The 53,949-nt window shown below is 68.8% G+C and carries 57 protein-coding genes (2 of these 57 running past the window's edge); 19 read left to right on the top strand and 38 right to left on the bottom strand.

The features are described from left to right. The 3 genes in view from ABD693_RS03020 to ABD693_RS03010 are tightly spaced (at most 14 nt apart) and all read left to right on the top strand, a layout consistent with a single transcriptional unit that may run on beyond the window. On the top strand, window positions 1–814 hold the end of the coding sequence (locus ABD693_RS03020; protein WP_344695517.1) for a type I secretion system permease/ATPase. Its footprint begins 1,352 nt before the window's first position; only the last 814 of its 2,166 coding nucleotides appear in the window; its start codon lies beyond the left edge, outside the window; the stop codon is at window positions 812–814. Between the two features lie 3 nt (window positions 815–817). Beyond that, complete coding sequence (locus ABD693_RS03015; RefSeq protein ID WP_344695515.1) at window positions 818–1,918, top strand: cell wall hydrolase; 1,101 nt, start codon at window positions 818–820, stop codon at window positions 1,916–1,918. Window positions 1,919–1,932: 14 nt separating this feature from the next. After that, window positions 1,933–3,216, top strand: a complete 1,284-nt coding sequence (locus ABD693_RS03010; protein ID WP_344695514.1) for an HlyD family type I secretion periplasmic adaptor subunit — start codon at window positions 1,933–1,935, stop codon at window positions 3,214–3,216. 4 nt (window positions 3,217–3,220) lie between these two features. Here the strand turns inward: ABD693_RS03010 and ABD693_RS03005 are convergent, their stop codons facing one another. Then, a complete protein-coding gene (locus tag ABD693_RS03005; RefSeq protein WP_344695513.1) occupies window positions 3,221–4,183 on the bottom strand; it encodes a transglutaminase-like cysteine peptidase in 963 nt (320 codons plus the stop codon). Between the two features lie 74 nt (window positions 4,184–4,257). Next, window positions 4,258–5,034, bottom strand: coding sequence for an alpha/beta fold hydrolase (locus ABD693_RS03000; RefSeq protein WP_344695512.1), 777 nt, complete (start codon window positions 5,032–5,034; stop codon window positions 4,258–4,260). A gap of 50 nt (window positions 5,035–5,084) precedes the next feature. Here ABD693_RS03000 and ABD693_RS02995 point away from each other — a divergent pair, with 50 nt between their 5' ends. From ABD693_RS02995 to ABD693_RS02985, 3 genes are all read left to right on the top strand, one after another. Continuing rightward, the gene (locus ABD693_RS02995; RefSeq protein ID WP_344695511.1) at window positions 5,085–5,579 is read left to right on the top strand and encodes a (2Fe-2S)-binding protein; all 495 of its coding nucleotides are present in this window, start codon (window positions 5,085–5,087) and stop codon (window positions 5,577–5,579) included. A gap of 60 nt (window positions 5,580–5,639) precedes the next feature. Further along, on the top strand, window positions 5,640–6,569 hold the full coding sequence (locus ABD693_RS02990; protein ID WP_344695510.1) for an RcnB family protein: 930 nt from the start codon (window positions 5,640–5,642) through the stop codon (window positions 6,567–6,569). A gap of 92 nt (window positions 6,570–6,661) precedes the next feature. Then, window positions 6,662–8,515, top strand: coding sequence for a DUF885 domain-containing protein (locus ABD693_RS02985; RefSeq protein ID WP_344695509.1), 1,854 nt, complete (start codon window positions 6,662–6,664; stop codon window positions 8,513–8,515). Window positions 8,516–8,682: 167 nt separating this feature from the next. Here the strand turns inward: ABD693_RS02985 and ABD693_RS02980 are convergent, their stop codons facing one another. The 3 genes from ABD693_RS02980 to ABD693_RS02970 all read right to left on the bottom strand — a co-directional run bounded on the left by ABD693_RS02980 (window position 8,683) and on the right by ABD693_RS02970 (window position 12,353). Then, window positions 8,683–10,068, bottom strand: a complete 1,386-nt coding sequence (locus tag ABD693_RS02980; RefSeq protein ID WP_344695508.1) for a protoglobin domain-containing protein — start codon at window positions 10,066–10,068, stop codon at window positions 8,683–8,685. A 151-nt stretch (window positions 10,069–10,219) separates the two neighbouring features. Further along, entirely contained in the window at window positions 10,220–10,678 is a 459-nt protein-coding gene (locus ABD693_RS02975) for a hypothetical protein (RefSeq protein ID WP_344695507.1), read from the bottom strand. A 97-nt stretch (window positions 10,679–10,775) separates the two neighbouring features. Next, complete coding sequence (locus ABD693_RS02970; RefSeq protein WP_344695506.1) at window positions 10,776–12,353, bottom strand: lysine--tRNA ligase; 1,578 nt, start codon at window positions 12,351–12,353, stop codon at window positions 10,776–10,778. Window positions 12,354–13,266: 913 nt separating this feature from the next. On the opposite strand from ABD693_RS02970, the gene ABD693_RS02965 reads away from it, so the two are divergent. Together ABD693_RS02965 and ABD693_RS02960 are read left to right on the top strand one after the other, a co-directional pair. Continuing rightward, on the top strand, window positions 13,267–13,506 hold the full coding sequence (locus tag ABD693_RS02965; protein WP_344695505.1) for a DUF7336 domain-containing protein: 240 nt from the start codon (window positions 13,267–13,269) through the stop codon (window positions 13,504–13,506). 94 nt (window positions 13,507–13,600) lie between these two features. Beyond that, a complete protein-coding gene (locus ABD693_RS02960) occupies window positions 13,601–16,318 on the top strand; it encodes an ATP-dependent DNA helicase (RefSeq protein WP_344695504.1) in 2,718 nt (905 codons plus the stop codon). 48 nt (window positions 16,319–16,366) lie between these two features. Here ABD693_RS02960 and ABD693_RS02955 read toward each other — a convergent pair whose 3' ends face one another. The 7 genes from ABD693_RS02955 to ABD693_RS02925 form a co-directional block, all read right to left on the bottom strand. Next, entirely contained in the window at window positions 16,367–16,708 is a 342-nt protein-coding gene (locus ABD693_RS02955) for a MerR family transcriptional regulator (protein WP_344695503.1), read from the bottom strand. Between the two features lie 2 nt (window positions 16,709–16,710). Beyond that, window positions 16,711–17,046, bottom strand: coding sequence for an integration host factor subunit alpha (locus ABD693_RS02950; RefSeq protein ID WP_344695502.1), 336 nt, complete (start codon window positions 17,044–17,046; stop codon window positions 16,711–16,713). A 115-nt stretch (window positions 17,047–17,161) separates the two neighbouring features. Next, a complete protein-coding gene (locus tag ABD693_RS02945; protein WP_344695501.1) occupies window positions 17,162–18,124 on the bottom strand; it encodes a beta-ketoacyl-ACP synthase III in 963 nt (320 codons plus the stop codon). 3 nt (window positions 18,125–18,127) lie between these two features. Beyond that, on the bottom strand, window positions 18,128–19,174 hold the full coding sequence (gene plsX, locus ABD693_RS02940; protein ID WP_344697558.1) for a phosphate acyltransferase PlsX: 1,047 nt from the start codon (window positions 19,172–19,174) through the stop codon (window positions 18,128–18,130). Window positions 19,175–19,213: 39 nt separating this feature from the next. Further along, the gene (gene rpmF, locus ABD693_RS02935; RefSeq protein WP_029941941.1) at window positions 19,214–19,393 is read right to left on the bottom strand and encodes a 50S ribosomal protein L32; all 180 of its coding nucleotides are present in this window, start codon (window positions 19,391–19,393) and stop codon (window positions 19,214–19,216) included. Between the two features lie 144 nt (window positions 19,394–19,537). Next, window positions 19,538–20,194: an MBL fold metallo-hydrolase gene (locus tag ABD693_RS02930; RefSeq protein WP_344695500.1), complete on the bottom strand. Its 657-nt coding sequence runs from the start codon at window positions 20,192–20,194 to the stop codon at window positions 19,538–19,540. Between the two features lie 10 nt (window positions 20,195–20,204). Further along, window positions 20,205–21,464, bottom strand: coding sequence for a dipeptidase (locus tag ABD693_RS02925; RefSeq protein ID WP_344695498.1), 1,260 nt, complete (start codon window positions 21,462–21,464; stop codon window positions 20,205–20,207). A gap of 48 nt (window positions 21,465–21,512) precedes the next feature. Between ABD693_RS02925 and pabB the strand changes: the two genes are divergently transcribed. Then, window positions 21,513–23,228, top strand: a complete 1,716-nt coding sequence (gene pabB / locus ABD693_RS02920; RefSeq protein WP_344695497.1) for an aminodeoxychorismate synthase component I — start codon at window positions 21,513–21,515, stop codon at window positions 23,226–23,228. Here the strand turns inward: pabB and pdeM are convergent. Both pdeM and ABD693_RS02910 read right to left on the bottom strand, forming a co-directional pair. After that, window positions 23,225–23,887 (bottom strand): ligase-associated DNA damage response endonuclease PdeM, encoded by a 663-nt coding sequence (gene pdeM / locus ABD693_RS02915; protein WP_344695496.1) that lies wholly within the window; start codon window positions 23,885–23,887, stop codon window positions 23,225–23,227. The genes pabB and pdeM overlap by 4 nt on opposite strands. Before the next feature lie 41 nt (window positions 23,888–23,928). Then, window positions 23,929–24,384, bottom strand: a complete 456-nt coding sequence (locus ABD693_RS02910; protein WP_344695495.1) for a 3'-5' exonuclease family protein — start codon at window positions 24,382–24,384, stop codon at window positions 23,929–23,931. Window positions 24,385–24,456: 72 nt separating this feature from the next. Between ABD693_RS02910 and ABD693_RS02905 the strand changes: the two genes are divergently transcribed. Further along, window positions 24,457–25,950 (top strand): M20/M25/M40 family metallo-hydrolase, encoded by a 1,494-nt coding sequence (locus ABD693_RS02905; protein ID WP_344695494.1) that lies wholly within the window; start codon window positions 24,457–24,459, stop codon window positions 25,948–25,950. Here ABD693_RS02905 and ABD693_RS02900 read toward each other — a convergent pair. Genes ABD693_RS02900 through ABD693_RS02890 form a run of 3 tightly spaced genes read right to left on the bottom strand, consistent with a single transcriptional unit; the run spans window position 25,947 to window position 28,856 of the window. Continuing rightward, on the bottom strand, window positions 25,947–26,207 hold the full coding sequence (locus ABD693_RS02900; RefSeq protein WP_344695493.1) for a hypothetical protein: 261 nt from the start codon (window positions 26,205–26,207) through the stop codon (window positions 25,947–25,949). The two genes, ABD693_RS02905 and ABD693_RS02900, sit on opposite strands and share 4 nt — an antisense overlap. Window positions 26,208–26,238: 31 nt before the next feature. Next, window positions 26,239–28,665 (bottom strand): ligase-associated DNA damage response DEXH box helicase, encoded by a 2,427-nt coding sequence (locus ABD693_RS02895; RefSeq protein ID WP_344697557.1) that lies wholly within the window; start codon window positions 28,663–28,665, stop codon window positions 26,239–26,241. Continuing rightward, window positions 28,662–28,856: an LPXTG cell wall anchor domain-containing protein gene (locus tag ABD693_RS02890; RefSeq protein ID WP_344695492.1), complete on the bottom strand. Its 195-nt coding sequence runs from the start codon at window positions 28,854–28,856 to the stop codon at window positions 28,662–28,664. Before ABD693_RS02890 ends, ABD693_RS02895 begins: the two co-directional genes overlap by 4 nt. A gap of 66 nt (window positions 28,857–28,922) precedes the next feature. Between ABD693_RS02890 and ABD693_RS02885 the strand changes: the two genes are divergently transcribed. After that, on the top strand, window positions 28,923–29,927 hold the full coding sequence (locus ABD693_RS02885; RefSeq protein ID WP_344695491.1) for a ligase-associated DNA damage response exonuclease: 1,005 nt from the start codon (window positions 28,923–28,925) through the stop codon (window positions 29,925–29,927). Window positions 29,928–30,035: 108 nt separating this feature from the next. Further along, the gene (locus ABD693_RS02880; protein ID WP_344695490.1) at window positions 30,036–30,410 is read left to right on the top strand and encodes a hypothetical protein; all 375 of its coding nucleotides are present in this window, start codon (window positions 30,036–30,038) and stop codon (window positions 30,408–30,410) included. A gap of 12 nt (window positions 30,411–30,422) precedes the next feature. Here the strand turns inward: ABD693_RS02880 and pgmG are convergent, their stop codons facing one another. Both pgmG and ABD693_RS02870 read right to left on the bottom strand, forming a co-directional pair. Beyond that, window positions 30,423–31,802: a phosphoglucomutase/phosphomannomutase PgmG gene (gene pgmG, locus ABD693_RS02875; protein WP_344695489.1), complete on the bottom strand. Its 1,380-nt coding sequence runs from the start codon at window positions 31,800–31,802 to the stop codon at window positions 30,423–30,425. Window positions 31,803–31,856: 54 nt separating this feature from the next. Further along, window positions 31,857–32,639: a division plane positioning ATPase MipZ gene (locus ABD693_RS02870; protein WP_344695487.1), complete on the bottom strand. Its 783-nt coding sequence runs from the start codon at window positions 32,637–32,639 to the stop codon at window positions 31,857–31,859. 71 nt (window positions 32,640–32,710) lie between these two features. On the opposite strand from ABD693_RS02870, the gene panC reads away from it, so the two are divergent. Continuing rightward, window positions 32,711–33,571, top strand: coding sequence for a pantoate--beta-alanine ligase (gene panC, locus ABD693_RS02865; protein ID WP_344695486.1), 861 nt, complete (start codon window positions 32,711–32,713; stop codon window positions 33,569–33,571). A gap of 70 nt (window positions 33,572–33,641) precedes the next feature. Then, complete coding sequence (locus ABD693_RS02860; RefSeq protein WP_344695485.1) at window positions 33,642–33,950, top strand: SEL1-like repeat protein; 309 nt, start codon at window positions 33,642–33,644, stop codon at window positions 33,948–33,950. A gap of 45 nt (window positions 33,951–33,995) precedes the next feature. Here ABD693_RS02860 and pal read toward each other — a convergent pair whose 3' ends face one another. The 6 genes from pal to ABD693_RS02830 are packed head-to-tail and all read right to left on the bottom strand — an operon-like array spanning window position 33,996 to window position 38,297. Further along, window positions 33,996–34,520, bottom strand: coding sequence for a peptidoglycan-associated lipoprotein Pal (pal, locus tag ABD693_RS02855; protein WP_344695484.1), 525 nt, complete (start codon window positions 34,518–34,520; stop codon window positions 33,996–33,998). A 13-nt stretch (window positions 34,521–34,533) separates the two neighbouring features. Next, window positions 34,534–35,841, bottom strand: coding sequence for a Tol-Pal system beta propeller repeat protein TolB (tolB, locus tag ABD693_RS02850; RefSeq protein WP_425567243.1), 1,308 nt, complete (start codon window positions 35,839–35,841; stop codon window positions 34,534–34,536). A 5-nt stretch (window positions 35,842–35,846) separates the two neighbouring features. Then, on the bottom strand, window positions 35,847–36,716 hold the full coding sequence (locus ABD693_RS02845; protein WP_344695482.1) for a cell envelope biogenesis protein TolA: 870 nt from the start codon (window positions 36,714–36,716) through the stop codon (window positions 35,847–35,849). Further along, window positions 36,713–37,147, bottom strand: a complete 435-nt coding sequence (locus ABD693_RS02840) for an ExbD/TolR family protein (RefSeq protein ID WP_344695481.1) — start codon at window positions 37,145–37,147, stop codon at window positions 36,713–36,715. Before ABD693_RS02840 ends, ABD693_RS02845 begins: the two co-directional genes overlap by 4 nt. Beyond that, window positions 37,147–37,836 (bottom strand): protein TolQ, encoded by a 690-nt coding sequence (gene tolQ, locus ABD693_RS02835; RefSeq protein ID WP_344695480.1) that lies wholly within the window; start codon window positions 37,834–37,836, stop codon window positions 37,147–37,149. Before tolQ ends, ABD693_RS02840 begins: the two co-directional genes overlap by 1 nt. Then, the gene (locus ABD693_RS02830) at window positions 37,833–38,297 is read right to left on the bottom strand and encodes a YbgC/FadM family acyl-CoA thioesterase (protein ID WP_344695479.1); all 465 of its coding nucleotides are present in this window, start codon (window positions 38,295–38,297) and stop codon (window positions 37,833–37,835) included. The genes tolQ and ABD693_RS02830 overlap by 4 nt, the downstream gene beginning before the upstream one ends. Window positions 38,298–38,320: 23 nt before the next feature. On the opposite strand from ABD693_RS02830, the gene ABD693_RS02825 reads away from it, so the two are divergent. Further along, window positions 38,321–38,944, top strand: a complete 624-nt coding sequence (locus ABD693_RS02825) for a hypothetical protein (protein ID WP_344695478.1) — start codon at window positions 38,321–38,323, stop codon at window positions 38,942–38,944. Further along, window positions 38,941–39,147: a helix-turn-helix transcriptional regulator gene (locus tag ABD693_RS02820; RefSeq protein WP_344695477.1), complete on the top strand. Its 207-nt coding sequence runs from the start codon at window positions 38,941–38,943 to the stop codon at window positions 39,145–39,147. Before ABD693_RS02825 ends, ABD693_RS02820 begins: the two co-directional genes overlap by 4 nt. Here ABD693_RS02820 and ABD693_RS02815 read toward each other — a convergent pair. From ABD693_RS02815 to ruvA, 4 genes are read right to left on the bottom strand one after another with little or no spacing between them, the layout of a single operon-like run. Further along, window positions 39,144–40,262 (bottom strand): DUF3089 domain-containing protein, encoded by a 1,119-nt coding sequence (locus ABD693_RS02815; RefSeq protein WP_344695476.1) that lies wholly within the window; start codon window positions 40,260–40,262, stop codon window positions 39,144–39,146. The two genes, ABD693_RS02820 and ABD693_RS02815, sit on opposite strands and share 4 nt — an antisense overlap. 10 nt (window positions 40,263–40,272) lie before the next feature. Then, window positions 40,273–41,298, bottom strand: coding sequence for a Holliday junction branch migration DNA helicase RuvB (gene ruvB / locus ABD693_RS02810; protein WP_344695475.1), 1,026 nt, complete (start codon window positions 41,296–41,298; stop codon window positions 40,273–40,275). Further along, complete coding sequence (locus ABD693_RS02805; protein WP_344695474.1) at window positions 41,298–41,711, bottom strand: GFA family protein; 414 nt, start codon at window positions 41,709–41,711, stop codon at window positions 41,298–41,300. Before ABD693_RS02805 ends, ruvB begins: the two co-directional genes overlap by 1 nt. Next, on the bottom strand, window positions 41,708–42,301 hold the full coding sequence (ruvA, locus tag ABD693_RS02800) for a Holliday junction branch migration protein RuvA (protein WP_344695472.1): 594 nt from the start codon (window positions 42,299–42,301) through the stop codon (window positions 41,708–41,710). Before ruvA ends, ABD693_RS02805 begins: the two co-directional genes overlap by 4 nt. Before the next feature lie 133 nt (window positions 42,302–42,434). On the opposite strand from ruvA, the gene ABD693_RS02795 reads away from it, so the two are divergent. Continuing rightward, entirely contained in the window at window positions 42,435–43,310 is an 876-nt protein-coding gene (locus tag ABD693_RS02795) for an alpha/beta fold hydrolase (protein ID WP_344695470.1), read from the top strand. A 3-nt stretch (window positions 43,311–43,313) separates the two neighbouring features. Here the strand turns inward: ABD693_RS02795 and ruvC are convergent, their stop codons facing one another. Genes ruvC through ABD693_RS02770 form a run of 5 tightly spaced genes read right to left on the bottom strand, consistent with a single transcriptional unit; the run spans window position 43,314 to window position 45,756 of the window. Continuing rightward, the gene (gene ruvC / locus ABD693_RS02790; RefSeq protein WP_344695469.1) at window positions 43,314–43,799 is read right to left on the bottom strand and encodes a crossover junction endodeoxyribonuclease RuvC; all 486 of its coding nucleotides are present in this window, start codon (window positions 43,797–43,799) and stop codon (window positions 43,314–43,316) included. A gap of 11 nt (window positions 43,800–43,810) precedes the next feature. Further along, complete coding sequence (locus tag ABD693_RS02785) at window positions 43,811–44,554, bottom strand: YebC/PmpR family DNA-binding transcriptional regulator (RefSeq protein WP_344695468.1); 744 nt, start codon at window positions 44,552–44,554, stop codon at window positions 43,811–43,813. A 33-nt stretch (window positions 44,555–44,587) separates the two neighbouring features. After that, the gene (locus tag ABD693_RS02780; protein WP_344695467.1) at window positions 44,588–45,166 is read right to left on the bottom strand and encodes a DUF1003 domain-containing protein; all 579 of its coding nucleotides are present in this window, start codon (window positions 45,164–45,166) and stop codon (window positions 44,588–44,590) included. A 2-nt stretch (window positions 45,167–45,168) separates the two neighbouring features. Then, complete coding sequence (locus tag ABD693_RS02775; RefSeq protein ID WP_344695466.1) at window positions 45,169–45,489, bottom strand: YbjQ family protein; 321 nt, start codon at window positions 45,487–45,489, stop codon at window positions 45,169–45,171. A 24-nt stretch (window positions 45,490–45,513) separates the two neighbouring features. Beyond that, on the bottom strand, window positions 45,514–45,756 hold the full coding sequence (locus ABD693_RS02770; RefSeq protein WP_344695465.1) for a DUF2312 domain-containing protein: 243 nt from the start codon (window positions 45,754–45,756) through the stop codon (window positions 45,514–45,516). A 124-nt stretch (window positions 45,757–45,880) separates the two neighbouring features. Here ABD693_RS02770 and pyk point away from each other — a divergent pair, with 124 nt between their 5' ends. Beyond that, window positions 45,881–47,341 carry a pyruvate kinase gene (gene pyk / locus ABD693_RS02765; protein ID WP_344695464.1) on the top strand — a complete coding sequence of 487 codons (1,461 nt, stop codon included), beginning with the start codon at window positions 45,881–45,883 and terminating at the stop codon, window positions 47,339–47,341. Here the strand turns inward: pyk and ABD693_RS02760 are convergent. From ABD693_RS02760 to glf, 4 genes are all read right to left on the bottom strand, one after another. Further along, window positions 47,326–48,213 carry an NAD(P)H-hydrate dehydratase gene (locus ABD693_RS02760; RefSeq protein ID WP_344695463.1) on the bottom strand — a complete coding sequence of 296 codons (888 nt, stop codon included), beginning with the start codon at window positions 48,211–48,213 and terminating at the stop codon, window positions 47,326–47,328. The genes pyk and ABD693_RS02760 overlap by 16 nt on opposite strands. Next, the gene (locus ABD693_RS02755; RefSeq protein WP_344695462.1) at window positions 48,210–48,989 is read right to left on the bottom strand and encodes a histidine phosphatase family protein; all 780 of its coding nucleotides are present in this window, start codon (window positions 48,987–48,989) and stop codon (window positions 48,210–48,212) included. Before ABD693_RS02755 ends, ABD693_RS02760 begins: the two co-directional genes overlap by 4 nt. A gap of 54 nt (window positions 48,990–49,043) precedes the next feature. Then, on the bottom strand, window positions 49,044–51,131 hold the full coding sequence (locus ABD693_RS02750; RefSeq protein ID WP_344695461.1) for a family 1 glycosylhydrolase: 2,088 nt from the start codon (window positions 51,129–51,131) through the stop codon (window positions 49,044–49,046). Window positions 51,132–51,209: 78 nt separating this feature from the next. Further along, window positions 51,210–53,456 carry a UDP-galactopyranose mutase gene (gene glf, locus ABD693_RS02745; RefSeq protein WP_344695460.1) on the bottom strand — a complete coding sequence of 749 codons (2,247 nt, stop codon included), beginning with the start codon at window positions 53,454–53,456 and terminating at the stop codon, window positions 51,210–51,212. Between the two features lie 383 nt (window positions 53,457–53,839). Between glf and ABD693_RS02740 the strand changes: the two genes are divergently transcribed. Next, window positions 53,840–53,949, top strand: the beginning of a protein-coding gene (locus tag ABD693_RS02740) for an acyl-CoA carboxylase subunit beta (RefSeq protein ID WP_344695459.1). Its footprint extends 1,423 nt past the window's final position; only the first 110 of its 1,533 coding nucleotides appear in the window; it begins with the start codon at window positions 53,840–53,842; its stop codon lies off the right edge, out of view.

Genomic DNA, 53,949 nt, shown 5'->3' with positions numbered 1-53,949 from the left:
GCTCGCCAGCCTCCAGCGGATGATGGAATCGGGTGACGAGCGGGTCAGCGCCGCGCGCTCGATCGTGCCCGAGATCCGCAACGGCCACCTCGCGCTCGAGCATGTCGGCTTCCGCTATCCGACCGCCGCGCGCGACAGCCTCAGCGACATCAACCTCGTGATCCGCCCGGGCGAGAAGATCGGCATCATCGGCCGCGTGGCCTCGGGCAAGTCGACGCTCGGCCGGCTGCTCTGCGGCCTGTATGCGCCGACCGATGGCGTGCTGACCGTCGATGGCCTCGACAGCCGCCAATATCACCCGCACCAGCTGCGCGACGCCTTCCGCTTCGTCGGCCAGGACGCCGAGCTTTTCTCGGGCTCGGTCCGCGACAACCTGCTGCTTGGCGGCGCGCGCGCGACCGACGAGGAAATGATCGACGCGGTTCAGCGCTCGGGTGCCGACATCTTCCTGTCGCGCGATGCGGCTGGCTTCGACCTGCCGGTGGGTGAGCGCGGGGCGCTGCTCTCGGGCGGCCAGCGCGCGCTGCTGGTCCTCGCCCGCGCGCTCGTCAGCGACAGCCGGATGCTGTTCCTCGACGAGCCGACCGGCGCGATGGATACGCAGACCGAGGCCTATTTCATCGACAAGCTCAAGACTGCGCTCAAGCCCGACCAGACGCTCGTCGTCGCCACCCACCGCCACCAGATGCTGTCGATCGTCGACCGCCTGCTGGTGATCGACGGCGGGCGGATCATCGCCGACGGTCCGGTCGACCAAGTGCTCGGTCGGCTGCGCGACGCTGCCGCGGCGCAGGCCCGGCCACAGGAGGCCTGAGCCATGACCTCGCTCGCCCTCCTCCAGCGTCGCGCCGCCATCCGCTTCGCCAGCCTGCGCTGGGACGTGCTGCTCGGCGGCGCGCTCGGCCTTGCGATCCTCGTCGGGCTGGCCGTCACCTATGCGGCGACCATGCGTAATCCGGCCGAAGCGGCGCCGGTCGCATCGCTGCCGATGACGCAGGCCAAGGCCGCGGTGCTGCTCGCCGCGACCACCGGCGACCAGGCGCAGCAGGTCCGCGCCACCGGTGCCGAGGCCGAGCAGATCAATGCCGCGCTCCCCTTCAGCGGCGCGCCCGTCCAGGCCGCCGCGCCCTTCATGGCGCCGACCGGCGGCACCGCCTACGACCGCGCGCTTACCTGCCTGACGCAGGCAGTCTATTACGAAGCGGGATTCGAGCCGCTCGAGGGCCGCCGCGCGGTCGCGCAGGTGATCCTCAACCGCATGCGCCATCCCGCTTTCCCCAAGTCGGTCTGCGGGGTCGTCTACCAGCGCAATTCGACGCCCATCTGCCAGTTCACCTTCGTCTGCGACGGTTCGCTCAACCGTGCGCCCGCTGCTGGCGCCTGGGCCGAGGCGCGCCGCGTCGCCGCAGCGGCGCTCGCCGGCTATGTCGACGGCGCGGTCGGACAGGCGACGCATTATCATGCCGACTATGTCGCGCCCTACTGGGCGCCGATGCTCGCCAAGATCACCAAGATCGGCGCGCACATCTTCTATCGCTGGCCGGGCGCCTGGGGCCAGCGCGGCGCCTTCACCGGCCGCTACATCGGCGAGCCGAACGATCCCGCGTCGCTTCGCCCGGCGATCCGCCCGGCGATCCTCGCGGGCGGCGAGACCATCGCCGCCGCCGACGTGCCTCCCGCGCAGCTGACCTTCGAGCAGGACAAGACGATCCGCCGCGCCTCGAACGACGTCGGCGGGCTGCTCGACACCAGCAAGGGCTGGCGCCTGTCGATCCCCGATCCGCAGGCAACCGCCAATCGTGCGCGCGCGACGCTCGCCGCGCAGGAGCAATCCACTCCCCTTCCGCGTGACGCGGCCACGGTTGCCGCCGTCACCAGCGCGAGCAGCGGTTCGGCCGCGCTCGCCAGCAATCAGTAACAGGCGTGAACCAAATGGCCTCCATCCCCTTCGCTCCCGCCGCCGGCCAGTCCCGCCGCCACGGCCGCGCCCCGCTGACGGGCTCGCGCAAGATCATCCTTTACAGCGCGATCGGCTTCTTCCTCTTCCTCGTCTGGTCGATGATCGCCCATGTCGACGAAGCCACGCACGGGCAGGGCAAGGTCATCCCGACCAGCAAGGTCCAGCTGATCCAGTCGTCCGAGCCGGCGACAGTGCGCGAGATCCTCGTTCGCTCGGGCGAACGGGTGAAGGCGGGCCAGCTCCTCGTTCGCCTCGACGATACGCAGTCGAGTTCGGAACTCGGCCAGATCGAGGCCGAGACGCAGGCGCTGCAGCAGCGCGCGAGCCGCCTCGGCAGCGAAGGCGGAGTCGCCTCGACCTCGGTCAGCGGTGACGAAGGCGCCCTGCTCCAAGCCCGCCGCGGCGCGCTGTCGGGCCGGCTGAGCGCGCTCAACGCCACCGCCGAACAGCGTCGACGCGAGGCCGCCGAGGCCGCCGCGACGATCAACAGCCTCGGCCAGAGCCTCAAGCTCGCGCAGGACAATGTGAACCGACTGGCCCCGCTCGCGGCCAAGAACATCGTGCCTCAGACCGAGCTCGCCACCGCGCAGCGCGAAGTGGTCGACCTCCAGGGCCGCATTGCGGCTGCGCGCGAACAGCAGGGTCGGGCCATGGCGGCGGTGGGCGAAGCGCGTGCGCAGGCCGCCGAGGCCAGCGCCCAATTCCGCCAGGACGCCTTGAACGAGCGCAGCCAGGTCACGCAGAAGATCGCCATCAACGAGCAGACGTTGCGCGGGGCGCAGGGGCGGCTCAGCCGGACCGAGATCCGCTCGCCGGTCGATGGCGTCGTCAACGACGTCCAGATCACCACGCGCGGCGGATTTGTCCAGGCCGGGCAGAAGATCATGGAAGTCGTGCCGACGGGCGACAAGCTGCTGGTCGAGACTCGCGTGAAGCCTAGCGACATCGCCTTCATCAAGGTCGGCGATCGCGCGCTGGTGAAGGTCACCGCCTATGATTTCTCGATCTACGGCGGGCTCGAGGGCAAGGTCGTCCAGGTCAGCGCCGACTCGATCTACGACGAGGCGACGCGCGAGGCCTATTTCAACGTCATCGTCGAGACCGAGCGGAGCTATCTGACGACGGCGGGGCGACGGCTACCGATCACGCCGGGCATGATGACCGACACGCAGATCATCACCGGCCGCAAGACGATCCTCACCTATCTTCTGAAGCCGGTGCTCAAGGCCAAGAGCGACGCCCTGACCGAACGCTAGCGCTTCAGCCGAGCAGCGCGGGGCCGAGGTCGGCTTCGGTCACGGTGAAGGTCGTCGATGCGATCTCGACAGCGAGGGTCGGCGCGGCGGCCGGGACCGGCAGGCTCGCGCGGTCGGTGGCCGAGGCATAGACCACCGGCGGACGCTCGACCGGCATGCGATAGCCGTGGGTCCAGCGCCTTCCGCCCGCGTAGCTGAAGATCGGGCGATAGTCGGTGATGTCGGCGGCATCGACGATCCGGTCGGTGCCATTGTCGAGCACCACCAGCCGGCCACCGCTCGCCACCGTCAGCACCGCATGGTCGCTGCGCCGGACGAGATCCTTAACGATGACGAGGTAGAGTTCGCGCTCGGCGAAGCCCGCGGCCCGAAGCAGCTGCAATTTCGCGATCGCATAATCCTCGCAGTCGCCGCGGCCACGTCGGAGCGACTCGGCAGCGCTCTGCCAGACGTCGCTGCGGCCGAACTGGCGGCTGTCGTCCTCGAAGGCGATGCGGGCGTTGACGAAACGATTGACTAGATCGATCCGCTCGGCGGCCGGGCGGTCGCGCAGCGCGGCGGCGAAGCGCGCGCTGGCGGCGTCGAGCGGGCGATGCTCGACGTTGCGGAAACGCTGGTCGAGCGGCGTTCCCGATACGGGAAGCGCGACCGAGCCGAACACGTCGGGGCGATCGGTCGCGACCGCGGCGCGCTGGAGCCGGATCGGGGTTGCCGACCACGGCGAGCGAAGCACCGCGGGCGTCGCGGCCGGGAGGACGGCGGCGGTCTCGACCACCGGCGCGGCGAGGCCCTGCTGCTGCGCCATCAACTGCGCGAGGCGGCTGCCGGTGCCGAGCAGGGCTTCGCTCTTGGCGGCAAAGCTCGCGCTCACGGCGTAAGGCGAGGAGGCGCTCTGGGCGAGCGCAGGGCTCGGCGCCAGAAGCGCGACGGCAGCAAGGCCGAGGACGGCGGTAAGGCTCTTGTCCATGGCGCCGGTTGTCGCAGGACAAGGCGAACAACCGCTTTCCGCCGATGGTTAAAGCCCCGGTAAGGCTGCGAATGTCAGTCCAGATCGGAGAGGAACGCCTCGACAACGCGATCGAAGATCCGCGGCTGCTCGAGATTGGGGAGATGGCCGGCGCCGGTGATCTCCACCAGTCCGGCATGCGGGATGAGCGTCTTGAGCTCCTCCGACAGCGCGGGCGGGGTGATCCGGTCCTCGCTGCCGTAAAGGATCAGCGTCGGCACCGCGATCGCGCGTGCTTCTGCCCGCTGGTCGGCGAGCCAGACCGCTTCGGCGGCGATTCCATAGGCTGCGGGATCGATCCGGCTCATGGTTTCGATCACCCCCGCGCGGATCGCGGGGTCGGCGGGTTCGGCGAGCAGCGCACCGGCCCGCGTCTCGGCAAGCCCAGACATGCCCAGACTGGCCGCACCGGCGAGCGAGCGGTCGTAGATCGCGCGGCCCTCGGGATGAACGGCGAAGGTATCGGCAAGGACGAGGCTCGCGATCCGCCCGGGGGCGAGCGCATGCATCGCGATCGCGATCACCCCGCCGAGGCTGAGCCCGCAGACATGCGCCCGCTCGATCCCGAGCGCGTCGAGCGTCGCCAGCGCCGCCTCGGCGAAGGTCACGCGGGTCGCGCCTTCGATGAAGCCGCTGTCGCCATAACCCGGAAAGTCGATCGCGAACGTGTGGCGGGATTGGCCGAAATGGGCGACCTGGCCGTCCCACGCATGCCGGTCCGACCCGACGCCGTGGAGGAAGAGCAGCGGCACGCCGCCCGCTCCCTGCTGCACGATTCCGATGGGGCCGAGGGTGGTCTGGAGCAGGGTCATGATCGTGCCTGCTTGGCATGGGCTCGGCCGCGCGGCTAGACGGAACGGGCATGGCCAAGCTCAGGATCAACGGACAGGCGCTCGAGATCGCGATGGATCCCGCGACGCCCTTGCTGTGGGCGATCCGCGACGCCGCCAATCTGACCGGCACCAAGCAGGGCTGTGGCGGGGCCGGCCGGTGCGGCGCATGCACGGTGATCGTCGACGGCGCGGCGATGCTGAGCTGCGCGGTCCCGATCGGCAGTCTCGAGGGCGCGGATGTCACGACCATCGAAGGGCTCGCCAATCATCCGGTGACGGCGGCGCTGGTGGCCGAGGAAGCGATCCAGTGCGGTTTCTGCATCCCCGGCTTCGCCTGCGCCGCCGCTGCGCTCTTGCAGCAGAACCCGCGGCCCTCGCCCGAGCAGGTCGACGCCCTCCCGAACCTCTGCAGCTGCGGTTGCCAACCACGCCTGCGACGGGCGATCGCGCGCGCCGCCGGCACCATGCTCGCGCCGGCGGCGCCCGGCCCGACACCCCCGCCCGAGATCGTTCCGGCTCGTTAATCATCGGCTCATCCACTCGGGACGAAGCTCCGGTGAACCATCCGCTGGAGCTTTTCGGTCATGCGTCTGTCCCTTGCTGCTCTTCTCCTTCTCGGAACCGCGGTCCCCGCGGTAGCCCAGGATCCCGATCCCCAACCCGTGCAGGAAGCGCAGGCGGCGCCCGCGCCCGAACCCGAGCCGCGTCGCGACACGCCGCCGGTCCGGCACCGGGCGGAGGAGTCGCCCCGGGTGATGCGCGGCGATGGCGGGGGCGAGCGCGCCATGCCCCGCTTCGACCCGCCGCCGCCGCCCCCGGTCATGGTATCGGCGCCCACCGCCGAGTCCACCCGGGCCGCCCCCGATCGCTCGCGCGGCAATGCGTGGCGCGAACAGGCGCGGACCGAGGTCGAGGAGCGGCGCAGCGAACGCCAGCGCGACTGGGTCCGGCCGACCGATGTCGAGGCGCCGCGGCCCGCGGCGACCGACAGCGTCAGCGGCTGGCAATATGAGCGCCGCGACGCCGCGCGCCGCGCCCGCCAGGATCGCGAGGGGGCCATCCAGGTCCCGCCGCCGCGCGAGGAGCCGCGCCGGATCCCCGTGGTCGGGCAGGCGCCGCAGTCGCCCGAGCCGATCCGCGTTCGCCCGGTCCCGGGGGCGATCACCCCGCCCGGCTACGAGCAGCGAGGCGAACGGGTCGACCGTCCGGGCTGGCGCGACGATTGGCGCCGCGACCGGCGGTACGATTGGCGTCGCCAACGCGACCGCGACCGCGGCCGCTTTCATGTCAGCGTCTACATCGATCCGTTCGGCTGGAATTACCGTCCCTACCAGATCGGGTGGCGGCTCCCGTCGCGTTTCTATTCGGCGCGCTACTGGATCCAGGATCCTTGGTATTACCGCCTGCCGCCGGTGAGCGGGCCCTATCGCTGGATCCGCTATTATAACGACGTGCTGCTGGTGGACCTCAGGACCGGCCGCGTGCTCGACACGATCCCGCGCTTCTTCTGGTAGACAGGGCGGGGCGGTTCATCGAAGACGGCGTTGCGGGGCGCGCTCGGGCGCGTCTCGTGACGCCCTGACCTTCATCCGGAGCCGACCCAGCCATGACGATCCGCCGCATCCTTCTCGGCGCCAGCTTGCTCGCGCTCGCCGCCTGCGCGACGACCCGGCCCGAACCGTCCCCGGCTCCGCTGCCCGAGGTCGTTCAGGCCGCGCCCGCACCGAGCGCCGATGAACTGGCCAAGGCCGAGCATGACAAGCTCTTTGCCCTGTTCCAGCGGAGCGACGAGGACGGGCTGAAGCGCAACCCGCTGAACGCGATTTTCCGCGGCGACATGCGCTACGCCGACCGCTTCGGCGACTACATCACCGACGCTTATTATGCCGGCGAGCGGGCGGCGGGCGAGGCCGATCTGGCGGGGCTTGCGGCGATCGACCGGGCCAAGCTCAATCCGACCGACCAGATCGCCTACGACGTGTTCAAGTTCACCACCGAGGATACGCTGCGCGCGCTCCAGCCCGACCTCGTCGCGCTGACGGCGGTGCGGCCGATCAACCATTTCAGCGGCTTCCAGACCTTCTACCCGACCTTTGCCAGCGGTTCGGGCGCGGCGCCGTTCAAGACGCTCGAGGATTACGAGAACAACCTCAAGCGGCACGCGGGCTATGTCGCCTACCTCGACCGCGCGATCGGCCGCTTTCGCGAGGGTGAAGCGAGCGGGGTGGTGGACACCAAGCTGACCGTCCGCAACATGATCGAGCAGTTCGACAACCTCATCAAGCAGAGTCCCAAGCAGTCGAGCTTCATGGGTCCGGTCGCCAAGTTCCCGGACTCGATCTCCGCCGCCGACCGGGCGCGGCTGACCAGGGAATATGAGGCGGCCTACACCGGGCAGATCCGGCCGGTGATGATCCGGATGCGCGACTTCCTGAAGACCGAATATCTGCCCAGGGCGCGCGCGGGTGTCGGTCTGTCGTATATGAAGGGCGGGCCCGAGCTTTACCGCTACCTCGTCAAGTCGACGACCACGCTCGACATGACCCCGGAGGAGATCCACCAGCTTGGCCTCAGCGAAGTCGCGCGGATCAAGGGCGAGATGGAGAAGGTCCGCACCGAGGTCGGCTTCAAGGGCGACCTGCAGGCCTTCTTCGAAGACATGCGGACCAACCCCAAGTTCAAGCCCAAGAGCCGCGAGGCGCTGACGCAGGGCTTCTACGCGATCGGCAAGGAGGTCGACGCCGAGCTTCCCAAATATTTCGCGGTGATGCCCAAGGCGAAGCTCGAGATCCGACCGTACGAGCCGTTCCGCGAGAAGTTCCAGGCCGGCGGCTCCTACGAGAACGGCACGCCCGACGGCTCACGGCCTGGGGTGTTCTATTTCAACGCCTATGACCTGCCGAGCCGGACGACGCCGGGGATGACGACGCTCTATCTGCACGAGGGCTCGCCCGGGCACCACTTCCAGATCAGCCTCGCGCAGGAGAATGAGGCGCTGCCGGCGTTCATGCGGTTCGGCGGGAACACCGCGTTCGTCGAGGGCTGGGCGCTTTATGCCGAGACGCTCGGCTACGACATGGGCTTCTACAAGGATCCCTATCAGCGGATGGGGACGCTCGACGACGAGATGCTGCGCGCGATGCGGCTGGTGGTCGATACCGGCATCCATTCGAAGGGTTGGACCCGCGAGCAGTCGATCAGCTACATGCTGTCGAACAGCGGAATGGGGAAGACCGACGCGACCGCCGAGGTCGAGCGCTACATCGCCATTCCGAGCCAGGCGCTGGCCTACAAGTTGGGCGCGCTGACCATCCAGCGGCTGCGGCGCAAGGCGGAGGCCGAGCTCGGTCCCAAGTTCGACATCCGCGCCTTCCACGACCAGGTGCTCAACACCGGGGCGCTGCCGCTCGCGGTGCTCGAGCAGAAGATCGACCGCTGGATCGCCGCCACCAAGGGGTGAACGGGCGCCGGATCTTCACGATCATCGCGCATAGGCGCCATGGTGGTGAGGGGCGAAGCGGAGGCTTCAGGGTAAGATCGGATCGTTGAAAGAGCTGGGCCGGTGCGAACCGGTCCGGTTATTTCAGCAGGCCAAATCCTACTTTGCAAGTGGCAGGTCGCGCCCGGTCAGGCGGCGCGTGACAGAGCCGCGGCGGCTTCGTGCTGGAGTGCGCGGACGGGGTTGCGCGCGGCGCCCTCGCCAGTCTCGTTGAGGCTCGCGGCCTGCTGCGTCAGGCTGGTCGCCTCGTTGAGGAGGTTGCGCGCCGCGGCGCTAGTCTCCTCGACCATGGCGGCATTCTGCTGGGTCGAGCGGTCCATGCTGGCGATGCTCTCGGTGATCTCGGCGATCGCACGGGCCTGCGCCTGGTTGTCGTCGGCGATCCGGCCGAGCAGCTCGTTCACCTGGGCGACGTCGCCCGAAATGTTGGCCAGCGCGCCATCGACCTTCTCGACGGCCGACACGGCGGAGACCACTTCGGTCTGGGTGACCGTCAGCTGGTCGCGCGCTCGCTTGGCTTCCTCCTCGGCGCGCATGGCGAGCGCGCTGACGAGATCGGCGACCACCGCGAAGCCGCGGCCCGCCTCGCCGGCCCGGCCCGCCTCGACCGCGGCGTTCATCGCCAGCACCCGCGTCTGGAAGGCGATCTTGTCGAGCCCCTCGATCACGCTGTCGATCCCCTTGGCGCTGTCGCTGACGCGGCCCATCGCCTGGACGGCCTCGTCGGCGACGCTGCGGCCCGAGGTGACGACCGCCATGGTCTGATCGGCGCGCGCGACCGTCTCGCCCGCGGCTTGCGCGGTCTGGCGGATGCGCTCGTCCATCTGCGTGATCGACGCCGCGGTCTCCTCGAGCGCGGCGGCGTTGCTTTCGGTCCGGCGGGCGAGATCCTCGCTCGCCTGCGAGATTTCGCGGGCGCCGGAGAAGACGCTCTCGGCGGTGGCCGAGACGGTTTCGAGCAAGGCGCTGAGCGCATGTTCGCGCGCGCCAAGCTTGGCCATGGCGGCGTCGCGTTCGACCTGGCTCTTCTCGAAATACATGGAGATGCAAAGCTCCATGTCGATCAGCGCGGCCTTGACCACGGCAGCGATGAGCGGGAGATCGGCGGACGACCCGCGGCCGAGGCCGAACCGGCCCTTGCCTTCCTCCGACTTGCCGAGGTTGAGGATCAGCTCTTCGACCACCAGGGCGTAGGCGCCGACATACCATTGCGGGGAGAGGCCGATCCGGGCGTGCGTATCGCCGATGCGGCGGGCGCTGGCGTAATAATCCTCGTCGAAGCGACCCGAGGCGAGGCGCTGCCAATGCTTTTGCTGGGCACCCTTGGCGCTGCCCATGTGGGTGCGATCGCGGAAGAAGGCGGCGGTATGCGGGGTCTTCTCGGCGGTGGCGTAGAAGCGGTCGAGGGCGGGCGAGAGGTGACGGGCGATCACGTCCTGTGCCGACGCAAGCCTGGCACGCTGCTCCGCCGTAAAGTCCGTGAAGATCAGCCGCTCGTTCAATTCCTTGACCATGTCACCGCCTGCCGATTGCGCTTTTCCGGCATTGTAGAGGCGGCGCGAGGCAGTCGTGGCGGCGCCGATACCGCCTTTGGGTCAGGTCGACGCGGCGGACGATGGCGAAACCGGCGGCCCGACATAAGCGGGCCGCCTGACTCCGCGCCGGTCAGGCCTCGGGCGAGGCGAAACCGGCCATGTGATCATAGTCGCGGGCGGTCTCGTCGGCCTTCGACTTGTGCGCGAGGATCGGCAGCTGAGATCCCTCTGCGTGCGCGAGGCGAGAGTAATCGTCGAACGCGTAGGTCTGCGTGTCGCTATGCTGGCGATGGTCGACCGGCGAGATGTAGCTGAACGTCACGTCCATGTAGCCGAGCGCCTCCATCCCGGCATAGTCCGGATTGTGGAGGCGCAAGTCCTCGGCCTCGTCGCAGGGCATGTGGCCGGTCGTCGTGGTGGTTTTGGTCACGACACCCCGGCTGACCTTCTTCAACTGGCAGAGCTCGGTCTTGACCGAGGTGATACTCGCCATGACCGGCACGTAATTCATGCTGTGGTCGACCTTCTGGACCACCATCGCGGTGCCGGCGAAAGCCATCAGCCCGCCGAACAGATACAATCGGATCATAGACTAAACCCCCCTTCGTGCCCCGAGCGCCGCGGAAGGTGCGGGCGGAGGCGTAAAAGGCGGATTAATGCGGGCGCAGCGTTGCCGGCGCCCGCCTTTAGGCTAGCGCGTCGGCGATCAGCTTGCGGCTGTTGTCGATCCCGTAGAGCGCGATGAAGCTGCCGAGGCGGGGGCCCTGGCTCGAGCCGAGGAGCGTCTCGTAGGCGGCCTGGAACCAGTCGCGCAGCTTTTCCTGCCCGTAATGCTGCTTGCCGACCGCGAAGACGCCGTTCTGGATTTCGTCGGCGGGCGCGTCTGGGGCGAGGCTGGCGAGGAACGCGTCGAGGTCGCGGAGTGCGGCGGCTTCTTCGGGGGTCGGCGCGCGGCGGGCGAGGCCGGGGGCGACGAAGTCGCGGGCGTAGGCGACGGCCAGCCCGATCAGCTCGTCGAGTTCGGGGTCGGTCTCGGGCGCGGTGCCCGGCGCATAGCGCTGGACGAAGCGCCAGGCGGTGGCCTTGTCGGCGACGCCGGGGAGCGAGGCGAGGTTCAGGAGCAGCGAGAAGCTGAGGGGGAGGGTCGTCGGCTCCGGCACCTCGCCCTCGTGGATGTGGTGGACGGGATTGCCGAGGCGCTGCTCGACCGGCTGTTCGGGCCAGCGGCCGCGGAACTGCCAGTAGTCGTCGATCGCGCGCGGGATCAGCCCGACGTGGAGGCTCTTGGCCTTCTTCGGCTCACGCCAGAGATAGAATTGGAGGCTGTTCTCGCTGCCGTAGCGGAGCCAGTCCTCGAGCCCGAGGCCATTGCCCTTGGACTTGGAGATCTTCTCGCCCTTTTCGTCGAGGAACATCTCGTAGTTGAAGCCCTCGGGCGGCTTGGCCCCGAGGATTCGGGCGATCTTGCCCGACTGGATGGTCGAATCGATCAGGTCCTTGCCGGCCATCTCATAATCGACGCCGAGCGCGACCCAGCGCATCGCCCAGTCGACCTTCCACTGGAGCTTGGCCATGCCGCCGAGCGCGGACTGGGTGACGTCGCTGCCGTCCTCGTCGGTGAAGGCGATGGTGCCGGCCTCCGCATCGACCACGCGGACGGGGACCTGCAGGACCCGGCCGGTCGAGGGCGAGACGGGGAGGACGGGCGAATAGGTCTGGCGGCGCTCCTCGCGGAGCGTCGGGAGCATCACCCCCATGATGGCGTCGAAGTGGCGCAGGACCGAGCGCAGCGCCGCGTCGAAGCGGCCCGAGGTATAGGCGTCGGTCGCGCTCATGAACTCGTAGTCGAAGCCGAAGCGGTCGAGGAACTGGCGGAGCAGCGCATTATTGTGGTGCGCGAAGCTGTCGTGGCAGCCGAAGGGGTCGGGGACCTTCGTCAGCGGCTTGCCGAGCGCGGCGGCGAGGACCTCGCCGTTGGGCACGTTGTCGGGGACCTTGCGGAGCCCGTCCATGTCGTCGCTGAAGGCGATCAGCCGGGTCGGCGCGCCGGTCAGCGCTTCATAGGCGCGGCGGACCCAGGTGGTGCGCAGGACCTCGGTGAAGGTGCCGATATGGGGGAGGCCCGAAGGGCCGTAACCGGTCTCGAAGATGACCGGTTCGCCGTTCGGCTTGCCCTGCGGATAGCGCGCGACGAGCTTGCGGGCTTCCTCGAAGGGCCAGGCCTTGGAGGTGAGGGCGGCGGAACGGAGCGCGTCGTCGGTCATGGTGAAATGCGAATGCACATGTTGCAGGTGCGAAGGCAAGGGGCGGGGCGGGTGGCAAGTTGGTAAGGGGCGGGCGAGGTTGTCGAAGGTGACACAGGGTCGGGGGGGGGGGCGCGGCGGTTGCCAGCGGCCGAACATGAACAAGGTCTCGAATGTCACAGGGTCGCCGAGTCGTTTTCGGTGACGGAGAGCTGGCGAAGTCAAAGAGCGGACGAACCTTTGGGGTTCGTTGCAGCATTTGAAATCCTACTTTGCAAGTGAGCGGGGCGAATGTCCGCTTTCGACCCATTGCGGACATTAGAGCGTCTCAGTTCACGCGTTTGATGAACGCGTCAGACGGACCTAGTCCGCACAGCCCCTTTCGGCAGGGGAGTTTACTATCGATCCGATCCCTAATCTGGCGAGCAAGCGCACAGTTTCTCGTTTCCGGACTGAACACCGCGAAGACAGGAGACTTTCTCGAACCACCGTTGTCTCTGAGTCGGGTTTCGAGATCAGTCAGGTATTCGGTGAATGTCTCCTCACTCACCGGCATCCCGTTCCAGCTGAGCTGATCGCCGTGTAGTTCAATCAGGAGCGGGGTCATGTCGCTCACGTTGCCGGCGTCAGTTGTTCGCCAGCCCGGAAGCGCGGGAACACACTCCTCATGAAGGGGCTCCTGCCTACAAGCAAGCAGAGTTGCGGAGGCCAGAACGGCGAGCGCGGCGTACCTCATCGGTCTACAATCTACTGGAGGACGAAAGTGCAGCAAGTGTCCGCCTTCCACCCAATGCGGACGCTGGCACGCGGGACCGGCTCGCCCCCAGGGTTCTCCGCGCCTTATCGGGCCTTCGGCCAGCGCTTCATTATGTAACTAATCCGATGTCCGCTTTCCACCCATTGCGGACATTCCCGAAGCAGTTCACTTTGCAGCATGAGCGAACAAATGGATCGGGTGTATGTCCTTCACCATGTCCGCAAGGATGATGAGTATGGAGACGACGCCAAACTGATTGGCGTTTACCGCTCTCAACAGGCCGTTGACCTAACAATCGCTAGACTAGCCGAACAACCGGGCTTTCGTGACTATCCGGAAGGTTTCAGCACCGACGCTTACGAGCTAGATAAAGATCATTGGTCAGAAGGCTTCGGCGATCCTTCCGACCTCCGTTGAGCACAATCTCACCAATGTCCGCAGTCCACCCATAGCGGACATTAGCGCGGCTTCCTCGTTGCCCTTTCGTTCTCGCCTCGCCACATAGGCTGGCGTGTCCCCCTCCCTCTCCCTCTCCCTTCCTGCCCTCCACGCGAGCCATGCCGGTATCTGGCTGGTCGGCCCGGACGGCGTGCGGGCGGTCGGGCGGGGGGAGGCGATCCGGGCGGTGGCGGAGACTCCGCACCTGATCCTGAATGCGCCGCTGACGGGGCAGCGGCTCGGCTATCCCGAGGTGAGCGGGCTCGACCTGCTCGAACTGTTCGCCTTCGTTCATCCGGCGCGCTTCGTGGTGCCGACGGTGGCGGGGCTGGCGGGGTGGTGCGGGCTCGAGGCGCCGGCCGACGAGGGGGCGCAGGCGGCGCTCCTGCCGACGATCGCGAACCGGCTGCTGGCGGTGCTGGGCGGCGACTGGGCCGAGCGCGAGGGTGCGTGGACCAGCAACATGACGCTGCAGCGATTGGGCTGGGGCTGGGCGGGGCTGGTCGGGCAGCGCCTCGCCAAGCCCGAGCGCGGCGAGCGAATGCTGTTCTCGCGATTGGAGCAGTGGGAGGAGGCGCCCGAACGGCCGCCGGCGCGGATGATCCGGCTGGGCGACGGTGAGGCCGAGGCGCGGCTCCGGCAGCTGACGGGCAAGGGGGCCGAGAGCCGCGACGGGCAGCGGGCGTTCGCGGCGGCCGCGGCCCATGCCTTCGCCCCGCGCGACCGGCGCGATGCGCCCAACCTCCTGCTCGCCGAGGCGGGCACGGGGATCGGCAAGACACTCGGCTATCTCGCGCCCGCCTCGCTGTGGGCGGAGAAGGCGGGGGGCACGGTGTGGGTCTCGACCTTCACCAAGGCGCTGCAGCGGCAGCTCGATGCGGAAGGCGCGCGGATCATTCCCGACGCGGCCGAGCGCAAGAAGAAGATCGTGGTCCGCAAGGGGCGCGAGAATTACCTGTGCCTGCTCAATCTCGAGGATGCGCTCCAGGGGTCGTTCAGCGGCCGCGCGGCGATGCTGGCGCAGCTCGTCGGGCGCTGGGCGGCCTACAGCAAGGACGGGGACATGGTCGGCGGCGACCTGCCGGGCTGGCTTCCGAGCCTGTTCCGGCGGGCGGGCGCGACCGCGCTCACCGACCGGCGCGGCGAATGCGTCTATGCCGGCTGCCCGCACTATCGGAAATGCTTCATCGAAAAGGCCGAGCGGGCGAGCCGCGGGGCCGAGCTGGTCATCGCCAACCACGCGCTGGTGATGGTCTCGGCGGCGCGCGGGCGCTTGGGCGGCGGGCTCGAGCGGATCGTGTTCGACGAGGGCCACCACCTGTTCGACGCGGCCGATTCGACCTTTTCGGTCGCGCTGACGGGGGCCGAGACGATCGAGCTTCGGCGCTGGATCATGGGGCCCGAGCGCGCGACCAAGGGGCGGCGGCGGGGGCTCGCGGCGCGGCTGCTCGACGTCTGCTCCTATGACGACGAGGGGGCCGAGGCGCTCGACGCGGCGGTGCAGGCGGCGGGGCTGCTGCCGGCCGACGGCTGGCTCGGCCGGGTGGTCGAGGGGATGCCGATGGGCCCGCTCGAAAGCCTGTTCGCGGCGGTCCGCGACACGGTGCTGGCGCGGGCCCGGGCCGAGGATGCGGGCTACGGGATCGAGACCGAGCTCGCCGAACCCGACGGGCGGCTGGTCGAAGCGGCGGCGAGCGCGCTGGCCGCGCTGGAAGCGATGCAGAAGCCGCTGGCGGCGCTGCGGATGCGGCTGGAGGCGGTGCTGGAAGACTCGCCCGACTGGCTCGACGGGGCGGCGCGGGCGCGGGTCGAGGGCGCGATCGCGGGGCTGACCTGGCGCGGCGGGGCGGTCACGGCGTGGATCCAGCTCCTCGCGCGGATCGGCGGCGCGGCGGACCCCGATTTCGTCGACTGGATGAGCGTCGAGCGGATCGAGGGGCGCGAGCTCGACATCGGGTTGCAGCGGCGCTGGCTCGATCCGACGCGGCCGCTCGCCAAGGCGGTGCTGGAGCCGGCGCAGGGGGTGCTGGTGACGAGCGCGACGCTGCGCGGGGGCGAGGAGGGCTGGGACGTCGCCGACGCGCGGACGGGGGCGACGCACCTGCCCGCGCCGGCCGCGCATTTCCATGCCGCCAGCCCGTTCGATTATGCCGCGAGCGCCGAGGTGCTGGTGGTGACCGACGTCAAGCAGGGGGACCTGGCGGCGCTCGCCAATGCCTACGCGCGGCTGATCGCGGCGGCCGAGGGCGGCACGCTCGGGCTTTTCACGGCGATCGCGCGGCTGAAGGCGGTGCAGGCCCGGATCGCCGACCGGCTGGCGCGCGACCGGTTGCCGCTCCTCGCCCAGCATGTCGATCCGATCGACACGGGGACGTTGGTCGACATGTTCCGCGCCGACCCGCGCGCGAGCCTGCTGGGCACCGATGCCTTACGCGACGGGGTCGACGTGCCGGGCGAATCCTTGCGGCTGGTGGTGATGGAGCGGGTGCCGTGGCCGCGGCCGACGGTGCTGCATGCGGCGCGGCGGCTGGCGGGCGGCGGCTCGGCCTATGACGACCGGGTGGTCAAGGCGCGGCTGGCGCAAGCGTTCGGGCGGCTGATCCGGCGGCAGGGCGACAAGGGCACGTTCGTGATTCTGTCGGCGGCCTGTCCGTCGCGGCTGCTGACGGCCTTTCCGGAGGGGGTGCAGGTCAGCCGCGTGCCGCTCGAGGAAGCGGTGGCGCGGGTCGCGGCTTCGCGGGCTTCGGCAGCAAGTCCCATCGCCCTGACAGAGGTGGAAGGGCGGGCTTGAGCCGTCGGTGATCGTCCTTCGACTTCGCTCAGGACGAACGAACGCTGGTCAGGAAAGGGCGTCGGCCAGCTCGGCGCGGATGCGCTTGAGGGCTCCGACCAGGTTTTCCTCGACCGGGGCCGGTTCGGGGAGGGGGTCCTTGCCGCGCAGGAGCTGCTGGACGCCCTTCACCGTATAGCCCTGCTGGTTGAGCAGGCTGTCGATCTGGCGGAGGAGGGTGACGTCCTCGGGCCGGTAGTAGCGGCGATTGCCCGCGCGCTGCAGCGGCTTCAGTTGCGGGAAGCGCGACTCCCAGTAGCGCAGGATGTGCTGGGCGATGCCCAGTTCAGTGGAGACCTCGCCGATCGTGCGGAAGGCGTGCGGATCCTTGCCGCCCGTGGCGCCGGGCATGACTAACCGCGAGCGATCCGGTCGCGCATCGTCTGACTGGCGCGGAAGGTCATGACGCGGCGCGGCGCGATCGGGACTTCGACGCCGGTCTTGGGATTGCGGCCGATCCGCTCGCCCTTGTCGCGCAGGATGAAGCTGCCGAAGCCCGAAATCTTGACGTTTTCGCCGTGCGAGAGGGCGGCGCACATGTGATGGAGCACGCGCTCGACCATGCTCGCCGACTCGGCGCGGCTGAGGCCCAGCTTCCGGTGCACCGCATCGCCGAGGTCGGCCCTAGTCAGGGTCCCCGCATGCATTTCCGCATTCTGCCCGCTACGCGGGACGCCTGCGTCGGCCATCCTCAACTCCCGCCCTGTTATGGCACGCCCCTTCGCGCCGATGTCGATTGCATAACGGATTAGGCTTCGGTCGGCAAACAGACAATCGCGTGAAAAACTGTTGTCCGCCCGTCCGTTAAACGCAAAGTACCGCCGCGCCCCAGGTGAAGCCGCCGCCCATCGCCTCGAGGACGACCGTGTCGCCGCGCTTGATCCGCCCGTCCTTGACCGCGACGTCGAGAGCCAGCGGCACCGACGCGGCGGAAGTGTTGGCGTGGCGGTCGACGGTCAGCACGACCCGCTCTGCGGGGAGCCCGAGCTTGCGCGCGGTGGCGTCGATGATCCGGGCATTGGCCTGGTGGGGCACGACCCAGTCGACGTCGTCCGGGGTGAGGTTCGCCGCCGCGATCACCTCGCCGAGCACGTCGGCGAGATTGACGACGGCATGGCGGAAGACCTCGCGGCCCTTCATCCGGAGCTTGCCCACGGTCTGCGTGGTCGAGGGCCCGCCGTCGACATAGAGCATGTCGGCGAAGCGGCCGTCGGCGTGGAGCTTGGTGGCGAGGATCCCGCGATCCTCGGTTTCTTCGGCGCGCAGGACGATCGCCCCCGCGCCGTCGCCGAACAGGACGCAGGTCGTGCGGTCCTCCCAGTCGAGGATCCGGCTGAAGGTCTCGGCACCGATCACCAGCGCGACCTTGGCGTTGCCGCCGCGCAGCATCGAGTCGGCGACCGTCACGGCGTAGAGGAAGCCGGTGCAGACGGCGTGGACGTCGAAGCTGATGCAGTCGAGGATGCCGAGGTTGTGCTGGACCTTGGTCGCGCTGCTCGGGAAGGTGTTGTCGGGCGTCGCGGTGGCGAGCACGATGAGGCCGACGTCGGCGGGCGTCAGGCCGGCGGCCTCGAGCGCCTTGCGGGCGGCCTCGGTGGCGAGGCTGGCGGTGGTTTCGCCCTCGCCCGCGATGTAGCGCGAACGAATGCCGGTGCGCTCGACGATCCACTCGTCGGTGGTGTCGACCTGCGCGGCCAGTTCGGCATTGTCGACGCGGCGGGCCGGAAGCGCGGACCCGACCCCCAGAAAGACACTACGCAAGGGCATGGATCAGGCACTCGTCACGGCAAAGGCGTGGGCACGGAATTCGTCGAGGTCGGAGATGACCTGATTGACGATGTCGCCGCGGACCATCCGGGCGGCGACGGCGATGGCATTGGCGACGCCCTTGGGGGTGGCGCTGCCGTGGCTCTTCACGACGAGGCCGTTCAGCCCGAGGAAGACGGCGCCGTTGTGGTTGTTGGGGTCGAGATGGACCTTGAGCATGTGCAGCGCGGGCTTCGACAGCGCGAAGCCGGCCTTGGAGCGCAGCGACGAGGTGAAGGCGCGGCGCAGGAGGTCGGTGACGAAGCGCGCGGTCCCCTCGGCGGTCTTGAGCGCGATGTTGCCCGAGAAGCCGTCGGTGACGACCACGTCGACATTGCCGCGCGACAGTTGGTCGCCTTCGGTGAAGCCGTCGAACTTCAGCGGAAGATAGTCGGCCTCGCGCAGGATGGCGGCGGCTTCCTTGATCTCGTCGGTGCCCTTCAGCTCCTCGGTGCCGATGTTGAGGAGCTTCACCCGCGGGCGCTTCAAGCCCAGCACGGTGCGGGCATAAGCGGCGCCCATCACGGCGAACTGGACGAGGTTCTGGGCGTCGCTCTCGGTGTTGGCGCCGAGGTCGAGCATGACGAGGTCGTGGGTGCCGAGCGTCGGCAGGAGTGCGGTCAGCGCCGGGCGATCGATCCCGGGCATGGTGCGGAGCGCGAGCTTGCTCATCGCCATCAGCGCGCCGGTGTTCCCGGCGGACAAGGCGGCGTCGGCCTGCCCTTCCTTCACCGCGTTGATCGCGAGGCCCATCGAGGTGGTCCGGGCGCGGCGCAGCGCCTGGCTCGGCTTTTCGTCACCCGCGATGCTGTCGGGCGCGTGGAGGATGGTGGCGGTGCCCGCCGGCAAGGCGAGCGCGGCCATCGCCGGCTCGACCACCGCCTGGTCGCCGACGACGAGGAAGCGCAGCGAGGGATCGGTCTTGAGGGCGCGCTCGAGGCCCCCCAGCATCGCTGAGGGCCCTCCGTCGCCTCCCATGGCATCGATGGCGATCCGCGGAGCGGCCGACAGGTCGGCGCCTGATGTTCCGCGTTTCACGATTGCGCGCTCTTAGGCCTCGGTCGAGACGATCTCGCGGCCGTTATAGTGGCCGCAGGCCTGGCAGAGATTGTGCGGGAGCTTGAGCTCGCCGCAGTTCGGGCATTCCTGGAAGCTCGCCGGGGTCAGCGCGTGATGGCTGCGGCGCATGTTGCGCTTCGAGGGCGAGGTCTTTCTCTTGGGGACGGCCATTGCGGCACCTTGTCACTTGTGTTGCGGTCAAAAAAGAAGGCGACGAACCTGTGCCGGGCTCACCGGATGCGGACACCCGGGGCGGCGACAAGATCATCGCGAACGGACGGGCCTATAGCGGAAAGTCGGCGGGAAGCAAGGGACCTAGGCCAGCACCGCATCGCCCACGAAGGGATTGCTCGCCCGCTCGCGCTCGAAGCTGCTCATCGGGCCGTGGCCCGGAATGAAGATGGTTTCGGGGCCCAAGGGCCAGAGCTTGGTGCGGACCGAATCGAGCAGGGCCTGGTGATCGGAGAGCGGAAAGTCGGTCCGGCCGATCGAACCGGCGAAGAGCACGTCGCCGACCAGCGCGAGGTTCGAGGGAGCATGGTGGAAGATGACGTGGCCCGGGGTGTGGCCCGGCGTGTGGTAGACGTCGAGGACGAGGTTGCCGACGGTCACCTGCTCGCCGTCGGTCAGCCAGCGGCTGGGCTCGAACGGCGAGGCGTCGATCCCGTAGGCGGCGCCGTCGTCGGCGAGGCGGGCGATCCAGAACAGGTCGTCGATGTGCGGGCCCTCGATCGGAACGCCAAGTTCGGCGGCGAGCTGGCCGGCCTGGCCGCAATGGTCGATGTGGCCATGGGTCAGGATGATCTTCTCGACCGTCACGCCGGCCTGCGCGATCGCGGCGCGAAGCTTCGGCAGGTCGCCGCCGGGATCGCACAGCGCGGCCTTGTTGGTCTGGGTGCACCACAGGAGCGTGCAGTTCTGCTGCAGCGGGGTCACCGGAATGACCGCGGCCTTGAGCGGGGGATTGTCCATGGACGCTGCTCTAGTTGGCGGCGGCGGGGCGATCGAGGGTCGCCATCGAGGGCGGCACGTCCTTCATCGCACGGGCGGTGGCTTCCGCCCCGCGCAGGGCGCGTAGGACATTGCCGCCGGCAAGCTTGGCGAGGTCGGCGTCGGACCAGCCGCGGCGGATGAGCTCGGCGAACAGGGTGGGATAGGCCTCGACACCCTCGAGCCCGACGGGGGTGCGCGGGATTCCGTCGAGGTCGCCGCCAATGCCGACATGATCGTGCCCGGCGACGCGGGCGACGTAGTCGATGTGGTCGGCGACGTCCTTGACCCCGACGACCGGACGCGGGTTGGCGGCGACCCAGGCTTCCATCCCCTTGGTGACGGCGGCGGCGCTGGCACGATTGTAGGTCTTGAGGCGCGCCTCCTGGGCGGCAAACTCGCCGTCCCACTTCCACATGGCGGGGCTGAGGAAGCTCGGCACCCAGGTGACCATGACCACGCCGCCATTGGCGGGGAGCATGCGCAGCACGTCGTCGGGGACGTTGCGCGGGTGCGGGTTCACCCCGGCGGCGGAGGAGTGGGAGAAGATGACTGGCGCCTTCGAGGCCGCGATGGCGTCGCGCATCGTCGCGGGGGCGACGTGGCTCAAATCGACCAGCATGCCGAGGCGGTTCATCTCCTTGATGACCTCGAGGCCGAAGGGCGACAGGCCGTCATATTTGGGCTCGTCGGTGCCGGCATCGGCCCATTCGGTGGTCTGGTTGTGGGTCAGCGTCATGTAGCGCGCGCCAAGATCGTAGAAGCGGCGCAGCGCGGCCATCGACCCGCCGATCTGGCGGCCGCCCTCGATGCCGAGCATCGAGCCTACGCGCCCGGCCTTGTGCGCGGCGACCATCTCGTCGGCGCTGCGGGCGAAGCGGAGCGTGTCGGGGTAGGCCGCGATGATCCGGTGCGCGGTGTCGATCTGCTCGATGGTGGTGCGGATGGCGGCGTCGCCGAGCGTGGTGCCGTCGATGTAGACCGACCAGAATTGCCCGCCGACGCGTCCGGCCCTGAGCCGCGCCATGTCGGTCATCAGCGGCGGCTTCCAGCTGGCGGTGCCACTGGCGAGCCCCTCGGTCTTGCTGCCGAAATCCTCGCGCAAGGCCCACGGAAGGTCGTTGTGACCATCGATCAGCGGGGTCGCCTTGAGGATCCGGTCGATCCGCTTCTGCACCGCCGGGTCGACCGGCTGGGCATGGGCGGCGGTGGCGAGGAGCGTGGCGGCGAGGGCGGTCAGGAGCGTGCGCATAAGTGACAGCTTTACGAAGCCGGAGGCTTGCGGGCAAACGGCGGCGACATGACCGGGCCTTTCCTCCTGTTCGACGATGCGCGCCCGGGGGGTGGGGCACGGCTGTATCGCGACCCCGTGGGCGACGTGCGGGCCGATCGGATGGAGGAGGTCGTCCCGGCGCTCGAGCGATTGCAGGCGGCGGTGCGTGGCGGCGCGCATGCCGCGGGATTTCTCGCTTACGAGGCGGGCTATGCGCTCGATCCGGCGCTGGCAGGCGCGGCGCGGCAGGGTGACGGCCCGTTGCTGTGGTTCGGACTGTTCGAGGGGTTCGCCGAGGTCGCGGCCGAGGATGTGCTGCCCGATCCCGCGGGCGCGATCGCTGGCGCGCCGGTGCCGCTCGTCTCCGAGGGCGATTATCGCGCGGCGGTGGGGCGGGTGCATGCGGCGCTGCACGCGGGCGATTATTACCAGGCGAACCTCACCTTCCATTGCGAAGTCGCTGTCGCGGGCGGACCCGCGGCGCTCTATGCCCGGCTCCGGCGGGCGGGCGGCGCGGGCTGGGGCGCGCTGATCCGGCATCCGGACGGATGGCTGGCGAGCCTCAGTCCCGAGCAATTCTTCACGATCCGCGACCGGGTCCTCGAAGCCCGGCCGATGAAGGGGACGGCGGGACCGGCGGCGGATGCTTCGGTGCTGACGGGCGATCCCAAGAACCGGGCCGAGAACCTCATGATCGTCGACCTGCTGCGCAACGACCTCGCCCGCGTCGCCGAGCCGGGCAGCGTCGCGGTGCCCGAACTGTTCGCGGTCGAGCGCTACCCGACGGTCAGCCAGATGGTCAGCCGGGTGACCGCGCGGCTCAAGGACGGGCTCGACGCGGTCGACGTGCTGCGGGCGATCTTCCCTTGCGGGTCGGTGACGGGCGCGCCCAAGGTCGCGGCGATGCTCGCGCTGCGGGAACTCGAGCCTGCGCCCCGCGGCGCCTATTGCGGGTCGGCCGGCTGGATCGAGCCCGGCGGCAATTCCAGTTTCAATGTGCTCATCAGGACTCTCGACATCGGCGCCGATGTCGGCAAAGCGACCCTCGGGCTGGGGTCGGGCATCGTGGTCGACAGCCAGGCCGGGGATGAATGGGCCGAGTGCCTTGCCAAGGGAATTTTCGTGACGCGTGACCGGCCGGCGATCGACCTGATTGAGACCATGCGCTTCGACCCCCACGAGGGGATGGTGGAACTGGACCGGCATCTCGACCGGCTTGGGGCGTCGGCCAGGGCGCTCGGATTCCGGTTCGACCGGCACGGTGCGCGCAACGAACTGCAGGCGGCGACCTTCGGGCGTCGGACCCCGGCGATGGCGCGGCTTCTCCTGTCGCCGACGGGGATGATGGCGGTCGAGGTGCGCGGCCTGCCCGAGCGCATCGCCGAGCCGCTCACGGTGAAGGTGGTGCCGCTGCCGGTCGCCGAGGACGATTACCGGCTGCGCTTCAAGACGACCGACCGCGCCTTCTACGACGAGGCGCGGGCGGCGAGCGGCGTGGACGAAGTGGTGTTCGCCGACGCGGACGGACGGCTGACCGAGGGCAGCTTCACGAGCCTGTTTGTCGAGCGCGATGGCCGATTGCTGACCCCGCCGCTCGACCGCGGGCTGTTGCCGGGCGTTCTGCGCGACAAGCTGATCGGCGAGGGCAAGGCGGTCGAGGCCGACCTCACCGAGGCCGATCTGGAGGGCGGGTTCCTCGTCGGCAACATGGTGCGCGGGCTGATGAAGGCGGGGCTCGCCTAGGCGGCGAGGGGGAAGCGCAGCAGCCGGTCCTTGACCGGGATGAGGGCAGCGGCGGGCGAGCCGACCTTCTTCATGATCTCGCGGTGATTGGCGTCGAGCCCGCCGGTCAGCGCGCCGAAGGCCGGGAAGATGAGCTTGGCGCCGCTCGCGACGAAGCAGCGGCGACTGACCTGCTTGCCGCGCAGCTGGAGGCGAAGCTTGGGATGATAATGGCCCGACATTTCGGGCCGCGCGTCGGTGGGATCGGCCTCGTGGCGAAGAACGATGCCGGCGACGATCGCTTCCTCCATCAGGGTGCCGCCGCAATGGTCGGCGAAGCCGGGGTCGTGGTTGCCGAGGATCCAGGTCCAGTCGAGCCGGCCGGTCAGGGCGAGAAGCATCGCGCGGGCGGTGTCGGGCAGCCGCTCGCAGCCGAACTTGTCGTGGAAGCTGTCGCCGAGGCAGTAGAGCTTCTCGGCGCCCGTGCGGTCGACCAATTCGGTCAGCGCGGCGAGCGTCGCCTGGCTGTCGTACGGCGGCAGGAACTGGCCGAGGCGGGCGTACCAGCTGGCTTTCTCGAGATGCAGGTCGGCGACCAGTAGCGCGCGCTGGTCGGGCCACCACAGGGCACCCTGGGGATCGGCGAGAAATTCGTGACCGGCGAACGAAAGGGGAACCATCGCGGGGCGCTTAACCCGACTTCCCGAGAGGGTGCAACGACTTAGTAGCCACGGTCGACCACATGATCGCGCAGCGCCCGGGCGTCGTGCAGCGCATTGTGCGGGACGGCGCTGTTCCGCGCGGTCGAGAAGCCCGCGAGGTTGAGCAGGCGGAAGGTGAGCGGCGGGACCGTGACCATCTGGCCGTTGCCGGTCAGCAGCGCCTTGCAGAAATAGGCGATGTCGTCGGGCCAGTCGGCGACGATCTCGACGTCTTCGAACGGGCTCAGCCAGCGCGACAGTTCGCGGGCGACATCGGCAGGCGGTTGCGGTTCGGCCCGGAGCGCCTGGGGAACGGTGTCGAGATAGGGGATGACGTGGCGCTCGACCCAGTCGACGCATGGCCGCTCATGCTCGAGGATCGCGTAGAATTCCTCGCTATCGTCATCGGGAACGAGGGCGAGGCTCAGCAAGGCCCCGCCAAAGCCGTCGAACTCGCAGTCGAGGAAATAGCGCATCGGCCTGCTCTGGACGAGGGCGTGACGCTGCGCCAGTCTCGGGCGATCATTATCGGGCAAACGGGGGCGGACATGCGGACAATCGGAGCGGGACTGGTGCTGGCGCTGGCGGCGAGCGGGGCGGCCGCGCAGACGCCGGGGCGGGCGCAACTCGAGCGGGTGGTGGCGGGCCAGCACGAGGCGACGGTCAAGGCCCTGCAGGACTGGATCGCGCTGCCGACCATCGCGGCCGAAAAGCGCAACGTCGCCGAGGGGGCCGATTATATGCGCCGCCTCGCGCTCGATGCCGGTTTCCAGCAGGCCCGCGTGGTCCAGTCGGGTGGCGTGCCGGGGGTGTTTGCGACGCTCGACGCGGGCGCGCCGGTGACGCTCGGCATCTACTTCATGTACGACGTGAAGCAGTATGAGCCGTCCGAATGGGCGAGCCCGCCGCTGGCCGGACAGCTCTACGACCGGGCCGGCGAGGGGCAGGCGATCCGCGGGCGCGGGGCCGTCAACCAGAAGGGGCCCGAGACGGCGTTTCTGGCGGCCTTGAAGGCCTTCAAGGCGAGCGGGCGCAAGCTTCCGGTCAATCTCGTGCTGGTGGCCGAGGGCGAAGAAGAGATCGCGAGCCCCAACTTCCCCACCATCGTCGCCGACCCCGAAGTCGCCGCCGCGCTCAAGAAGACGGTCGGGGTGTTCATCCCGGCGGCGAGCCAGGGGCAGGACGGGCAGGCCGGGATCACGCTCGGCGCCAAGGGTGCGGTCGAGTTCCAGCTGATCGTCGGGGGCGAGACGAGCGACAAATATCCCAAGGCCGACGTCCATTCGAGCAACTATGCGCGGATCGAAAGCCCGGCATGGCGGCTGGTCAAGGCACTCGACACGTTGGTCGCCGACGACGGGCACACGCCGACGATCGACGGCTTCATGGACAATGTCGCGCCGCTCACGCCGCGGCAGAAGGAGCTGATCGCGCAGCGCGTCGCGGTGACCGACGAGGCCAAGGAGAAGAAGGCGCTCGGGATCGGGCGGTGGATCAACGACGAGGACTTCCAGACCAGCTCCGAGCGGTTCCTCGGCCAGCCGACGGTCAACATCCAGGGGCTGGTCAGCGGCTATACCGGGGTCGGCGGCAAGACCGTGCTGCCGAGCCGGGCCGAGGCGAAGCTCGAGTTCCGGCTGGTGCCGAACATGACCAGGGACGAGGTGGTCACGAAGCTCAAGGCGCATCTCGCCAAGCGCGGGTTCGATGACGTGAAGGTGGTGGTGTCCGGCGGCTACGGGCCCAACCAGACCGACGAGAACAGCCCCTTCATCCAGGCGCAGAAGCGCGTCTTCGAGCGGTTGAAGATTCCCTACACGCTGACCCCGCGCAATGCGGGGAGCTGGCCGGGGGTGGTGTTCAACGGGGCGCCGCTCAACCTGCCGACGGGGCAGTTCGGGATCGGCCGCGGCGGCGGGGCGCATGCGCCTGACGAGTGGTTCCTGATCAAGTCAGGCAATCCGAAGGTGGCGGGGATCGACGAGGCGACGATGCTCTACGTCGATTATCTCTACGAGGTGGCAAAGCTGGGGCGGCGCTAGCGGGTCGGGCAGAGGTCGCCCGGAAGCGGGCGGCCCTTGCGGCAGCGCTCCTCCAGGAGCCGGCGTTCGCGGCCGAGGCGTTCCTCTTCCTTGCGGATCGCGCGGCCGCGCTTCTCGTCGGCCTCCGACTGGCTGGTGGTGGCGAGGTCGACGCCCTTCGAGACGGCTTTCACCGGCAGCGTGACGACTCCGACCGCCGTGTTGGCGACCGAGCAGCCGGCGAGGAGCGGGAGGGCAAGAAGCAACAGGCTACGCATGCTGCATCCTAGCGTATTGCGCGGGCGGGCGTCAGTCCTCGCGCATCGCGAGATCGGCGAGGACAGATTCGGCTTCCATCAGCAGCGCGTCCTCGGCGCCCGAGCCGGCGGGCAGCGCCTCGCGGCCGATGACGACCATCAGCGGGACCGCCATCGGGGTGACGCGGGGGAGGTCGACATGCACCATCTGCGCGGCGGCGCGCTCGACCAGGCGGGCGAGGCGACCAAGTTCGGTCATCCGGGCGCGGGCGTCGTCCCAGGCGGCGCGCATCAAGAGATGCTCGGGCTCGTACTTGCGCAGCACGTCGTAGATGAGGTCGGTCGAGAAGCTGACCTGCTTGCCGGTCTTGCGCTTGCCCGGATGCTGGCGCTCGACCAGCCCGCCGATCACCGCCACCTCGCGAAAGGCGCGTTTCAGCAGCATCGACTGCTCGACCCACTCGACGAACTCGCCCTCGAGGATGTCGGGGGAGAGCAGGGGCGCGGGGTCGGTGATCGGCTCCAATCCGTAGACCGAGAGCGCATAGTCGTTGGCGACGAAGCCCAATGGCTTCAGCCCCATCTTCTCCATCCGCTTGGTGACCAGCATGCCGAGGCTCTGGTGCGCGTTCCAGCCCTCGAAGCTGTACATGACGAGGAAGTGGCGGCCTTCGTGGGGGAAGGTCTCGACCAGCAGTTCGTCGGGCTGGGGCAGGCGCGAGCGGCGCTGCTGGACCTCGAGCCATTCGCGCACGTCGGGAGGGAAGCGCGACCATTGGCTGGGGTCGGCGAGGAAGCCCTTCACCCGGTCGGCGAGGTGGGTGGTCATGCTCATCCGCTGGCCGCCGTAGGTGACGAGGCGAGCTTCCTTGGAGGAGGCACGGACGATGATGTCGCTGTCCTTCATCCGCTCGACCTCGAGGCTGAGGCCGGCAAAGAAGATGTGGTCGCCGACGGTGAGGGTCGAGGCGAAGCCTTCCTCGACCCGGCCGAGCATCCGCCCGTTGCCGAAGCGGACGTCGAGCATCGGATTGTCGACGATGATCCCCGCATTCATCCGGTGCTGGACCGCGACCGCGGGCTTGGTGATGCGCCAGTGGCCCGAGCCCGCGGGCTCCTCCACGAGTCGGCGGAACTTGTCGTAGGCGCGCAGCGCGTAGCCGCCGGTGGCGATGTAGGCGAGGACGGTCTCGAACAAGGCGTCGGGTAGCCCGGCATAGGGCGCAGCGGAGCGGAGCTCGGCGAGGAGCTCGGCCTGCTCGAAGGGGGCGGCGCAGGCGCAGGCGAGGATGTGCTGGGCGAGCGTGTCGAGCGTGCCCGGGCGGAAGATTTCGGGGTCGAGCTCGCGCGCGTCGACCGCGTCCAGGGCGGCGCGAGCCTCGAGATATTCGAAGCGGTTGCCGGGCACGATGGTGCCGTGGCTGGGCTCGTCGAGGCGGTGGTTGGCGCGGCCGATCCGCTGGAGGAGGCGCGACGAACCCTTGGGCGCCCCCATCTGGATGACGAGTTCGACGTCGCCCCAGTCGATGCCGAGGTCGAGGCTGGAGGTGCAGACGAGCGCGCGGAGCTTGCCGGCCGCCATCGCCGCCTCGACCTTGCGGCGGGCTTCGAGGGCGAGGCTGCCATGGTGAACGCCGATCGGGAGGCCCTGCTCGTTCACCTTCCACAGGTCCTGGAAGATCAGCTCGGCAAGGCCGCGGGTATTGCAGAAGACGAGCGTCGTCCGGTGCTGCTCGATCTGCGCCATGACCTGCTTGGCGGCGTAGCGGCCCGAATGGCCCGACCACGGGACGCGGTTCTCGGGCAGCAGGATGTCGAGCACCGGCTCGGCGCCGGGTTCGCCGAGGACCACGTCGACCTCGTCCATGTCGGCGTCGGGCGCGAGCCAGCTGCGATAGGCATCGGGGTCGGCGACGGTGGCGGACAACCCGACCCGACGGAGGGCGGGCGCGATCTTCTGGAGGCGGGCGAGGGCGAGGGCGAGGAGGTCGCCGCGCTTGTCGCGGGCGAAGGCGTGGATCTCGTCGAGGACGATGGTCTTCAGCCCCGCGAACATCAGGAAGCTGTCGGGGTAGGAGAGGAGCAGCGACAGGCTTTCGGGCGTGGTCAGCAGGATCTGCGGCGGCCTCGCGCGCTGGCGGGCCTTGCGGTCCGAGGGGGTGTCTCCGGTGCGGGTCTCGACCCGGATCGGCAGGTCCATCTCGCCGATCGGATCGAGGAGGTTGCGCTGGACGTCGACCGCGAGCGCTTTCAGCGGCGAGATATAGAGGGTGTGGAGGCCCTCGGCGGGATGGTCCGCGAGGTCGCAGATCGTCGGCAGGAAGCCGGCCAGCGTCTTGCCCGCACCGGTCCCCGCGACGAGCAACGCGTGCCGCCCTGCGCGGGCGCGATCGAGCATGTCGAGCTGGTGCCGGCGCGGACGCCAGCCCCGGCTTTCGAACCAGCCGGCGACGACCGCGGGAAGGTCAGGCGCGCTCAGAGGCCGCTTTTGCCGTCATGTTCGTGTTCGCGCTGTTCCTCGGCATAGAGTTCGCGGGTCGCGCGCTCGGTCACGTCGGGAGGGACGTCGCTCTTCTTGTTGCGGCTGAAGGCGTAGAAGAGCACGCCGAGGAGAACGAAGGCGCCGACCAGCACCAGCCACCAGTAATGAACGTCGCTGCCTTCGGCCATGAACCTCACCTATCGTGTTTGTTTTGCCGGCGGAACCGTCGGCCTGTCAGACTGGTATAAGCCCGCATGGCCCGTCTCGGTTCCTGGATCGAACCCCACCCCACCGGCATCTACGTCAAGCCGGCGGACGCCTGGGTGGACCCCTCGCTGCCGCAGCCGCGGGCGCTGGTGACGCATGGCCATGCCGACCATGCGCGCGGCGGGCACGGCACCGTCTGGGCGACCCCCGAGACGCTGGCGATCATGGGCGTGCGCTACGGCGACCAGAACGGCTGCGAGGTGGCTTACGGGCAGAGCGTGACGGTCGGCGATGTGGAGGTGAGCTTCGTTCCGGCCGGCCACGTGCTGGGGAGCGCGCAGATCATCCTAGACTGGAAGGGTGAGCGGGTGGTGGTGTCGGGCGACTACAAGCGCCGGCCCGACCCGACCTGCGAACCCTTTCTTCCGGTCAAGTGCGACATCTTCATCACCGAGGCGACCTTCGGGCTTCCGGTCTTCCACCATCCCGAGACGGGGAGCGAGATCGACAAGCTGCTGATGCGGCTGGCCGACAATCCCGATCGCTGTGTGCTGGTCGGCGCTTATGCGCTGGGCAAGGCGCAGCGGGTGATCGCCGAGGCCAGGCGGCGCGGGCACAGCCAGCCCATCTACTATCACGGCGCGCTCGAGCGGCTCTGCAACCTCTATCAGGAGCAGGGCATCGACCTTGGCGAACTGCGGCCGGTCGCGGGGGCCGACAAGAAGGACATGATGGGGCACCTCGTGCTGTGCCCGCCGGGCGCGCTCAACGACCGGTGGAGCCGGCGGCTGCCCGACCCGATCACCGCGGCGGCGAGCGGGTGGATGCGGATCCGCCAGCGGGCGCGGCAGAAGAACGTCGAGCTGCCGCTGATCATCTCGGACCATGCCGACTGGGGCGAGCTCACCGACACGATTCTCGAGATCGCGCCCAAGGAAGTGTGGATCACCCATGGCCGGGAGGACGCGCTGATGCACTGGTGCATGACCCGCCAGATCAAGGCGCGCGAGCTCAACATGGTCGGCTATGACGATGACGAGGACGACGGCTGAGGCCGGCGCCTTCAACCCGCTTTTAATTTCTTTCGGGCATCTCCTCGAACCCATGTGGGCAACAGGGGAACGATGATGCGCGGGGTGATGTGTGGGCTGGCGTTGGGCGTGGCGGGGTGCACGGACTGGAAGCCCGCGCAGGCGATGGTGACCAGCATCGACCGGACCTGCATGATCGTCGAACGCAAGGCGGCCGGTTCGGTGACCGATCGCATGGGCAAGGAGCGGGTCGTCGCCGACCAGCGGACTTATGAGGGACGCTGCGACGAGGTCGACGGCTGGGCCGAGGAAAAGGCCAAGCGCAGCATGACGATCGACGGCAAGGCCGCGATCCATCTCAGCTACACCGGCGTCGACGGCAAGTCGCACACGGCGACCGTCAACGTCACGGGGCAGGATCCCGAATTCTACGACGTCTCGACCGGAAGTACGGTCGACATCCGCTTCGACCCCGAAAATCCCGAGCGCGTCAGCTTCAGCTAGGGCGCGAACGCCCTAGTGGTCGGCCTCGGTCCGCTCGACCCCGCTGTGGGCGAGCTGGCCGTCGATGGTCTCGAGCAGGCGCTCGAGGCCTTCGGCATCCTTGGCTTCAGCGCGGCCGACGAGCACGTCCTGCGTGTTCGAGGCTCGCAGCAGCCACCAGCCGTCGCCGGTGCTGACCCGGACGCCGTCGGTCGCGTCGACCTTGGCGCCTTCGGCCGACAGCCGGTCCCGGACCTCTTCGACCACCGCGAACTTGCGGCTCTCGTCGACCGGGAAGCGCATTTCGGGGGTGGCGATGCTGACGGGCATGGCGTCGCGGATCGCGGTCAGGCTCTTGCCGCTCGCGGCGACCGCCTCGATCAGGCGGACCGAGGCATAGAGCGCGTCGTCGAAACCGTACCAGCGATGCTTGAAGAAGATGTGGCCGCTCATCTCGCCCGCGAGCGGCGCGCCGGTTTCCTTCATCTTCTGCTTGATGAGGCTGTGGCCGGTCTTCCACATCAGCGGCTCGCCGCCCATCGCCGCGATGCGGTCGAACAGGGTCTGGCTGGCCTTGACGTCGGCGATGATCGGGGCGCCAGGCTGTTCCTCGAGCACGGGGCCGGCGAGGATCATGACGAGCTGGTCACCCCAGATGACGCGACCCTGGCCGTCGACCGCGCCGATGCGGTCGCCGTCGCCGTCAAAGGCGATGCCGAAGTCGAGGCCCTTGTCGCGGACGAGCCCCTTCAGGTCCTCGAGATTCTTCTCGACCGTAGGATCGGGATGGTGGTTGGGGAAATTGCCGTCGACTTCGGTGAAGATGGTGTGGTGTTCGCCCGGAAGCTTCCTGACGAGCTTCTCGAGCGCGGGGCCGGCGGCGCCGTTGCCGGCGTCCCAGCCGATCTTGAACTCGCCGCCGCGGAAGTCGGAGACGAGCCGGTCGACGTAGCGGTCGATGATGTCGACGTCTTCGACCTTGCCCTGGCCCTCGTGCCACCGGCCTTCGCCGGCGCGGCGACCGAGGTCCTGGATCTGCGTGCCGAACACCGAGCCGCCCGGAAGCAGCATCTTGAAGCCGTTATACTCGGCCGGATTGTGGCTGCCGGTAATCTGGATGCCGCCGTCGACGTCGAGCTCGGCGACCGCCCAGTAGAGCATCGGCGAGGGCCCCTCACCGATCCGGACGACGTCGATGCCGCTTTCGGTCAGGCCGCGGACCAGCGCGTCCTCTAAACCCTGGCTGTGGGTGCGCCCGTCGCGCCCGACGGCGATGCGCTTGGCCCCCTGGTCGCGCCCTTCCGAGGCGAAGGTGCGCCCGAGCGCATAGGCGTCTTCCTCGTGGAGGGTGCGGCCGACGATGCCGCGAATGTCATATTCGCGGAGGATGGTGGGGTCGAAGCTGTGAGTCATTACGGCCCTGAACGTTATGGGACTTGAATGGTTGCGCGGCGCTCGCGCGGAGGTTCAGGCCGCCTTGGCGGTTTCCGCGCCGGGAAGCCCGAGCCCCGCGACCATCTCGCGCAATTCCTGGCGGGCGGCGATGTGGGCGATGCCGGCATCGCCGATCTGCTTGAGGTCGAGCAAGGTCAGGCCCTTGGGGAAGAGCTCGCGGTAGATGACGCGCTCGGACAGGCCGGGGATGACCCGGAAGCCGACCCGGCGGGCAAGCTCGTCCATCGCCGCGCCGACGCGCTGCTGGTTGTGGCTGCCGATGTGCTGGAGGCGGTTGCGGAGCACCACCCAGTCGACGCTCTTGCCGGCGGTCTTGGCGCGGGCGGTGCGGCTGTTCCAGATGAGCTCTGCATAGAAGCTCGGGCGGGTCACCTTGAAGGTGTCGGGGTTGACCTGACCGATGAGGTCGAGGTCGACGAAGCTGTCGTTCATCGGGGTGACGAGCGTGTCGGCCTTGAGGATGGCGGCGCGGGCGACCGCATCGTCGCGGCCGGGCGTGTCGATGACGATGATGTCGGCCTCCGGCGCGAGCGCGGCAATCGCCTCGTCGAGCGCTTCCTCGCGCTGGTCCTCGAGGACGGCGAAGGCGGGCTGCGGCAGGGCGATGTCACTGCGGCGCTGGAAGGCCGCGCGATTTTCGAGATAGCGGGTGGTGGTGCGCTGGCGGTGGTCGAGGTCGAGCGCCGCAACGCGGTGGCCCGCCGCGGCCAGCGCGACCGCGGTATGGACCGCGGTGGTCGACTTGCCGGTCCCGCCCTTTTCGTTGGCGAAGACGATGAAATGTGGCTGGCTCACTTGGTTTCTTCCCCGCGTCGCGCCTAAGCGCCTCTTTGCTGGTGCCTTGAGTAAACCAAAGGGAATCAACGGTGCAAATCATCCGTGCGCTGGACGAGCTGCAGACAGTCTTGAGCCTGGGCCATTATGCGACGGACACGCTTGCGCTGGTCCCGACGATGGGCGCGCTTCACGACGGCCATCTCGCGCTCGTCGCCGAGGGCAAGCGCGTCGCCGACCGGGTCGCTGCCACCATTTTCGTCAATCCGACGCAGTTCAACGACCCCAAGGACCTCGAGCGCTATCCACGCACCGAGGAGGCGGACCTCGAGAAGCTGGAAGCGGCGGGCTGCGACCTTGTCTGGCTGCCGACACCGGACCAGCTATATCCGGCGGGCTTTGCGACCAGCATTTCGGTCAAGGGCGTCAGCGAGCGATGGGAGGGCGAGCACCGGCCGGGCCATTTCGATGGCGTGGCGACAGTGGTGGCCAAGCTCCTTCTCGCGGTCCGGCCGGGGGTTGCGATCTTCGGCGAAAAGGACTGGCAGCAGCTTGCGGTCATCCGGCGCATGGCGACCGACCTCGGGCTCGGGATCGGAATCCTCGGCTATCCGACCGTGCGCGAGGCGGACGGCCTCGCCATGTCGTCGCGCAACGCGCTGCTGAGCGCGGCGGAGCGGGCACAGGCGGTGGCCATTCCGCGCGTGCTCGCCGACGTATCGCGGGAAATCCTGACGGGCGAGGCGATCGCCGCGGCGCTGGCGCGCGGAAAGGCCCGGCTGCTCGACGCAGGTTTCTCCGAAGTGGATTATCTGGCGCTGGTCGACGAGCGGTCGCTCGAACCGCTTGAAAGCTCGGGCGAACACATGCGGCTGCTGGTCGCAGCGAAGCTCGGAGCGGTGCGCCTGATCGACAATTATAGTGTCACTTCGGAGCAACAGGTAAGCTGGTAATTACCGCGTTAACCATTCGGGAACCCGCGCGGCTGAATTCTCCCCACATCGACAGGGGAGTTTTGAAGTCATGGCCATCAGCCAGCAAGGTGCCGATTTCCTGATCCGCAGCCGCCTCGCGGATGCCGAAAAGGGCGACGTCAACGCATTGTTCGAACTCGGGGTGACCTATTCGACCGGCCGCGGCGGGGTCGGGGTCGATCTCATCGAGGCGCACAAGTGGTTCAACCTCGCGGCCCTGAACGGCTGTACGCGAGGGCAGGCCTGCCGCGCCGAGATCAGCGTCGAGATGACCGCGCGCGAGATCGCCGAAGCGCAGAAGTCGGCCCGCGCCTGGCTCGCGCTGACCGGCCGCGGCGGGGTTCGCTACGCGGCCTGAGTTTCCGATGAACGAGGCCCCGGCCGGTGCCGGGGCGACGAACCCTTACTTGACGACGACCGTCACCGCGCGGCGGTTCTGGGCCCAGGCGCTTTCGTCCGAGCCGGTTGCGACCGGGCGTTCCTTGCCCCAGCTGATGGTCAGCAGGCGCGCTTCGGGGATGCCCTGCGCCATCAAGAAGAGCTTGGCGGCCTGCGCGCGCCGCTCGCCCAGCGCCTGATTATATTCGCGGGTGCCGCGCTCGTCGGCATGCCCCTCGACCGAAGCCCGGACATTGGTGTTGGCGAGCAGCCACTTGGCCTGCGCCCGCAGCGTCGCCTGCGCGTCCGCCGAAATGTCCGACTGGTCAGTCCCGAAATAGATGGTGTCCGAGCCCGCCGCCGCGACCAGTGCGGCCTGGCTGCCCGGCAGTTCGACGAGGCCGACGTCGTCATTGCTGGTGCTGGCGACGGTTCCGGCATCGGCCGTGTCGGTCTGGGTCGAGGCGGTGTCGACGACGGCCTTCTTGCGGGCACAGCCCGACATGGACAGGGCGACGGCGATGCCGAGAAGCGTGACGGTCTTGCGCATTATAGTCTCCTTGTCAGCGCTGGAGCGGCGACCAGCTCGGGTCCGAGCCGTCCTGGGGGGTGGGGAGCCGGCGGGCGGTGCCGCCGGCGACGTTGACCGCGTAGAGGCCGGTGCGCCCGTCGCGGCTGAAGCGATTGAACATGACGAACTGGCCGTTGGGGGCCCAGCTCGGGCTTTCGTCCTGCCAGCCGTCGGTGAGCAGGGTCTCCCCACCGCCGCTCGCGTTCATGACGCCGATGCGGAAGGCACCGACGCGGACGAAGGCGATCTTGTCGCCGCGCGGGCTCCACGCGGGCGAGCCGGCCGGGCCGCCGAAGCTGATCCGGCGCTGGTTCGAGCCGTCGGCGTCCATCAGGTAGAGTTGTTGCGAGCCGGATCGGTCGCTCTCGAAGACGATCCGGCGGCCGTCGGGCGAGAAACTCGGCGCGGTGTCGATGCCGGGTGCGCTGGTCAGCCGCTGCGGCGTGCCCGAACCGTCGGCATTGGCGACCCAGATGTCGGTGTTGCCGTTGGCCGAGAGCGCATAAGCGATGCGGTTGCCGTCGGGCGAGAAGCGCGGCGCGCTGGTCAGCGCGAGGCCGGGCACGAGCAGGCGCTTGCTCCCGCTGGCGATGTCGAGCACCCAGACGCGGGCGCGGCGGCCGGCGTAGCTGGTGTAGGCCAAGCGGCGGCCGTCGGGAGAGAAACGCGGGGTGACGACGGTGGCCTCGCCCTCGGTCAGGTAGCGCAGGTTCGCGCCGTCCGAATCCATGATGGCGATGCGCTTCTGCCGATTGTTCTTGGGACCGGTCTCGGCGACGAACACGACGCGCGTGTCAAGGAAGGCCCCCTCGCCGGTCAGCCGGGCGTAGATGGCATCGGCACATTTGTGCGCGGCGCGGCGCCAGTTGTCGGCCGAGACCGAGAAGCCTTGACCGAGGAGCTGGCGGCCGGCGCCGACGTCATGGAGGTAGCAGCCGACGGTGACCTGGCCGGGGCCGGTGGCGCGGACGAAGCCGGTGACGAGCTGCTGCGCGCCCAGGGGCCGCCAGTCGCCGAAGGCGGGCGCGTCGGCCTGCGCGACGGCATAATTGGGCAGGCCGCCCGGCCCGAGCGGATTGAACCGGCCGGTGCCGCGCAGGTCGGAGGCGATCACGCTCGCGACGTTGCGGCCGAGGGCGAGCTCGGCATTGTCGACCGGCATGTTGGGCACCGCGATGGAGATGGCGCTGCTGACGCCGCCGCTGGTCACCTCGACGTCGACCGGGGGCGGATCGTCCGACTGGGCGAGGGCGGGCGTCGCGACGAGGGCGCTCAGGGCGAACAGGGCTTTACGCAGCATGATCCTCACTTCGCGGCATAGGTCAGGTTGATGTTAGCCCAGCCACCTTGCGGCGTGATGTATAGCTCGGGGGGCAAGCGCAAGGGCGCGCAGGCGCGGAACACGGCCACGGCCTGGTCGTAGGCGAGGTCCTCGAAGCGGGCATTGTCTTCATTGACGCCGCTGGTGCGAACGAGGGCCGGCGGGCGCGACAGGCGCCCCGAGCGGTCGAGCCGGAGGTTCACCGTGACCCGGATCCGGTCGGCGCCGGGACCAAGCGAGGACTGACGGTCGGCGCAGGGCTGGATCTGGCGCTTGATCGCGCTGTCGACGCTGGCCTTGGCGGCGGCGCTGAAGGTCGCGGCGCCGGCCTGCGCGGGTTTGGGGCCGAGGTCGCGGTCGGGGGTCGGAATGCCCTTGAGGAAGTCGTCGCCGAGCCGCGACTGGCGCGGCGGGGCCGGGCGTGGCGGCGCGGGGCGCTGGGCCTGCTGAGGCCGCGCCTGCGGTCGCTGGGGCCGGGCCTGAGGCTGCGGACGCGGCTGGGGCTGGGGGCGAGGTTGCGGCTGGGCGCGCGGCGTGGGTGTCGGCGGCGGCGCGGGCTGGACGATCGGGGTCGGCAAGGGCGGCGTGGGCGCGGGCGCGGGTTGCGGGGCCGGCTGCTCGGGCGTCGGCGGCTCGGGCGAGGGCGCAGGCGCCTGCGCGGCGGGCGGCGTGGCCGGCGTGGGCGCGGCGGCGGTCAGCGCGACCTCGTCGCTGTCGACGAACTCGACCTCGACCGGCGCGGGCTCGGGGGTCTTGGGGGTGTGTGCGAGGCTGGTAGCGAGCGCGGCGACGAGGCCGACGTGGAGCAGCAGGGCAAGCCCCGTACCCCGCGCCTCGCCGCGATCGATCCTCACCGGCTCTCGCCCACGCTGACGAGGGCGACGCGGTTCAGGCCGGCGCGGTTAAGCTCGCCCATCACGCCCATCACCTTGCCATAATCGAGGCTGCGGTCGGCACGAAGATAGATGCGGCGGCCCTCGGGCGGGGCGGGCTCGGCGGCGATGGCGGCGAGACGCTGGGGAAGCGCGGCCTCGGAAATTGGTTGGTCGTCGATGTAGATCGCGCCTTGCGCGTCGAGCGAGACCTGCACCGGCTGGACCTGCTGGTCGAGGGGGGCGGCGCGGTTCTGCGGAAGGTCGACCGGCACGCCCGAGACGAGCAGCGGGGCGGTGACCATGAAGATGATCAGGAGCACCAGCATGACGTCGACGAGCGGCGTCACGTTGATGTCCGCCACCGGCGCGCGGCGCTTGCCCCGGCGGCGGGTTCCGACCTGGGCGCCCATCAGCCTTCCCGCTCGAACTCGCGGCTCAGGGTCGCGTGGAAGCGGTCGGCGAAGCGGTTGAGCCGCGCCTCGAACCGGTCGAGGCCGTGGGTCAGCCGGTTATAGGCGATGAGCGCCGGGATGGCGGCGAAGAGGCCGATGGCGGTGGCGAAGAGCGCCTCGGCGATCCCGGGTGCGACGACCGCGAGGCTGGTGTTGTTGGCGCCCGCGATGGCGGTGAAGCTGCGCATGATGCCCCAGACCGTGCCGAACAGGCCGATGAAAGGGGCCGCGCTGGCGACCGTGGCGAGGATGTTGAGGCGGTCGGACAGTCGGTCGAGCTCGCCCTCGACCTCGGCGCTCATGACCGTGGTCAGCCGCTCGCGCGCGCCGCTGCGGTCGCTGCTCGCAAGGCCGATCGAGCGGCGCCATTCGCCGAGCCCCGCGGTGACGATGCGGGCGGTCGGGATCTCTTCCTTGCCGCGTGCCTCGTGAAAGGCGTCGAGGTCCTTGGCAGCCCAGAAGTCGCGCTCGTAGGAATCGGTCGCGCGATTGATCGAGCGGAGGCGGGTGACATGGGTGATGATGATCCCCCAGGTCCAGACGCTGGCGACGAGCAGGCCGATCATGACGAGCTTCACGACGATGTCCGCGTGCATGAAGAGCGCCAGCGGGCTCATCAGGTCGGCGGCGGGCGCGGCAGCGCTCATTCTTGTTCCTTCTTCCTGTTGCGGATCGCCTCGAACACCCCGACCCATTCGCGCGGCTGGCGGGTCGGCCGGCCGTCCAGAGTGAGGAAGGCGGCGGTGATCCGTCCTTCGGCGCAGAGTTCGTCGCCGCGCATGACCCGTTGCTGAATCCGGACCGAGGCGGCGCGGACTTCCTCGAGGGTCGAGACGATCACGAGGTCGTCGCCGAGCTTGGCCGGCCGAACGTAGCGGACATGCGCCTCGGCCACGGCATAGACGCCAATACCCGCTTCGAGCGTCCCGCGCTGGTCGATGCCCGCGGCGAGCAGCATATCGGAGCGGGCGCGCTCCATGAACTTCAGATAATTGGCGTAATAGACGATGCCGGCGGTGTCCGTGTCCTCGAAGTAGACGGTGAGCGCGAAGCGATGCTCCGCGCGAACGAAGCCGCCGCGATAGGGCCGGTCGTAGGGTGACGCCATGACCGAGCCTCTAGCCGTGCCGGATGTGCGACGAAACCCCGCTTGAACCACCGCTTGACAGCGAAGTAACGCGAAGGTTACCTGTAACTTACAGGTTACAGGAGTTTGTGATGAGCGATTATTCGTGGGGGCTGTTGGTCGGCATCGGTTTCGCCCTTTTGCTGGTGCTCTTTGCCAAACTGCGCGACCGCCGCCGCCCGGCCGAAAGCCTCGGGGAACAGGCCGAGCGATATGAGCAGCGGAGGATGCGAATGCTGCCTGCGGTGCTGGTGATTTATCTGTCGCAGCAGGCGATCTACTTTGCGGCCGTCGATGGCGAACGGGCCGTCGATCACGTCAAGATCGGGGCGTGGGCGGTGCTGACCCTGCTGCTGATGCTGCTGCTCGTCACCCGTGGCTTCTGGTTCGCACCGAAGGCATTGCGCGACATGATCGACGACGAGAGCACGCGGATGAATCGGCTGATCGCGACCCGAAGCGCGTTCATCGCTGCGGTCGGGCTGGGCGCGCTCGTCTATACCATGATGCCGGTCGCCCCGATCAGCGTGCGCGGCGCGCTGCACCTGGTGATCAGCCTCAGCCTCGGCATCGGCCTCCTGCAGTTCCTCATGCTTGAACGCGCCGCGCAGCGCGGGCTGGAGGCATGAGCGACCGGCTCGGCAATCGCCTCAAGGAGCGGCGCGGAGCGCTTGGCCTGACCCAGGCCGAGCTCGCCGAACGCTGCGCGGTGACTCGCAAGACGATCAACACGGTCGAAAACGGGGTGTTCGTGCCCTCGACCGTCCTGGCGCTGAAGCTCGCCCTCGCCCTCGAGCGACCGGTCGAGGAGCTTTTCTGGCTGGCCGACTAGCGGGCAACCGCCTCGACCAGCCGGATGAGATTACCCTGCGGTGCGGACACGTCGGCGAGATGCATCCCCCAACCGGGGATGAAGAAGCCGCCGAGCCCGACTTCGCCGCCGATCCGGTCGGTCCATTTGGCGCCCGGCGTGACGTTGGTGCGGATCTCGAGGTAGCCGCGCGGGCCGGCATTGACGCAGCGGCCCGAGGCGAGGCCCTCGGTGCGGACGAAGGGTGTTGGCGGCTTGCCCTCGCTCGACCAGCTGATCGGACCGCCGGGCACGGGCAGCTCGGAGCGGGTGTACCAATAGCTGTCGAGCGGTGCCCAGCCCCGTGATCCCAGCGCGGCGGGATTGGTGCAGGCGACTGTGAAGCCGGGCTTGGCCGCATAGCCGAACAACGCGCCCGGCGGCGGCGGGTTGTTGGTCCGGTAGCTCGAATACGCCACGACGCAGCCCTTCTGGCCGAGGCGGGTGCAGAGCGGGGTCGAGGCGAAGGTCCCGCCGACGAGCTTGCCCTCGGGCACCAGCACGTTGAAGCCGGGGATGATCGCAAGCGCCATCTGGCGCGCCGCCGGCTTGCCCTCGATCTCGCGCGCGATCAGCGTCTGCAGCATCCAGCTCCCCTGGCTGTGGCCGACGAGGACGAAGGGCCGGCCCTTGGCGCGGGTGGCGAGGAAGTTGCGGAAGGCGCTCCGAACGTCGCCATAGGCGACCTCGAAATTGGGCGTGAGGTCCCGGCCGAGCGCGGCCGCCCCAATCGCCGCCGAGGTCATCTGGCGGTAGATGGGAGCGAAGGTCCGGCAGACGCCGGCGAAGCGCGCGAACTGGGTGAGGGTCGCGCCGGTCTCGAGGTCGGGCTTGAGGTCGCTGTTGAACCCGCGGTCCTGGCTCACGGTCGGGTAGACGTAGAAGCAGTCGAGCTTCGGGTTCGATGCAATTGTGCTGAGGCCGTTCGAGCCGTAGCCGTTCTTGCTCAGCGCGGTGGTCGCCAGCGGGGTCGAGCAGACGTCGCGGCGGCCCGGCAGGCAGATCCAGCTCGCGTCCTTTTCATAATCGGGTGCGACGGCGGCGGGCGTGGCCTGGGTGGCGGCAGCCTGGGCGGCGATGGCAAGCAGAAGCGACACGCTTATTCTCCTAGTCGAACAGGCCGCTCGAGGTGCCCGCGGGCGGCGTCAGGCCGAGATGGGTCCAGGCCTTGCCGTTGAGACAGCGCCCGCGTGCAGTCCGGGCGATGAGGCCGAGCTGAATGAGGTAGGGCTCGATCACGTCCTCGATCGTGTCCCTGGGCTCGCTGAGGCCGGCCGCGAGCGTCTCCACCCCGACCGGGCCGCCGCCATAGAGATCGGCGATCATGTGGAGGTAGCGGCGATCCATGGCGTCGAGCCCGAGGGCGTCGATCTCGAGCCGGCCGAGTGCGCGGTCGGCGGTGGCGGCATCGATGGTCTCGGCGCCCGCGGCATGGGCGAAGTCGCGGACCCGCCGGAGCAGGCGGCCGGCGATTCGCGGGGTGCCGCGGCTGCGGCGGGCGATCTCGTGCGCGCCGTCGGGGCTGACCGGGGCGCCGAGCAGGATGGCGGCGCGGGCGACGACCTTTTCGAGTTCCTCGACGGTGTAGAAGTTGAGGCGGACCGGAATGCCGAACCGGTCGCGCAACGGGGTGGTGAGCAGCCCCTGCCGGGTGGTCGCGCCGACCAAGGTGAAGCGGGGAAGGTCGATCCGGACCGAGCGCGCCGACGGCCCCTCGCCAATGACGAGATCGAGCGCCCGGTCCTCCATGGCAGGATAGAGGACTTCCTCGACCGCCGGATTGAGCCGGTGAATTTCGTCGATGAACAGGACGTCGCCGTCCTCGAGGTTGGTGAGCAGCGCGGCAAGGTCACCCGACTTGGCGATGACCGGGCCCGAGGTAGCGCGGAAGCCGACGCCCATTTCGCGCGCGACGATCTGCGCGAGGGTGGTTTTGCCGAGCCCCGGCGGGCCGAAGAAGAGGACGTGGTCGAGCGCTTCGCCCCGCGCCTTGGCGGCGGCGATGAAGACGCGCAGGTTTTCGCGCGCGCCCTGCTGGCCGACGAATTCGTCGAGGTGCTTCGGCCGGAGCGCGGCGTCGACGTCCTCGGCGGTGCGCTCGGGCGTGGTGAGGGGCGAGGGGTCGGAGGCCATCAGTCGTGGTGGATCCCGTCGCCGGTGACTTCAAGCCACTTGTGCTTGCGGCTTTCGAAGATCGAGAATTGCGGCGTCAAGAAATGGGGGTCGTCGAAAGCGCCGAGCGGAATGGCGAGGCTGTCGGCGACCGCCGGGTGGACCGAGGGCCCACCGTTGGTGAAGTAGAGGTCGGACCCGCAGGATGGGCAGAAATGGAAGGTCGCCCAGTTGCCGCTGTCGCCGACCTTGCGAAAGACATGGGCGTCCCCGGCAATGGTGACCTTGTCCGATGGCCAGCGCGCCTGGACCGCAAAGGCGCTGCCGCTCCGCTTTTGGCAATTGAGGCAGTGGCAGGCCGAGACCCGGACGGGATCGCCCGACGCGACCGCATGAAGCTGGCCGCAGCGGCAGGAGGCGCGATGCTCGCTCATTTGGCGGCCTTGCGAAGCGCGAGGCGGACCAGCGCGTCGAGGGTCGCGTCGGGGCCGAGCTCTTCGGCGGCCCGGGCGACGGCAGCGCTGGCTTCGGCGGGCTTGAAGCCGAGGTTGGCGAGGGCGGACATGGCGTCGTTGGTGAAGCCGCCGGTGGCCGCGGGGATGCCGGGCGCGAGGGCGGCGGGGAGGCCGAGCTTGCCCTGGAGCTCGAGCGCGATGCGCTGGGCGAGCTTGGGGCCGACCCCGCTCGCCCGGGCGATCATCGCCTTGTCGCCCGCCGAAACCGCGCGGGCGAGTTCGTCGGGGGTGAGGATGGTGAGGATCGCCAGCGCGACCTTGCCGCCCACGCCTTGGACGCTGGTCAACTGGCGAAAGGCCTCGCGCTCGGCCGCCGAACCGAAGGCGAAGAGGGTCATCGAATCCTCGCGGACCTGAAGCTCGGTCAGCAGGATGACCTCACCGCCGGGCGCAGGCAGCGCGGCCAGCGTCTTGCCGCTGGCGAGCACCAGATAGCCGACGCCGCGCACGTCGATGACGGCGCTGTCGGGCGAGGTTTCGACGAGGTTGCCGACGAGGCGGGCGATCATGCTGCGTTTCGTAGCGGGCTGCCCCCCATGCCGTCGAGGCCCCGCAGCACTGTCACAATGTTCGATGCCCGACATGTTATGGTGAGCAAGGCACGAGTCGCCGGGGTGGGGACCCAAGCGAAAGGAGCATGTCATGCCGAGGTTCACGACCAGCGACGGGACGAGCATCTTCTTCAAGGATCTGGGGCCGAGGGACTCCCAGCCGATCGCCTTCCATCACGGCTGGCCGCTCAGCGCCGACGACTGGGACGCGCAGGTGATGTTCTTCCTGAACAAGGGCTACCGGGTGATCGCCCACGACCGCCGCGGGCATGGCCGTTCGGAAGAGACCACCCACGGAAACGAGATGGACACCTATGCCGCCGACCTGATCGAGCTGGCCGCGCATCTCGACCTGCGCAACGCCGTCCATGTCGGTCATTCGACCGGCGGCGGAGAGGTCGTCCATTATGTCGCTCGGGCCGAGCCGGGGCGGGTCGCCAAGGCGGCGATCCTCGGCGCGGTGCCGCCGCGGATGCTGGTCGGCGAGGACAATCCCGAGGGCATTCCGATGGAGGCGTTCGACGGCTACCGCGCGGGTGTCGCGACCAATCGCGCCCAGACCTATCTCGATGTCGCCTCGGGGCCCTTTTACGGGTTCAACCGCGACGGTGTGCAGCCGATCGAGGGCGTCATCCGCAACTGGTGGCGGCAGGGCATGATGGGCGGGATCAAGGCCCAGTATGACTGCATCAAGGCCTTTTCCGAGACCGATTTCTCGGACGACCTCAGGAAGATCGAGGTGCCGGTCTTCGTCATGCATGGCGACGACGACCAGATCGTGCCCTACCGAATCTCGGCGCTGCGTTCGATCAAGCTGCTCAAGGACGGGCGGATCAAGATCTATCCGGGCTTCCCGCACGGCATGGCGACCACCCACGCCGATGTGATCAACGCCGATCTCCTGGCGTTCATCGAGGGCCGCGAGGTGGGCGAGCGGCAGGCGGAGCTGGCTGGCGCGGAGGCCTGACCCTCAGCCGAGGCGCCTTGCCGAGGCCAGATGATGCGCGTGGGTGATGGCGACGGCGAGGGCGTCCGAGGCGTCCTCGCCGGCGATCCTGACGCCAGGGAGCAGGATCTTCACCATCGCGTGAACCTGGTCCTTGGACGCGCCTCCGGTTCCGACCACCGCCTTCTTGACGAGGGTGGGGGCATATTCGCCGACCGCGATGCCGGCGCGGCCCATGCACATCAGCACCACCCCGCGCGCCTGCGCGAGCTTGAGGGTCGAGGCGGGGTTCTGGTTGACGAACACTTCCTCGGCGCCGGCCGCGGTCGGGCGGTGCTCGGAGACGACCGCCTCGATCGCGCCCGCGAGGGCCGCGAGGCGCTCGGGCATGGGCGCATTCGGCCTGGTCTTAATCTGGCCGTTCGCGACATGTGCGAGGCGGTTGCCCTCGGCCCGGATCACGCCCCAGCCGGTCGAGGACAGGCTGGGGTCGAGGCCGAGGATGATCATCGGGGCAGCGCTCAGCCGAGCTTCGCCAGCTCGTCGTCCGAGATGTCGTAATTGCCCCAGACGGTCTGGACGTCGTCGTCGTCTTCGAGTGCGTCGACCAGCTTCATCAGGCTGGCGACCGCGTCGCCCGAGACTTCGGTGGTCAGCGTCGGCTTCCACGCCAGCTTGACCGCCGAGGCTTCGCCGAGCGCCGCCTCGAGCGCTTTTGCGACATCGTGCATGCCGTCGGTCTGGGTCCAGATCTGGTGGCCGTCCTCGTCGCTCTGGACGTCGTCGGCGCCGGCCTCGATCGCGGCTTCCATGACCTTGTCCTCGTCGCCGGCGCTGGCCGGATATTCGATCAGGCCGAGCCGCTCGAAGCCGTGGGCGACGCTGCCGCTCGCGCCGAGATTGCCGCCGTTCTTGGAGAAGGCGGTGCGGACGTTGGTGGCGGTGCGGTTGCGGTTGTCGGTCAGCGCCTCGACGATGATCGCGACGCCATTGGGGCCATAGCCCTCGTAGCGCACTTCCTCGTAATTCTCCGCGTCGCCCTTGCTCGCCTTGTCGATCGCGCGCTGGATATTGTCCTTGGGCATCGACTGCGCCTTGGCGGCGTTGACCGCGGCGCGAAGACGCGGGTTCATGTCGGGATCGGGCAGGCCCATCTTGGCCGCGACGGTGATTTCGCGGCTGAGCTTGGAGAACATGCCCGAGCGCTTTTTGTCCTGCGCGCCCTTGCGATGCATGATGTTCTTGAATTTGGAATGGCCGGCCATGGGTGTCCCGCTGAGAAAATGTCGCGGACGCCTCTAGCCAGCTTGGGGCCCGGGCTCAATCGTCGGCGCCTGCCCGGCAAGCAGCCGGTCGACCTTGGCATGGAGGTCGCGAAGCTCGCCCTCGGCCCTGGCCGCGAGCAGTTCGTCGACCTTGTGATGGAGACGGAGCAGTTCGAGCTCGGCGCGCAGGTTGGTCTCATAATCGAGCTGCGCGGCCAGCCGGTCCTTCGCGGCCTGCCGGTTCTGGCTCATCATGATGATCGGGGCCTGGATCGCGGCCAGGGTCGAGAGCATCAGATTGAGGAAGATGTACGGATAGGGGTCGAACGCGAGGCCGACCCGGTTCAGCACACCGCTGTTGAGCAGCATCCAGCCGAACAGCACCACCGCAAAGCCGATGATGAAGCCCCAGCTGCCCCCGACCGCGGCCACCCGGTCGGACAGGTGGTCGCCGAAACTGGACCGCGCCGAAGCTTCGTCGTTGACGTCGCGGCTGCTCGCCGTACCGGCGGCGATGGCGGCGAGGACCCGTTTCTCCTCCTCGCCGATATCGATGTCCGAGCGGGTGAGAAGCCGCTCGATGAGGTCAGCCGTGGTGGTCTGACCGGCCATGCTCAGCCGAGCCGGACTGCCGTGCCGCAGACGCAGACCATGAGCATCGAACCGTTCTTGCCGATGACTTCATAGTCGAAGTCGACCGCGATCACCGCGTCGGCGCCGAGCCGGCGGGCCGAGGCTTCCATCTCCTGCATCGCCTGCGCGCGGGCTTCCTGGATCGAGCTTTCGTAGGCGCCCGAGCGGCCACCGAGAAAGTCGCTGATCGAGGCGAGCACATCCTTGAAGACGTTGGCGCCGACGATGACCTCGCCCCCGACGAGGCCGAGATAGTCGCGAACCGGACGGCCCTCGAGCGTCGAGGTGGTGGTAATGATCATGACGGTCCCCCTTTGCGTCCGATCTTAATGCAGGCCCAGCGCATTGCGATAGGTTTCGAGCAAGGCATCGGCCTCGTCGCGGGCGTGCTTCTCCATCTTCCGGAGGCGGACGACCTGCCGCATGGTCTTGGTGTCGTAGCCGTTGGCCTTGGCCTCGGCGTAGACGTCCTTGATGTCGTCGGCGACACCCTTCTTTTCTTCTTCGAGCCGCTCGATGCGCTCGATGAACAAGCGCAGCTGGTCGGCGGCGACGTTGCCGTCGGACATGATTCCCTCTCCCGGTGAATAGGTATGCGGCGCGCCCCTTAGGCTAGTGGGCTGACCCCGCCAAGCGGTTGAAGTCAGGGCGTTGGCCGCTATGGCGACAGGGCAACATAAAGAGGTGGGTAAAGTGGCGAAGTCGGTCGGTCCGCGTGGACGCAAGGTCAGGATCCTGGCGACCCTCGGGCCCGCGTCGGACAATCGCGAGATGATCGCGAAGCTCATGCACTGCGGGGCCGACGCCTTCCGGATCAACATGAGCCATGGCGATCAGGCGTCGAAGGCGCTGCTGGTCCAGACCATCCGCTCGCTCGAGGAAGAATATAAGCGCCCGACGACGATTCTGTTCGACCTTCAGGGGCCCAAGCTCCGGGTCGGGCGATTCGAGGGCGGCAAAGCATTCCTCGAGAGCGGCGGGCGCTTCATCCTCGACGACAGCAACGTTGCCGGCACCGCCGAGCGGGTCGAGCTTCCGCATCCCGAGCTGTTTGCGGCGGTGCGCGAGGGCGACCAGCTCCTGATCGACGACGGAAAGATCCGGCTTCGCGCCGCGGCGGTCTCGGCCAACCGCATCGAGACCATCGTCGAGGTCGGCGGCAAGGTTAGCGACAACAAGGGCGTCAACGTCCCCGACGTGCTGGTCCCGATCCCTGCGCTGACCGAAAAGGACCGCGACGACCTCCAGTTCGCATTATCGCAGAATGCCGATTACATCGCGCTGTCGTTCGTCCAGCGGGCCGAAGACGTGATCGAGGCGCGCGCGCTGATCGGCGACCGCGCCGCGCTGATGGTCAAGATCGAGAAGCCCGCGGCGATCGAGCGGCTCGAGGGAATCCTTGAGCATGCCGATGCGGTGATGGTCGCCCGCGGCGATCTCGGGGTCGAGCTCCCGGCCGAGGAAGTCCCGCCGCTCCAGAAGCAGATCGTCGCCCGGGCCCGCGAGCTCGGCAAGCCGGTGGTCGTCGCGACCCAGATGCTCGAGAGCATGATCACCTCGCCGACCCCGACGCGGGCCGAGGTGAGCGACGTCGCCAACGCGATCTACGACGGTGCCGATGCGGTGATGCTGTCGGCCGAAAGCGCCGCCGGGCAGTTCCCGGTCGAAGCGGTGGCGATGATGGACCGGATCGGCCGGACGGTCGAAATGGACCCGAACTACGCCGCTCGCGTCCACTTCACCGCGACCCCGGCCGAGGCGACCACCGCCGACGCGCTGGCCGAAAGCGCCGGCAACATCGCGACCACGGTCAAGGTGGCGGCGTTCGTCTGCTACACCTCGACCGGTTCGACCGCGCGCCGGATCGCGCGCGAACGCGGCCCGGTGCCGCTTCTGGTGATGACCGCGAGCAAGAGCGTGGCGCGGCGCATGGGCCTCGTCTGGGGCGTCCACGCGGTCCACACCCGCGACGTCGCGAGCTTCGAGGAGATGGTCGGCAAGGCCAAGCGCATGGCGCTTCGCCACCAGCTCGGCGGGCAGGGTGACCAGATCATCGTCCTTGCGGGCGTGCCGTTCGGGAAGGCCGGTTCGACCAACGTGCTGCACGTGGTCCGGATCGCGGGCGACGAACTCGACGACTACGGCGTGAGCTGACCCATGTCGCGCAGGATCCCGGGCACCTCGTCCGGGATCTCGCGCGCGAGATAGCCGAGGGCGCCGATGCGCTCGGCGAGGCGCTTGCCCGCCTCTCCATGGCACCAGACACCCCACAGCAAGGCGGTGAGCGGGTCGGCGCCGCGGGCGAGCAGGCCGCCGACGATGCCGGCGAGCGTGTCGCCCGAGCCCGAAACCCCGAGGCCGGGACCGCCGCCCTCGTAGCGGAACAACTGGCCGTCGGGCGCGACGATGTGGCTGGCGACGCCCTTGACGAGGGTCACGGCCTGGTAGCGGCCGGCGCAGTCCCGGCCGGCCTTGACGGGATCGGCGGCAATCTCCGCCTCTTCGCGGCCGAGCAGGCTCGCCATTTCGCCCGAATGCGGCAGGAGGACGGGGGTCGACGGCGCCTCGGCGATCTGCCGGCAGCGGTCGGGAAGGGCATGGAGCAGGGCCGCGTCGAGCACCAGCTTCGAGCATTGCCGAGCGAGCGCTTCGGCCAGTTGCGGCGTGGTGCCGCTGCCCTCGATCCCGGGCCCGGCGACCACGACGTCGGCCTTGGCGGCAAGCGCGGCCAGCGGTCCGATGGTGGACGCGGCGAACCCGCCGTTGCGGCCCTCGGCGAGCCCCCGGACCATCGCCTCGGGCATCGAGACCGACAGGCCGGTCGCGGCGCATTCGGCGGTGGCGATCTGCAGGCGACCCGCGCCCGCGCGCATGGCGCCCAGCGCGGTCAGCAGCGCCGCGCCCGCGACCTCGCGGCTGCCGGCGATGATGAGGATGCTGCCGCGCTTGTCCTTGTCGCCGCTGCCGATCTCCGGAAGCGGCCGCGAACGCAGCAGCTTCTCGTCGAGCGGCGTCGGCTCGGTCACCGGCTGCCGGCCATCCGGTCGGGCTCGGCGGTGACGGGCGCGCCCTTCTCCTCGAGCGGCGCGGCCTGGTTCCACAGCGCGAGCCTGGGCGCGCAATCGAGTTCCTGCACCTCGAAGTCGAAGGCGCAGATGCCGCAGTTCAGAATCTCCGCCGACTTGTCGATCGCGAGGATCTGGCTCTCGTCCAGTTCCTCGAGGATGTAGCGCATGCACAGCACCACCACTTGGTGGCAGACGATCAGCACCCGCCGCCCGTTATAGTGCAGATTGATCGAGTTCATCGCCGAGCGCAGCCGCAGGATGACGTCGGCCCAGCTCTCGCCGCCGGGCGGGCGGTGGTAGAATTTGCCGAGCCGGGCGCGGTGCGCGGCTTCTTCTGGATAATTCTGACGGATGCCGAGCGCGGTCAGGCCGTCGAACACCCCGAACTCGCGCTCGCGCAGGCGCTCGTCGATGACCGTCCGTGCCCGTCCGCCGGCGAGGCCGCCCGCTTCGCAGATGGCATGCGCGGTCTGGCGCGCGCGAAGATAAGGCGAGGAGAGAATGACTTCGGGCCGCTGCGACTCGGGCAGCGCTGCGAACCATTGCCCGGCGGCCACCGCCTGCTGCTCGCCGAGCTTCGACAACGGCACGTCGACGTCGCGCATGTCGATGCCGATGGTGGGAAGCCCCTCGGCCTCCGACTTGTCGCGCGCGACATTGCCCTGGCTCTGGCCATGACGAACCAGATAGAGGCGCTGCGGCCAATGCGAGGGCGGGGGTGCGGGCTTGTCCATCCAGACCGTCAAAGCATGAGGATCATGCGCGGTTCAATCCGTGACGCATCCGCATCAGCCCGGCCGATGCCCGGACGCGCGAACGAAGTCGTCGAGGGCGTGGTCGAGCGGACGGAGGATCTGCCCGCGGCTGGTGCCAAGGCTGTTGTCGGTTCGGGGCCCGCCGCTGTCGACAATCGGCCGCGCACTGAACTTGGTCCGGTCGGCGATCTCGCGGGCAAGGCCGTGCCAGCTGATGCTGCCCTGGTTGGCCAGGTGCCAGATGCCGTGTTCGCCATCGAGCAACAGGTCGAGTGTCGCATGGACGAGGTCGGGCAAATAGGTCGGGGTGACGACCGCATTGTCGCTCGCCGCCACTTCTTCCCCCCGCTCCAGCTTGTCGAGCGTGTCGTGGAGGAAATTGCGGCGATCCCACGGTCCGAAAAAGGCACTGGTGCGGATGATCAATGCCTGCGGATCGATCGCGATCACCCGGTCCTCGGCTTCGGCCTTGCTCCGCCCGTAGACTGTGGCGGGGCTGGTGGGATCGGGCTCGACATAAGGGCGGCCGAGCTGGCCGTCGAAGACGAGGTCGGATGAAAAGGTGACCAGCGGGATCCCGCGCCGGTGGCAGGCGGTGGCGAGCAGCTCGGGACCGGTGGTGTTGATCGCGAAGCAATCGTCGTGCTCGTGCTCGGCCTCGGGGACGCGAACGAAGCCGGCGGTATTGATTACCGCCCACGGCTGGACCTGATCGAGCGCATGCTCGATGGCAACCGCATCGGTGATGTCGAGCGCGGCGCGGTTCGTCAGGACGTGACGAAGCCCGCGATGATGGCAGAGCGTAGAGAATGCGTGACCGAGCCGCCCTCCGCCGCCGGTCACGAGCAGCGGACGTCCGGGGAGGGGGGCTTCGCGCAAGGTGCGGGTCGTCCATGTGACCCGCGCCGGCCGCCGCCACCACGGCGGTGCGTCGAGCGCGGGATGGTCGAACCGGCCGGTCCGGGCGAGCGTGGCCGCGGCCTTGGCGACGAGGGTCGGTCGCGCGACCGGGCCACGAGTCTCGAAGGCGCCGGTGTCGTAGCTGCCTTCACGCCTGGTCATCAGCGAGCGCCAGTCGACCGCGCCGAACAGCGCCCACAAGGTGACGGCGCGGACGTCGGCGCCGGAGGCGCGCGCGTCCTCGGTCTCGCGCCAGACCTGCGCCAGCCAGCGGAGCTGCTCCTCACGGCTGCAACCATGATGAACCTCGCCCACGACCAGCGGGATGCGGTAGCGGCGCCAGGCTTCGAGGAGCCGCTTGCCCGGGCCGAGCCGACGGGTGAGGTGCGGGACCCGAACGGCCTCGACGTCGACGTAATGGTGGCGGCCATTGTGACCCGGTTCGACCCCCGGATAGCACTCGACCCGGTGGTCGAGATAGCGCTCGCTGGTCAGATAATGGTCGATCGCGAGGATATCGGGGCGGGCCCGGCCGTCGCGGAGCGCTTCAAGTCGCCCGGGCGCGACCCCGGCCCTGACCAGCCAGCCGTAAAAGGGATGCCGCTTGTCGACCCGCCCGGTCATCAGGTCGAAGGTCAGCCAGCGGCGATGGTTTTCGTGCGCGGCCTGATAGGCGAGCTCGGCGGTCGAGAAGGTCTTGCCGAGGTCCTCGGTCGCGACCAGCTCGGCGCCGGGCACCACCGCGCGGATCGCGGCCATGGCCGAGGCCGTCGCCTCGACCTCGTTCACCAGCACCCGCAGCGCCTCGTCGAAGCTGGTCCGGTGCGGCTGCCAGATACCGTAGAGATAGGAAAAGCGCGCCGTCGTGAAGGGCTCGTTGACCGGGGTCCAGCGCCGGATCCACGGATAGCGCGTGGCGACGGCACGGGCGAATTCGGCCAGCTTCCCGGCAAGGTCGGGATCGGTCAGCGCCGTGCCGGCCGGCCCGGTGCCATGGTGGAGCAGCCCCGCGACGACATCCACTCCGCGATCGCGGAGCCGGCGAAGTCGCTCGTCATGCCATGCGAAGTCGAGGCTGCCGTCGGGGCGCGTCACCTTTTCCCACAGGATCGGGTAGCGCACCGCCCGGATGCCGAGGTCGGCGAGTGCGTCGATGTCCGTCAGGCGCGTGGCATGGCCCGTCTCGACCAGCTGGTCGCGAACGATGTCGCCGACCCGCACGAACGAGCATTCGACCCCACCCCATAGTTCAAGGGCAGGAGGCGGGCGCTCCATCGGCGCGGCAGGAGAACGCCTGGCCTAGATGGCCAGACGAAGCTCCTGGCTCGACGCACCGACCCTGCTCCGGGCCTGGTCCATGCGACGGAAGGTGGCGAGCGCCTGCCCGACGATCTGGTCCATGTTGTAGTAGCGATAGGTCGCGAGACGTCCGACGAAGGTCACGCCAGGCGTCGAGTCGGCCAGCGCTTCATACTTCTTGAAGAGCGCCTGATTCTCCGGTCGCGGGATCGGATAGTAGGGATCGCCTTCCGCGCTCGGATATTCGAGCGTGATCGTGGTCTTCGGGTGCTTCTGCCCGGTCAGGTGCTTGTATTCGCTGATCCGGGTGTAGGGGATGTCGGTCGAGGGATAATTGACCGTCCCCACTTCCTGGAATTGTTCCTTGTCGATCGTCGAATGCACGAAGCGCAGCGAGCGATAGGGAAGCTTGCCGTACTTCCAGTCGAAATATTCGTCGATCGGCCCGGTGTAGATGATGTGCGCGGCGTCGATGTCGTTGCGCACGTCGCGGAAGTCGGTGCCCAGCTGCCGGTCGATCAGCGGATGGTCGAGCATCTTCTCGAACATCTTGGTGTAGCCGTTGAGCGGCATGATCTGGTGCGTGTCGGTGAAGTAGCGGTCGTCGGTGTTGGTGCGGGTCGGGATCCGTGCCGTCACCAGCTTGTCGAGCTCGCTCGGGTCGAGGCCCCACTGCTTGCGGGTATAGCCCTGGAAGAAGAGCTCGTAGAGCTCGCGCCCGACGGCATTGACGACCACGTCTTCGCTGGTGCGGATGTCGGCGACCGGCTCGGCCCGCGCCGCGAGGAAAGCCGCGGCCTCCTCGTCGGTCTTGAGCCCGGCGTCGAACAATTCGTTGAGCGTCGTCCGGTTGATCGGGATCGGGACCAGCTTGTCGCGCACGCTGGCGAGAACGCGATGCTCATAGGGGCGCCACTGGGTGAACTGCGAGAGATAGCTGACGATCTCATCCGAGTTCGCGTGGAAGATGTGCGGCCCGTACTTGTGGTAGAGGATGCCGTTGCGGTCGAGCTCGTCATAGGCGTTGCCGCCGATGTGGTCGCGCTTGTCGAGCATCAGGACGCGCGCGCCGTGCTGGGTGGCCAGCCGCTCGGCCAGGACCGAGCCGGCGAAGCCGCAGCCGACGATCAGATAGTCGTATTTCCGGCGGTTGCCGGCGTGGGTGAAGTGACCCTGGCCGAAGGCCGGACGCTCGACCTTGCGGCCCTGCTCGGTGACGTCGGCAAGGAGCGCCGCCATGCGCGCCTGGGTCGTGTCCCAGCTCATGTCGGCCAGCGCGAGGTCGACCTCGGCGAGCCAGTCGGGGCTGGTCTGGCCCAGCGACAGCGCCCGCTCGCAGGCATCGACAAACTGCTCGGCGGTGCCGGCGATCATCACCCCCGACAGCTTCTCGTAGTGGCGCTTGACGTCGCGGATCGGGGTCGAGACGACCGGCTTGCCCGCGGCGAGATATTCGGGGGTCTTGGTCGGCGAGATGAACCGCGTCGCCTCGTTGATGGCGAACGGCATCATCGCCACATCCCAGTTGCCGAGATAGGCCGGGAGCTCGTCGTAGGTCTTGCCGCCGAGGTAGTGGATGTTGGGCCGCTTGGGCAGGTCGTCGTGGCTGATCTTGACCACCGGGCCGACCATGATGAGCTGCCAGTCGGGACGAGCCTCCGCGACCTTGTCGAGCAGCTCGATGTCGAGCCGCTCGTCGATCACGCCGTAGAAGCCGAAGCGCGGACGAGCGATGCCGGCCTGGTCGGCGGGATCGACGATGCCCGAACGGGCTGCGCCGAAGTGCGCGCGGTCGACCGACGAGGGGAAGGGATGGACGTTTCCGTGGCGCTTCTTCTTGGCCTCGTAGAGCGAATAGCCGCCGGTGAAGACGATGTCGGCGATCTCCAGCAATTCGCGCTCGAGATCGAGCAATTCGGTCGGGGCAAAGCGGAACGCCGACAGTTCGTCCATGCAGTCATAGACGGTCGCGACCGCGTCGAGGTGGCGCGAGAATGGCAGCATCATCGGGGTGTAGTACCAGCGGATCAGGCGTCCTTCGGTCCCCGACACATATTGGTCGAGGAGCCCCTTGAGGACGGTGCGCTCGGCATCGACGTCGAGGCCCTCGGGAAGGTGCGGCGTGACCAGCGTCACATTGTCCATGCCCTTGGCGGGACGGACGTCGAGCGACGGCCCTTCGCCGCCCGGCGCGGGCACCGGCTCTTCCCAGATGACGACCGGCATGTCCTTGGCGAACCGGCTCATCAGGTGCTGCGGCCGCTGGAAGACGAAATCCCATCGAAGGTGCGAGAAGCAGAGAAGGGTCGTGCCCTTGTTCGAAAATGCCGGGACTGGGGATGAACCAGAGTCGTGAACGCCGACTTGTCCGAACATGCGCGTGGAACCTCTCTACGAAGGGGTGGGTAGTACTAATCGAACACGGTTGCCCGGCACGGGACCTCGCCTGGGAAGCGGGGGTGCAGGGGGTAAGTGGTTCCGGGGAGCGGACGACGAACCCACCCCTCAGTTCAAGAGTTCAACGGTTCGCCCGGAGCGTTGGTTCCGGTTGTGAAACTTGCGTGAGCATCTCACCGCCGCCGGACTGGTCGAGTTGACGGATAACCAAGCCGGGGCGAAAGGCTGAACCCATGAGCAGCACCATCGCCGAACTCGAACGCCGCCGCGCCGCCGCCCAGATGGGGGGCGGCGAGAAGCGCATCGACGCCCAGCACGCCAAGGGCCGCCTGACCGCGCGCGA

The sequence above is a fragment of the Sphingomonas rosea genome, assembly GCF_039538065.1.
In the GTDB taxonomy this organism is placed as follows: Bacteria; Pseudomonadota; Alphaproteobacteria; order Sphingomonadales; family Sphingomonadaceae; genus Sphingomicrobium; species Sphingomicrobium rosea.
The sequence above is the reverse complement of the archived record's forward strand: the minus strand, read 5'-3'. Positions and strand labels throughout refer to the sequence as shown.

What these genes read in the sequence shown, in the direction of transcription:
- ruvC (WP_344695469.1), bottom strand. Translation starts at nt 43,799, where the DNA reads ATGATCATCCTCGGCCTCGACCCCAGCCTGTCCTCGACCGGCTGGGGC.
- ABD693_RS02965 (WP_344695505.1), top strand. Translation starts at nt 13,267, where the DNA reads ATGAGCGAACAAATGGATCGGGTGTATGTCCTTCACCATGTCCGCAAG.
- rpmF (WP_029941941.1), bottom strand. Translation starts at nt 19,393, where the DNA reads ATGGCCGTCCCCAAGAGAAAGACCTCGCCCTCGAAGCGCAACATGCGC.
- ABD693_RS02980 (WP_344695508.1), bottom strand. Translation starts at nt 10,068, where the DNA reads ATGGTCAAGGAATTGAACGAGCGGCTGATCTTCACGGACTTTACGGCG.
- ABD693_RS02970 (WP_344695506.1), bottom strand. Translation starts at nt 12,353, where the DNA reads ATGACCGACGACGCGCTCCGTTCCGCCGCCCTCACCTCCAAGGCCTGG.
- tolB (WP_425567243.1), bottom strand. Translation starts at nt 35,841, where the DNA reads ATGCTGCGTAAAGCCCTGTTCGCCCTGAGCGCCCTCGTCGCGACGCCC.
- ABD693_RS02825 (WP_344695478.1), top strand. Translation starts at nt 38,321, where the DNA reads ATGTGCGACGAAACCCCGCTTGAACCACCGCTTGACAGCGAAGTAACG.
- ABD693_RS02950 (WP_344695502.1), bottom strand. Translation starts at nt 17,046, where the DNA reads ATGGCCGACGCAGGCGTCCCGCGTAGCGGGCAGAATGCGGAAATGCAT.
- ABD693_RS03010 (WP_344695514.1), top strand. Translation starts at nt 1,933, where the DNA reads ATGGCCTCCATCCCCTTCGCTCCCGCCGCCGGCCAGTCCCGCCGCCAC.
- tolQ (WP_344695480.1), bottom strand. Translation starts at nt 37,836, where the DNA reads ATGAGCGCTGCCGCGCCCGCCGCCGACCTGATGAGCCCGCTGGCGCTC.
- ABD693_RS02890 (WP_344695492.1), bottom strand. Translation starts at nt 28,856, where the DNA reads ATGGCCGAAGGCAGCGACGTTCATTACTGGTGGCTGGTGCTGGTCGGC.
- ABD693_RS03000 (WP_344695512.1), bottom strand. Translation starts at nt 5,034, where the DNA reads ATGACCCTGCTCCAGACCACCCTCGGCCCCATCGGAATCGTGCAGCAG.
- pdeM (WP_344695496.1), bottom strand. Translation starts at nt 23,887, where the DNA reads ATGGTTCCCCTTTCGTTCGCCGGTCACGAATTTCTCGCCGATCCCCAG.
- ABD693_RS02830 (WP_344695479.1), bottom strand. Translation starts at nt 38,297, where the DNA reads ATGGCGTCACCCTACGACCGGCCCTATCGCGGCGGCTTCGTTCGCGCG.
- pabB (WP_344695497.1), top strand. Translation starts at nt 21,513, where the DNA reads ATGACCGGGCCTTTCCTCCTGTTCGACGATGCGCGCCCGGGGGGTGGG.
- ABD693_RS03005 (WP_344695513.1), bottom strand. Translation starts at nt 4,183, where the DNA reads ATGGACAAGAGCCTTACCGCCGTCCTCGGCCTTGCTGCCGTCGCGCTT.
- ABD693_RS02755 (WP_344695462.1), bottom strand. Translation starts at nt 48,989, where the DNA reads ATGGACAAGCCCGCACCCCCGCCCTCGCATTGGCCGCAGCGCCTCTAT.
- ABD693_RS03015 (WP_344695515.1), top strand. Translation starts at nt 818, where the DNA reads ATGACCTCGCTCGCCCTCCTCCAGCGTCGCGCCGCCATCCGCTTCGCC.
- ABD693_RS02930 (WP_344695500.1), bottom strand. Translation starts at nt 20,194, where the DNA reads ATGGACAATCCCCCGCTCAAGGCCGCGGTCATTCCGGTGACCCCGCTG.
- glf (WP_344695460.1), bottom strand. Translation starts at nt 53,456, where the DNA reads ATGAGCCGGTTCGCCAAGGACATGCCGGTCGTCATCTGGGAAGAGCCG.
- pgmG (WP_344695489.1), bottom strand. Translation starts at nt 31,802, where the DNA reads ATGACTCACAGCTTCGACCCCACCATCCTCCGCGAATATGACATTCGC.
- ABD693_RS02775 (WP_344695466.1), bottom strand. Translation starts at nt 45,489, where the DNA reads ATGATCATTACCACCACCTCGACGCTCGAGGGCCGTCCGGTTCGCGAC.
- ABD693_RS02975 (WP_344695507.1), bottom strand. Translation starts at nt 10,678, where the DNA reads ATGATCCGATTGTATCTGTTCGGCGGGCTGATGGCTTTCGCCGGCACC.
- ABD693_RS02785 (WP_344695468.1), bottom strand. Translation starts at nt 44,554, where the DNA reads ATGGCCGGCCATTCCAAATTCAAGAACATCATGCATCGCAAGGGCGCG.
- ruvB (WP_344695475.1), bottom strand. Translation starts at nt 41,298, where the DNA reads ATGGCCTCCGACCCCTCGCCCCTCACCACGCCCGAGCGCACCGCCGAG.
- ABD693_RS02805 (WP_344695474.1), bottom strand. Translation starts at nt 41,711, where the DNA reads ATGAGCGAGCATCGCGCCTCCTGCCGCTGCGGCCAGCTTCATGCGGTC.
- ABD693_RS02945 (WP_344695501.1), bottom strand. Translation starts at nt 18,124, where the DNA reads ATGCCCTTGCGTAGTGTCTTTCTGGGGGTCGGGTCCGCGCTTCCGGCC.
- ABD693_RS02820 (WP_344695477.1), top strand. Translation starts at nt 38,941, where the DNA reads ATGAGCGACCGGCTCGGCAATCGCCTCAAGGAGCGGCGCGGAGCGCTT.
- ABD693_RS02885 (WP_344695491.1), top strand. Translation starts at nt 28,923, where the DNA reads ATGGCCCGTCTCGGTTCCTGGATCGAACCCCACCCCACCGGCATCTAC.
- ABD693_RS02900 (WP_344695493.1), bottom strand. Translation starts at nt 26,207, where the DNA reads ATGCGTAGCCTGTTGCTTCTTGCCCTCCCGCTCCTCGCCGGCTGCTCG.
- ABD693_RS02955 (WP_344695503.1), bottom strand. Translation starts at nt 16,708, where the DNA reads ATGCCCGGCGCCACGGGCGGCAAGGATCCGCACGCCTTCCGCACGATC.
- ABD693_RS02910 (WP_344695495.1), bottom strand. Translation starts at nt 24,384, where the DNA reads ATGCGCTATTTCCTCGACTGCGAGTTCGACGGCTTTGGCGGGGCCTTG.
- ABD693_RS02905 (WP_344695494.1), top strand. Translation starts at nt 24,457, where the DNA reads ATGCGGACAATCGGAGCGGGACTGGTGCTGGCGCTGGCGGCGAGCGGG.
- ABD693_RS02995 (WP_344695511.1), top strand. Translation starts at nt 5,085, where the DNA reads ATGGCCAAGCTCAGGATCAACGGACAGGCGCTCGAGATCGCGATGGAT.
- ABD693_RS02925 (WP_344695498.1), bottom strand. Translation starts at nt 21,464, where the DNA reads ATGCGCACGCTCCTGACCGCCCTCGCCGCCACGCTCCTCGCCACCGCC.
- ABD693_RS02780 (WP_344695467.1), bottom strand. Translation starts at nt 45,166, where the DNA reads ATGGCCGGTCAGACCACCACGGCTGACCTCATCGAGCGGCTTCTCACC.
- pal (WP_344695484.1), bottom strand. Translation starts at nt 34,520, where the DNA reads ATGCGCAAGACCGTCACGCTTCTCGGCATCGCCGTCGCCCTGTCCATG.
- ABD693_RS02840 (WP_344695481.1), bottom strand. Translation starts at nt 37,147, where the DNA reads ATGGGCGCCCAGGTCGGAACCCGCCGCCGGGGCAAGCGCCGCGCGCCG.
- ABD693_RS02985 (WP_344695509.1), top strand. Translation starts at nt 6,662, where the DNA reads ATGACGATCCGCCGCATCCTTCTCGGCGCCAGCTTGCTCGCGCTCGCC.
- ABD693_RS02990 (WP_344695510.1), top strand. Translation starts at nt 5,640, where the DNA reads ATGCGTCTGTCCCTTGCTGCTCTTCTCCTTCTCGGAACCGCGGTCCCC.
- ruvA (WP_344695472.1), bottom strand. Translation starts at nt 42,301, where the DNA reads ATGATCGCCCGCCTCGTCGGCAACCTCGTCGAAACCTCGCCCGACAGC.
- ABD693_RS02860 (WP_344695485.1), top strand. Translation starts at nt 33,642, where the DNA reads ATGGCCATCAGCCAGCAAGGTGCCGATTTCCTGATCCGCAGCCGCCTC.
- ABD693_RS02770 (WP_344695465.1), bottom strand. Translation starts at nt 45,756, where the DNA reads ATGTCCGACGGCAACGTCGCCGCCGACCAGCTGCGCTTGTTCATCGAG.
- ABD693_RS02795 (WP_344695470.1), top strand. Translation starts at nt 42,435, where the DNA reads ATGCCGAGGTTCACGACCAGCGACGGGACGAGCATCTTCTTCAAGGAT.